This is a genomic window from Bacillus sp. FSL L8-0167 (genome assembly GCF_038630295.1).
Classification (GTDB): Bacteria; Bacillota; Bacilli; order Bacillales; family Bacillaceae; genus Bacillus; species Bacillus safensis.
Map to the genome: position 1 here is coordinate 1,439,900 of NZ_CP152027.1, position 57,671 is coordinate 1,497,570.

General features: G+C 43.6%; 57 protein-coding genes and 1 riboswitch (2 of these 58 running past the window's edge). Of the genes, 55 read left to right on the forward strand and 2 right to left on the reverse strand.

Going from position 1 to position 57,671, the window contains the following annotated elements; translation table 11 throughout:
- The 26 genes from sepF to MHB66_RS07460 all read left to right on the forward strand — a co-directional run.
- Positions 1–438, forward strand: the 3' portion of a protein-coding gene (gene sepF / locus MHB66_RS07335; RefSeq protein WP_024424241.1) for a cell division protein SepF. The gene continues 21 nt to the left of window position 1, outside the view; 438 of the gene's 459 nt are visible here — the last part of the coding sequence; the start codon falls outside the window, past its left edge; the stop codon is at positions 436–438.
- 6 nt (positions 439–444) lie between these two features.
- Positions 445–726, forward strand: coding sequence for a YggT family protein (locus MHB66_RS07340; RefSeq protein WP_024424240.1), 282 nt, complete (start codon positions 445–447; stop codon positions 724–726).
- Positions 727–779: 53 nt separating this feature from the next.
- On the forward strand, positions 780–1,556 hold the full coding sequence (locus MHB66_RS07345) for an RNA-binding protein (RefSeq protein ID WP_024424239.1): 777 nt from the start codon (positions 780–782) through the stop codon (positions 1,554–1,556).
- Between the two features lie 26 nt (positions 1,557–1,582).
- Complete coding sequence (locus MHB66_RS07350; RefSeq protein WP_008344947.1) at positions 1,583–2,077, forward strand: DivIVA domain-containing protein; 495 nt, start codon at positions 1,583–1,585, stop codon at positions 2,075–2,077.
- 355 nt (positions 2,078–2,432) lie between these two features.
- Entirely contained in the window at positions 2,433–5,201 is a 2,769-nt protein-coding gene (gene ileS / locus MHB66_RS07355) for an isoleucine--tRNA ligase (protein WP_342490576.1), read from the forward strand.
- A gap of 160 nt (positions 5,202–5,361) precedes the next feature.
- Entirely contained in the window at positions 5,362–5,736 is a 375-nt protein-coding gene (locus tag MHB66_RS07360; RefSeq protein WP_024424237.1) for a hypothetical protein, read from the forward strand.
- A gap of 94 nt (positions 5,737–5,830) precedes the next feature.
- Entirely contained in the window at positions 5,831–6,298 is a 468-nt protein-coding gene (lspA, locus tag MHB66_RS07365; RefSeq protein WP_024424236.1) for a signal peptidase II, read from the forward strand.
- Positions 6,295–7,209, forward strand: a complete 915-nt coding sequence (locus MHB66_RS07370) for an RluA family pseudouridine synthase (protein ID WP_024426940.1) — start codon at positions 6,295–6,297, stop codon at positions 7,207–7,209. The genes lspA and MHB66_RS07370 overlap by 4 nt, the downstream gene beginning before the upstream one ends.
- A gap of 170 nt (positions 7,210–7,379) precedes the next feature.
- Positions 7,380–7,922, forward strand: coding sequence for a bifunctional pyr operon transcriptional regulator/uracil phosphoribosyltransferase PyrR (gene pyrR, locus MHB66_RS07375; protein WP_024424234.1), 543 nt, complete (start codon positions 7,380–7,382; stop codon positions 7,920–7,922).
- A 155-nt stretch (positions 7,923–8,077) separates the two neighbouring features.
- On the forward strand, positions 8,078–9,406 hold the full coding sequence (locus MHB66_RS07380) for a solute carrier family 23 protein (RefSeq protein ID WP_041117325.1): 1,329 nt from the start codon (positions 8,078–8,080) through the stop codon (positions 9,404–9,406).
- 130 nt (positions 9,407–9,536) lie between these two features.
- Positions 9,537–10,460: an aspartate carbamoyltransferase catalytic subunit gene (locus MHB66_RS07385; RefSeq protein ID WP_041117327.1), complete on the forward strand. Its 924-nt coding sequence runs from the start codon at positions 9,537–9,539 to the stop codon at positions 10,458–10,460.
- The gene (locus MHB66_RS07390; RefSeq protein ID WP_024424231.1) at positions 10,444–11,730 is read left to right on the forward strand and encodes a dihydroorotase; all 1,287 of its coding nucleotides are present in this window, start codon (positions 10,444–10,446) and stop codon (positions 11,728–11,730) included. Before MHB66_RS07385 ends, MHB66_RS07390 begins: the two co-directional genes overlap by 17 nt.
- Positions 11,727–12,821, forward strand: a complete 1,095-nt coding sequence (locus MHB66_RS07395; protein WP_024424230.1) for a carbamoyl phosphate synthase small subunit — start codon at positions 11,727–11,729, stop codon at positions 12,819–12,821. The genes MHB66_RS07390 and MHB66_RS07395 overlap by 4 nt, the downstream gene beginning before the upstream one ends.
- On the forward strand, positions 12,806–16,021 hold the full coding sequence (carB, locus tag MHB66_RS07400; protein ID WP_034281710.1) for a carbamoyl-phosphate synthase (glutamine-hydrolyzing) large subunit: 3,216 nt from the start codon (positions 12,806–12,808) through the stop codon (positions 16,019–16,021). The genes MHB66_RS07395 and carB overlap by 16 nt, the downstream gene beginning before the upstream one ends.
- Positions 16,018–16,794, forward strand: coding sequence for a dihydroorotate dehydrogenase electron transfer subunit (locus tag MHB66_RS07405; protein ID WP_046310883.1), 777 nt, complete (start codon positions 16,018–16,020; stop codon positions 16,792–16,794). Before carB ends, MHB66_RS07405 begins: the two co-directional genes overlap by 4 nt.
- Positions 16,788–17,720 (forward strand): dihydroorotate dehydrogenase, encoded by a 933-nt coding sequence (locus tag MHB66_RS07410; protein WP_046310885.1) that lies wholly within the window; start codon positions 16,788–16,790, stop codon positions 17,718–17,720. The genes MHB66_RS07405 and MHB66_RS07410 overlap by 7 nt, the downstream gene beginning before the upstream one ends.
- On the forward strand, positions 17,692–18,396 hold the full coding sequence (gene pyrF, locus MHB66_RS07415; protein ID WP_041117335.1) for an orotidine-5'-phosphate decarboxylase: 705 nt from the start codon (positions 17,692–17,694) through the stop codon (positions 18,394–18,396). The genes MHB66_RS07410 and pyrF overlap by 29 nt, the downstream gene beginning before the upstream one ends.
- 7 nt (positions 18,397–18,403) lie before the next feature.
- Positions 18,404–19,042: an orotate phosphoribosyltransferase gene (gene pyrE, locus MHB66_RS07420; RefSeq protein ID WP_024424225.1), complete on the forward strand. Its 639-nt coding sequence runs from the start codon at positions 18,404–18,406 to the stop codon at positions 19,040–19,042.
- A gap of 191 nt (positions 19,043–19,233) precedes the next feature.
- A riboswitch (SAM riboswitch) is annotated at positions 19,234–19,336 on the forward strand.
- A gap of 74 nt (positions 19,337–19,410) precedes the next feature.
- Positions 19,411–19,557: a YezD family protein gene (locus tag MHB66_RS07425; protein WP_073205135.1), complete on the forward strand. Its 147-nt coding sequence runs from the start codon at positions 19,411–19,413 to the stop codon at positions 19,555–19,557.
- Between the two features lie 45 nt (positions 19,558–19,602).
- A complete protein-coding gene (locus tag MHB66_RS07430) occupies positions 19,603–20,304 on the forward strand; it encodes a phosphoadenylyl-sulfate reductase (RefSeq protein WP_024426945.1) in 702 nt (233 codons plus the stop codon).
- A 13-nt stretch (positions 20,305–20,317) separates the two neighbouring features.
- Positions 20,318–21,382, forward strand: coding sequence for an inorganic phosphate transporter (locus tag MHB66_RS07435; RefSeq protein WP_041117338.1), 1,065 nt, complete (start codon positions 20,318–20,320; stop codon positions 21,380–21,382).
- Positions 21,383–21,439: 57 nt separating this feature from the next.
- On the forward strand, positions 21,440–22,576 hold the full coding sequence (gene sat / locus MHB66_RS07440; RefSeq protein ID WP_024426947.1) for a sulfate adenylyltransferase: 1,137 nt from the start codon (positions 21,440–21,442) through the stop codon (positions 22,574–22,576).
- 14 nt (positions 22,577–22,590) lie between these two features.
- Positions 22,591–23,184 (forward strand): adenylyl-sulfate kinase, encoded by a 594-nt coding sequence (cysC, locus tag MHB66_RS07445; RefSeq protein WP_034281722.1) that lies wholly within the window; start codon positions 22,591–22,593, stop codon positions 23,182–23,184.
- Positions 23,185–23,213: 29 nt separating this feature from the next.
- The gene (gene cobA, locus MHB66_RS07450) at positions 23,214–23,969 is read left to right on the forward strand and encodes a uroporphyrinogen-III C-methyltransferase (RefSeq protein WP_024426949.1); all 756 of its coding nucleotides are present in this window, start codon (positions 23,214–23,216) and stop codon (positions 23,967–23,969) included.
- Positions 23,970–24,043: 74 nt separating this feature from the next.
- The gene (locus MHB66_RS07455) at positions 24,044–24,829 is read left to right on the forward strand and encodes a sirohydrochlorin chelatase (RefSeq protein ID WP_024426950.1); all 786 of its coding nucleotides are present in this window, start codon (positions 24,044–24,046) and stop codon (positions 24,827–24,829) included.
- On the forward strand, positions 24,810–25,313 hold the full coding sequence (locus tag MHB66_RS07460; protein WP_046310887.1) for a bifunctional precorrin-2 dehydrogenase/sirohydrochlorin ferrochelatase: 504 nt from the start codon (positions 24,810–24,812) through the stop codon (positions 25,311–25,313). The genes MHB66_RS07455 and MHB66_RS07460 overlap by 20 nt, the downstream gene beginning before the upstream one ends.
- Positions 25,314–25,351: 38 nt before the next feature.
- Here MHB66_RS07460 and MHB66_RS07465 read toward each other — a convergent pair whose 3' ends face one another.
- Positions 25,352–27,061 carry an NFACT RNA binding domain-containing protein gene (locus tag MHB66_RS07465; RefSeq protein WP_046310890.1) on the reverse strand — a complete coding sequence of 570 codons (1,710 nt, stop codon included), beginning with the start codon at positions 27,059–27,061 and terminating at the stop codon, positions 25,352–25,354.
- Positions 27,062–27,226: 165 nt separating this feature from the next.
- Here MHB66_RS07465 and MHB66_RS07470 point away from each other — a divergent pair, with 165 nt between their 5' ends.
- The 17 genes from MHB66_RS07470 to spoVM all read left to right on the forward strand — a co-directional run bounded on the left by MHB66_RS07470 (position 27,227) and on the right by spoVM (position 44,794).
- Positions 27,227–29,902, forward strand: coding sequence for a calcium-translocating P-type ATPase, SERCA-type (locus MHB66_RS07470; RefSeq protein WP_046310892.1), 2,676 nt, complete (start codon positions 27,227–27,229; stop codon positions 29,900–29,902).
- Between the two features lie 83 nt (positions 29,903–29,985).
- Complete coding sequence (locus MHB66_RS07475; protein WP_034281735.1) at positions 29,986–30,861, forward strand: YicC/YloC family endoribonuclease; 876 nt, start codon at positions 29,986–29,988, stop codon at positions 30,859–30,861.
- A gap of 76 nt (positions 30,862–30,937) precedes the next feature.
- A complete protein-coding gene (gene remA, locus MHB66_RS07480) occupies positions 30,938–31,207 on the forward strand; it encodes an extracellular matrix/biofilm regulator RemA (protein WP_008344898.1) in 270 nt (89 codons plus the stop codon).
- Between the two features lie 9 nt (positions 31,208–31,216).
- Positions 31,217–31,831, forward strand: coding sequence for a guanylate kinase (gene gmk, locus MHB66_RS07485; protein WP_024424214.1), 615 nt, complete (start codon positions 31,217–31,219; stop codon positions 31,829–31,831).
- Positions 31,832–31,834: 3 nt separating this feature from the next.
- Positions 31,835–32,038, forward strand: coding sequence for a DNA-directed RNA polymerase subunit omega (gene rpoZ / locus MHB66_RS07490; RefSeq protein ID WP_003211647.1), 204 nt, complete (start codon positions 31,835–31,837; stop codon positions 32,036–32,038).
- 117 nt (positions 32,039–32,155) lie between these two features.
- Positions 32,156–33,373, forward strand: a complete 1,218-nt coding sequence (coaBC, locus tag MHB66_RS07495; protein WP_046310895.1) for a bifunctional phosphopantothenoylcysteine decarboxylase/phosphopantothenate--cysteine ligase CoaBC — start codon at positions 32,156–32,158, stop codon at positions 33,371–33,373.
- The gene (gene priA / locus MHB66_RS07500; RefSeq protein ID WP_046310898.1) at positions 33,370–35,778 is read left to right on the forward strand and encodes a primosomal protein N'; all 2,409 of its coding nucleotides are present in this window, start codon (positions 33,370–33,372) and stop codon (positions 35,776–35,778) included. Before coaBC ends, priA begins: the two co-directional genes overlap by 4 nt.
- A gap of 15 nt (positions 35,779–35,793) precedes the next feature.
- Complete coding sequence (gene def, locus MHB66_RS07505) at positions 35,794–36,276, forward strand: peptide deformylase (protein WP_034281741.1); 483 nt, start codon at positions 35,794–35,796, stop codon at positions 36,274–36,276.
- 5 nt (positions 36,277–36,281) lie between these two features.
- Entirely contained in the window at positions 36,282–37,235 is a 954-nt protein-coding gene (gene fmt, locus MHB66_RS07510) for a methionyl-tRNA formyltransferase (RefSeq protein ID WP_046310901.1), read from the forward strand.
- The gene (gene rsmB / locus MHB66_RS07515; protein WP_046310903.1) at positions 37,222–38,565 is read left to right on the forward strand and encodes a 16S rRNA (cytosine(967)-C(5))-methyltransferase RsmB; all 1,344 of its coding nucleotides are present in this window, start codon (positions 37,222–37,224) and stop codon (positions 38,563–38,565) included. The genes fmt and rsmB overlap by 14 nt, the downstream gene beginning before the upstream one ends.
- Positions 38,566–38,568: 3 nt before the next feature.
- A complete protein-coding gene (gene rlmN, locus MHB66_RS07520) occupies positions 38,569–39,651 on the forward strand; it encodes a 23S rRNA (adenine(2503)-C(2))-methyltransferase RlmN (protein WP_046310905.1) in 1,083 nt (360 codons plus the stop codon).
- Positions 39,652–39,654: 3 nt separating this feature from the next.
- On the forward strand, positions 39,655–40,425 hold the full coding sequence (locus tag MHB66_RS07525; RefSeq protein ID WP_034281746.1) for a Stp1/IreP family PP2C-type Ser/Thr phosphatase: 771 nt from the start codon (positions 39,655–39,657) through the stop codon (positions 40,423–40,425).
- A complete protein-coding gene (gene pknB, locus MHB66_RS07530) occupies positions 40,419–42,374 on the forward strand; it encodes a Stk1 family PASTA domain-containing Ser/Thr kinase (RefSeq protein WP_024426959.1) in 1,956 nt (651 codons plus the stop codon). The genes MHB66_RS07525 and pknB overlap by 7 nt, the downstream gene beginning before the upstream one ends.
- A gap of 12 nt (positions 42,375–42,386) precedes the next feature.
- Positions 42,387–43,283, forward strand: coding sequence for a ribosome small subunit-dependent GTPase A (rsgA, locus tag MHB66_RS07535; RefSeq protein WP_041117357.1), 897 nt, complete (start codon positions 42,387–42,389; stop codon positions 43,281–43,283).
- 3 nt (positions 43,284–43,286) lie between these two features.
- Complete coding sequence (gene rpe, locus MHB66_RS07540; protein ID WP_041117359.1) at positions 43,287–43,937, forward strand: ribulose-phosphate 3-epimerase; 651 nt, start codon at positions 43,287–43,289, stop codon at positions 43,935–43,937.
- A gap of 60 nt (positions 43,938–43,997) precedes the next feature.
- Positions 43,998–44,642 (forward strand): thiamine diphosphokinase, encoded by a 645-nt coding sequence (locus tag MHB66_RS07545; RefSeq protein WP_041117361.1) that lies wholly within the window; start codon positions 43,998–44,000, stop codon positions 44,640–44,642.
- 71 nt (positions 44,643–44,713) lie between these two features.
- Complete coding sequence (gene spoVM / locus MHB66_RS07550; protein WP_008354550.1) at positions 44,714–44,794, forward strand: stage V sporulation protein SpoVM; 81 nt, start codon at positions 44,714–44,716, stop codon at positions 44,792–44,794.
- A 72-nt stretch (positions 44,795–44,866) separates the two neighbouring features.
- Here spoVM and rpmB read toward each other — a convergent pair whose 3' ends face one another.
- Positions 44,867–45,055, reverse strand: a complete 189-nt coding sequence (rpmB, locus tag MHB66_RS07555; RefSeq protein WP_003212514.1) for a 50S ribosomal protein L28 — start codon at positions 45,053–45,055, stop codon at positions 44,867–44,869.
- Positions 45,056–45,326: 271 nt separating this feature from the next.
- Here rpmB and MHB66_RS07560 point away from each other — a divergent pair, with 271 nt between their 5' ends.
- From MHB66_RS07560 to smc, 12 genes are all read left to right on the forward strand, one after another.
- Positions 45,327–45,689, forward strand: a complete 363-nt coding sequence (locus MHB66_RS07560; RefSeq protein ID WP_008344871.1) for an Asp23/Gls24 family envelope stress response protein — start codon at positions 45,327–45,329, stop codon at positions 45,687–45,689.
- A 15-nt stretch (positions 45,690–45,704) separates the two neighbouring features.
- On the forward strand, positions 45,705–47,378 hold the full coding sequence (locus MHB66_RS07565) for a DAK2 domain-containing protein (protein WP_041117363.1): 1,674 nt from the start codon (positions 45,705–45,707) through the stop codon (positions 47,376–47,378).
- 148 nt (positions 47,379–47,526) lie between these two features.
- Positions 47,527–48,189: an L-serine ammonia-lyase, iron-sulfur-dependent subunit beta gene (sdaAB, locus tag MHB66_RS07570; protein ID WP_024424201.1), complete on the forward strand. Its 663-nt coding sequence runs from the start codon at positions 47,527–47,529 to the stop codon at positions 48,187–48,189.
- Positions 48,190–48,209: 20 nt separating this feature from the next.
- Positions 48,210–49,112, forward strand: a complete 903-nt coding sequence (gene sdaAA / locus MHB66_RS07575; protein ID WP_024424200.1) for an L-serine ammonia-lyase, iron-sulfur-dependent, subunit alpha — start codon at positions 48,210–48,212, stop codon at positions 49,110–49,112.
- Positions 49,090–51,138, forward strand: coding sequence for an ATP-dependent DNA helicase RecG (gene recG / locus MHB66_RS07580; protein ID WP_041117365.1), 2,049 nt, complete (start codon positions 49,090–49,092; stop codon positions 51,136–51,138). Before sdaAA ends, recG begins: the two co-directional genes overlap by 23 nt.
- Before the next feature lie 112 nt (positions 51,139–51,250).
- Positions 51,251–51,817 carry a transcription factor FapR gene (gene fapR / locus MHB66_RS07585; protein ID WP_024424199.1) on the forward strand — a complete coding sequence of 189 codons (567 nt, stop codon included), beginning with the start codon at positions 51,251–51,253 and terminating at the stop codon, positions 51,815–51,817.
- Positions 51,818–51,832: 15 nt separating this feature from the next.
- A complete protein-coding gene (gene plsX, locus MHB66_RS07590) occupies positions 51,833–52,831 on the forward strand; it encodes a phosphate acyltransferase PlsX (RefSeq protein WP_041117368.1) in 999 nt (332 codons plus the stop codon).
- 16 nt (positions 52,832–52,847) lie between these two features.
- The gene (gene fabD, locus MHB66_RS07595; RefSeq protein ID WP_024424197.1) at positions 52,848–53,792 is read left to right on the forward strand and encodes an ACP S-malonyltransferase; all 945 of its coding nucleotides are present in this window, start codon (positions 52,848–52,850) and stop codon (positions 53,790–53,792) included.
- Positions 53,792–54,535 (forward strand): 3-oxoacyl-[acyl-carrier-protein] reductase, encoded by a 744-nt coding sequence (gene fabG / locus MHB66_RS07600; RefSeq protein ID WP_025092570.1) that lies wholly within the window; start codon positions 53,792–53,794, stop codon positions 54,533–54,535. Before fabD ends, fabG begins: the two co-directional genes overlap by 1 nt.
- A gap of 81 nt (positions 54,536–54,616) precedes the next feature.
- A complete protein-coding gene (gene acpP / locus MHB66_RS07605) occupies positions 54,617–54,850 on the forward strand; it encodes an acyl carrier protein (protein ID WP_003212028.1) in 234 nt (77 codons plus the stop codon).
- A gap of 181 nt (positions 54,851–55,031) precedes the next feature.
- Complete coding sequence (gene rnc, locus MHB66_RS07610) at positions 55,032–55,775, forward strand: ribonuclease III (RefSeq protein WP_034281759.1); 744 nt, start codon at positions 55,032–55,034, stop codon at positions 55,773–55,775.
- Positions 55,776–55,880: 105 nt separating this feature from the next.
- A protein-coding gene (gene smc, locus MHB66_RS07615; protein WP_046310911.1) for a chromosome segregation protein SMC crosses the window boundary here: on the forward strand, positions 55,881–57,671 show its 5' portion. It continues 1,770 nt past the right edge of the window; the window shows 1,791 of its 3,561 coding nt (coding positions 1–1,791); it begins with the start codon at positions 55,881–55,883; its stop codon lies off the right edge, out of view.

The following is a 57,671-nucleotide window of genomic DNA, read 5'->3' on the forward strand; positions in this document are numbered from 1 at the left end:
AAAAGCTTTTTCACTCTCGACGATGAAGAGTATGAGTACGAATATATTGATGAAGAAAGAGAACCCGTTCAAGAAGAAAAAGGAACGAAGGACAAAGCAGCATTTCAAGATCGTCCGCAGACAGGAAAACAAAATGTTGTCAGCTTGCAAAGCGTGCAAAAATCCTCTAAAGTGGTGTTAAGTGAGCCGCGTGTTTATGCAGAAGCGCAGGAGATTGCAGACCATATTAAAAACAGACGTGCAGTCGTCGTGAATTTGCAGCGCATTCAGCATGATCAAGCAAAGCGAATCATTGACTTCTTAAGCGGAACCGTTTATGCAATCGGTGGAGACATCCAGCGTATTGGCTCGAATATATTCCTCTGCACACCTGATAATGTAGATGTATCTGGTACAATATCAGAGCTATTGACAGAGGAAGAACCTCAGAGGTGGTAAATCATAGTGATTCTAAATTTCATTTTTAATATTTTAGGAACGGTATTAACGATTTACTCATTCGCGATTATTATTTACATCTTTATGTCATGGGTGCCATCTGCAAGAGAAACTGTGTTTGGCCGTTTTCTGACAAATATTTGCGAACCGTATTTAGAACCATTTCGTAAAATTATTCCGCCAATCGGCATGATTGACATCTCGCCGATTGTGGCATTGCTTGTGATTCGTTTTGCATCATCATATGGACTAACTGGTCTTTACAATATGATTGTGCGCTTCATGTAAACAGGCTGCCGGGCTTGGCACTGCCAGGCTCTTTTACATAAGAGGGGAACAAAATGAGCGATATCTATCAGCATTTTAGAAAAGACGAACAGCCATTTGTTGACCAAGTGTTAGGCTGGAAAAAAATCGCACTCGACCAATATCGAATGAAATTAACAGATTTTCTTGATCCGCGTGAGCAATTTATTACTGAATCCGTCATCCAGCATGGCGAAGAACTTGGGATCATGTTTTTTGGCGGGTATGAGGGAGCGGAGCGCAAAAGAGCTCTCATTTATCCTGATTATTTAGAACCTTCTATTCAAGATGTTGAGCTGTCATATTTTCAGGTGAACTATGCGAAAAAGTTTATTTCCTTAGAACACCCGAAGCTTCTCGGCTCATTGATTGGGACAGGCTTGAAGCGTCAAAAATTCGGAGATCTATTATTTTCAGAGGAAGATGTGCAATTTATTTGTACAAGTGATGTCGCCGATTTTGTGCGGGCGCAGCTGACACATGTCGGCAGAGCAGCCGTTTCATTAGAGGAAATCACGCAGGCAGAAATAAAGCCAGTGATCACGAAGACTGATATCAAAGAAGATACCATTTCTTCACTTCGGCTGGATGCTGTATGCGCTGCTGTCAGCCGTCAGTCTCGGCAAAAAGCACAGCTTTTAGTTAAAAATGGGCTTGTCAAAGTCAATTGGAAAGTCACTGAGGACCCTTCCTTTACAATCGGTGAAGGCGATCAGCTCTCTGTTCGGGGATTTGGCCGCTTTAGCCTCAAAACGATTGATGGGAAGACCAAAAAAGATAAATTCAAAGTAACATTTGAGCTTCTGACATAACGAACTTGAATCTGGAGGTGGCGAGGTTGCCATTAACACCTAATGATATTCATAATAAAACGTTCACAAAAAGCTTTCGCGGCTATGACGAAGACGAAGTAAACGAGTTTTTAAGCCAAGTACGTAAAGACTACGAGATCGTACTTCGTAAAAAGAACGAGCTTGAAGACAAAGTAAACGAGCTTGACGAAAGACTAGGTCATTTTGCAACAATTGAAGAGACATTAAACAAATCGATTCTTGTGGCGCAGGAAGCAGCGGAAGACGTAAAGCGTCATTCTGATAAAGAAGCAAAATTGATTATTCGTGAAGCAGAGAAAAATGCAGACCGTATTATCAACGAAGCGCTGTCAAAATCAAGAAAGATTGCAATGGAAATCGAAGAGCTGAAGAAACAGTCGAAGGTCTTTAGAACTCGCTTCCAAATGCTCATCGAAGCGCAGCTTGATCTTCTGAAAAATGACGATTGGGATCATTTACTGGAATATGAAGTAGACGCTGTCTTTGACGAAAAAGAATAAGCGCATCATCTTGACATGACGTGCTCATGTTGCATATAATACCATCATAAATTAACAAGAGATAAACGTTTGAAAGGGACACTCGCAGCTGTCACATGCGTAATAAAGCGAATCAGGGATGGTGGAAGCCTGACATTACGAGACGCTGCAATGAGATCACCCCTTTAGTTCCTTTTCTGAAAAAACCAGTAAGAAAAGGCGTCTGATCACGTTACGATTTTTGAGTGGATAAGCGGCTCTTTCATATCGCTTGTCTAAAAGGGTGGTACCGCGAGACAAGCCTTCTCGTCCCTTATGGGATGAGAGGGCTTTTTTTATTGTTTTTTAATCAGAATTTGCATGTGGAGGAATGGGTATGAACTACAAAGACACCTTATTAATGCCGAAAACAGAATTCCCGATGAGAGGGAACTTGCCGAACAAAGAGCCTGAAATCCAAGAGGAATGGGCAGAGAAAGACATCTATCAAATGGTTTTAGAGCGGACTAAAGGACGCCCGACGTTTATTTTGCATGATGGACCTCCATATGCGAATGGTGACATTCATATGGGGCATGCACTCAATAAAATCCTAAAAGATTTTATCGTCCGTTTTAAATCAATGAACGGGTACCATGCACCGTACGTACCGGGCTGGGATACACACGGGTTGCCAATTGAAACAGCTCTCACTAAAAATAAAAAAGTAAAACGCAAAGAAATGTCTACAGCAGAATTCCGCAAACTATGCGAGGAGTATGCTTGGAAGCAAATTGAAGGTCAGCGCAGCCAGTTTAAGCGATTAGGCGTCAGAGCAGACTGGGACAATCCATATGTCACATTAAAGCCTGAATACGAAGCGCAGCAAATTCTTGTCTTTGGTGAAATGGCGAAGAGAGGCTATATCTATAAAGGATTAAAGCCTGTTAACTGGTCTCCTTCAAGTGAATCAGCCCTCGCTGAAGCGGAAATTGAATATAAAGACAAACGTTCACCATCGATTTACGTTTCGTTTAAAGTAAAAGATGGTGGCAAAGGCGTTCTTGAAAACGGCGAACAATTCATTATCTGGACAACAACACCTTGGACGCTTCCTGCAAACCTTGGCATTTGTGTTCATCCAAACTTAGAGTACAGTGTTCTTCAAGTAGGTGCTGAGCGATATGTTGTCGCATCTGAGCTCGTTGAACAAGTGGCAAAAACGCTTGGCTTTGAAGAGTATGAAGTCGTGAAAACATTAAAAGGAAAAGAATTAGATAACGTCGTTGCAGAGCATCCGATTTATGGTAGAGATTCCCTTGTGATGCTTGGTGACCACGTGACAACTGATGCGGGAACAGGCTGTGTTCACACAGCACCAGGCCACGGGGAAGATGACTTTATTGTCGGTATGAAATACGGTCTTGATGTGCTCTGTCCAGTAGATGAAAAAGGTGTGATGACAGATGAGGCGCCTGGTTTTGAAGGACTATTCTACGAGGATGCCAATAAAGCCATCACAGAACAGCTTGAAGCAAAAGGTGCGCTGAAAAAGCTCGACTTTATCACGCACTCCTACCCGCATGACTGGAGAACGAAAAAACCAACGATTTATCGTGCGACAGCTCAGTGGTTTGCATCCATTAAAGATTTTAGAGAAGCGTTATTAGACAATATTAAAGAAACGAAATGGGTTCCAGCATGGGGAGAAACACGCCTGTTCAATATGGTGCGTGACAGAGGTGACTGGTGCATTTCAAGACAGCGTGTATGGGGCGTTCCAATTCCAGTCTTTTATGCGGAAAATGGTGAGCCGATCATCACGGACGAAACCATTCAGCATGTATCTCAATTATTTAGAGAGCACGGCTCGAATATTTGGTTTGAAAAAGAAGCAAAAGAGCTATTGCCAGAAGGCTTTACACATCCAGGCAGCCCGAATGGTGAATTCACAAAAGAGCAGGACATCATGGATGTATGGTTTGATTCCGGTTCTTCTCACCAAGCTGTTTTAGAAGAAAGAGATGACCTAGTCCGTCCGGCAGATCTTTATCTTGAAGGCTCTGACCAATATCGCGGCTGGTTTAACTCCTCTTTATCAACAGCAGTTGCTGTTACTGGAAAAGCACCTTATAAAGGTGTCCTAAGCCACGGCTTTACGCTTGATAAAGAAGGACGTAAGATGAGTAAATCATTAGGCAATACGATTGATCCAACGAAGGTCGCGAAGCAGCTTGGTGCAGAAATTCTTAGACTTTGGGTATCTTCTGTCAACTATCAAGCCGATCATCCAGTATCTGATGATATTTTGAAACAAGTAGCAGAAGTCTATCGTAAGATCCGTAACACCTTCCGCTTCCTGCATGGAAACTTATTTGACTTTGACCCAGCAGTTAATGCCGTGCCAGTAGAAGAGCTTCGCGAAGTGGATCAATACATCATGATCAAATTAAACAAATTGATTGATAAAGTGAAAAAAGCTTATGATGATTACGAATTTGCGGTCGTCTATCATGCGATTCACAATTTCTGTACGATTGAGCTCAGCTCTTTCTATCTCGATTTTGCAAAGGACGTCGTCTACATTGAGCATGCCGATCATCCAGACCGCCGCAGCATGCAGACGGTCTTCTACGAAACATTAATGGCTTTAGTGAAGCTGACTGCACCAATTCTTCCGCATACCGCAGATGAATTATGGAGCCACTTAAGCTTTGTTGAAGAGCCAAGTGTTCAGTTAACAGATATGCCAGAAGGTGTGCTAGTTCCTCAAGCTGAAGCGACAGAAACGAAGTTTGACCGCTTTATGGAGGTACGTGACGATGTGCTAAAAGCGCTGGAGATTGCGCGTAATGAGAAAGTCATCGGACGTTCACTTGAAGCAAGTGTGACGCTTTATGCGACAGATGAAGTGAAAAACCTTCTTGCATCCATTAAAGAAGATGTGAAGCAGCTCTTTATCATCTCTGAATTAACGGTAGAAGATGAGCAGCATGCAGATACATCAGCGCCTGAATATACATCAGGACGAATTGTGGTTCAAAAAGCAGAAGGAGAACTGTGCGAGCGTTCCCGCATTATTTCAAAAGACGTTGGGGCAAATCCGAAATACCCAACATTGTCGCTGAAAAATGCTGAAATCGTGGAGAAATATTACCAGAATTAACAGTGCGATATCACAAGCTGGCGCCCCGTCATATGCGGGGCGTTTTCTTTTATGAGAAAATGACAGCGTTTAGAACGAAAGGAAAAATCTTATGGCTTTAAAGTGACCAGTCGGGGCAACAATATGATTATCACGACAGGGCAGGAGTTGAAATAGCGACATGAATGGCGATCTAGAGACGATTTACACGGAACTCCTTCAAATGAAAGAAGAGCTGCAATCTAAACTGTTTGAATACGCATCATTTCGTTCACCCGCTGAGCATGTCACATTGAATGAGGTCAAAACGACCACGCTTCTTTATCACATCAAAGAAGAGCTACAAGATGTGTCTCTCGCTATTGCAAAAATTGAACAAGGAACCTATGGCATATGTGAGGCAACAGGAGATGTAATTCCGCTTGAACAAATGAGCATTCTTCCTACCGCCCGCACGGCTGACGACTTTTTATATCATAAGCAATACGAGAAAAAAGCATTCACTCCTTATCCTTACGAATCGAATGATTCTCATTTTGAAGCCTTCCACATGTAGGGAGGTTTTTGTCTGTCAACTAAAGTTTCTTTACTCCTTCCTGTTTTCTTGATAAAATGCTTAAAGATCAAAGTATGAAGATGGAGGAACGTGTGTGTTCTATTACATAATCGCATTCGTTATCATTTGTTTAGACCAATTAACAAAATGGCTCATTGTCAAAAATATGATGCTCGGTGATTCTGTTCCAGTCATTGATGGATTCTTTTATATCACGTCTCACCGAAATTCAGGAGCCGCATGGGGAATTCTCCAAGGGCAAATGTGGTTTTTCTATGTGATCACACTCGTTGTTATTGCGGGAATTGTTTATTACTTACAAAAACATGGACAAAAGGACAAGCTGCTGGGAGTAGCGCTGGCCTTAATGCTTGGCGGAGCGATCGGCAACTTTATTGACCGTATTTTCCGTCAGGAAGTGGTTGATTTTGCTCATTTCGTATTTGGGGATTATCACTACCCAATCTTTAATATTGCAGATTCTTCTCTTTGTGTAGGGGTTATTCTGCTCTTCATTCAAATGCTGTTAGATGGAAAGAAAAATAAGGAGTCAACTACATGAATCAAGTAAATATTGCCGTTTCAGAAGAACAAACGAGTGAACGGCTAGATAAATTTCTAAGCACGACAGAACCAGAATGGTCAAGAACCCAAGTCCAGCAATGGGTAAAAGATGGGCTGATCGAAGTAAACGGGAAACAAGTAAAGGCCAATTACAAAGTACAAGCTGGGGATCAAATCAAAGTGGAGATTCCAGATCCGGAAGCGCTAGATGTAGAAGCAGAACCAATGGATCTTGATATTTATTATGAGGATGCAGATGTGTTAGTCGTAAATAAACCACGAGGAATGGTCGTTCATCCAGCGCCGGGTCATGTGTCAGGAACACTTGTAAATGGACTGATGGCACATTGCAAAGACTTATCAGGGATTAACGGTGTGATGCGTCCTGGAATTGTCCACCGAATTGATAAAGATACGTCTGGGCTGTTAATGGTCGCGAAAAACGATATGGCACATGAGTCACTCGTCAATCAGCTGGTGGCTAAAACTGTTACAAGAAAGTATACGGCTGTTGTCCACGGTATTATCCAGCATGATACAGGCACAATTGATGCACCAATTGGCAGAGACAAAAAAGACCGTCAAAGCATGACGGTCACAAAAGAAAATGCAAAACAAGCCGTTACTCACTTTGATGTGATTGAACGCTTTAAAGACTTCACGGTTGTCGAATGCCGTCTTGAAACAGGAAGAACACACCAAATTCGTGTTCATATGAAATATATCGGCTACCCTCTTGCAGGAGATCCGAAATATGGGCCGAGAAAAACAGTCGATTTTAATGGACAGCTGCTGCATGCAGGTGTTTTAGGATTTGATCATCCTAGAACAGGAGAATATATCGAGTTTACAGCACCAATTCCAGCTGATATGCAGGCTTTTATCGATTCATTAAGAAATAACGATTGACAGGCCGTGCTTTTTCTGAAATAATAAACAAAGAAATTGAGATTCTTTAAAACAGTCCAGAGAGGCTGAGAAGGATAACGGATCAATTTGTGCACGCGTATGCACAAATGAACGCCCCTCTCTGCCCTTTGCAGAAGGGGCTTTTTATTTGTCAAAAAGAGGTGTAAAAGATGGAACAAAAAGCAGTCATTCTTGATGAACAAGCGATCAGACGAGCGCTTACCCGAATTGCACATGAAATGATTGAGCGCAACAAAGGGATGAAGGATGTCATCCTTGCCGGGATCAAGACAAGAGGCATACATCTTGCAAAGCGCCTTGCAGAGCGCATCGAGCAAATTGAAGGGAATCCAGTCACTGTAGGTGAACTTGATATTACGCTATACCGTGATGACCTGACAAAAAAGACAGACAACCAAGACCCGCTTGTAAAGGGTGCAGACATACCAGCTGACATTAATGACAAAACACTTATTGTTGTTGACGATGTCCTGTTTACAGGCAGAACCGTCAGAGCCGCTATGGATGCCCTTGTGGATGTAGGAAGACCATCTTCCATTCAGCTGGCTGTGCTCGTTGACCGGGGACACCGGGAGCTGCCGATTCGAGCGGATTATATCGGGAAAAACATTCCGACTTCAAAAGCAGAGACAGTCATGGTTCAGCTCAATGAAGTAGATCAAAACGACCTTGTCGCTATATATGAAAAATAACCTTTTTAAATGCATTCCAGTGAGTTTGCAAAGAGGGCAATAACAGAGACACCGAGCACACGGATAACATGACGTGTCTGGTTTTTCTAGGCCTCTTTGCGCATACTCGCAAAGAGGCTTTTTTAATGAAAAAGGACACATCTAGGAGGAAAATCATGAGTCAGCAAAAAGCCAATTTAGGCATTCGAGATATCCCAAAACCATTCACATGGCTGTCACTTAGCCTTCAGCATTTGTTTGCGATGTTTGGTGCGACCATTCTTGTACCAAAAATCATTGATATGAGTCCAGCCGTCGCGCTCATCTCAAGCGGTGTGGGAACGATTGTTTACTTAATTATCACAAGAGGACAAATTCCGGCGTATCTTGGATCGTCCTTTGCCTTCATCGCCCCCATACTGAATGTTAAAGCAACGGGCGGCCCTGGAGCCGCAATGGTTGGCGCCTTCATGGCGGGTGTCGCTTATGCACTCATCGCCCTGTTCATTAAATGGCTCGGCACAGGCTGGCTGATGAAGCTTCTGCCGCCGGTTGTCGTAGGACCAGTCATTATGGTCATCGGACTCGGACTCGCTGGAACAGCAGTCAACATGGCGATGTATGTTGATCCGAATGCCACCGAGCTAGTTTACAGCCTCAAGCACTTAATGGTTGCTGGCTTCACACTGGCTGTGACCATTATCAGTATGATTTTCCTAAGAGGATTCCTTAGCTTAATCCCAGTATTAATCGGCATCATCAGCGGCTATCTCTTTGCCTTAACTCAAGGCATTGTGAACTTCCAGCCGGTCATTGACGCAAAATGGTTTGCTGTACCAGACTTCGTCGTGCCATTTGTCGACTATACACCTGATGTGACCTTAAGCATTCTCACAGTGATGGTGCCGGTAGCCTTTGTCACAATGTCTGAGCATATCGGCCACCAAGTGGTGTTAAGTAAGGTCGTAGGACAAGATTTTATTAAAAAACCAGGTCTTCATCGCTCCATTTTAGGAGACAGTGCGGCAACGATCTTCGCTTCACTTATTGGCGGACCGCCAACAACAACTTATGGAGAGAACATTGGCGTACTTGCCATCACAAGAGTGTTCAGTATCTTCGTCATCGGCGGAGCAGCGGTGTTTGCGATCTGCTTCGGTTTTGTAGGAAAAATATCAGCATTAATCAGTACAGTGCCGTCCGCGGTGATGGGAGGCGTTTCGTTCCTGCTCTTTGGAATCATTGCTTCAAGCGGCCTGAGGATTCTGATTGATCATAAAGTGAATTTTGAAGAAAAGCGTAATCTCATTATCGCATCAGTCATCCTAGTCATTGGGATTGGCGGGGCATTCATTGAGGTGAAACAAATCAATCTTACCCTATCTGGAATGGCACTTGCTGCGATTACGGGTGTCCTGTTAAATCTGATCCTGCCGCATCAAAAAGCAGAAGATGACAACTCAAATGAATCAAATACAGAAAACCTTTTAAAAGAAGTCCAGTGAGGCTGACAAGGGTTCTAAATGGAGCAGAATGCACGAAAGTGCCGCTGTTTCTTTTGGAGAACCCTAAGCTGCCGAGGCTTAGGGTTTTTTTGAACCTGAAAGTGATGAAAAACTAGAGGGGGAAGAAAAAATGAATGATTTATCGACAATGAGCAGCTTATCAAAAGAAGAGATATTACAGCTGATTGAAGAAGCAGCTGCACTCAAAAAGGGGAAACAAGAACATGGATTAGCCGGAGAATTTGTGGCAAACCTCTTCTTTGAACCAAGCACAAGAACACGTTTTAGCTTCGAAGTAGCCGAGAAGAAACTTGGGATGAATGTCCTGAGCTTAGATGCAGCAAGCACCTCCGTTCAAAAGGGCGAAACACTTTACGATACGGTAAAAACACTCGAATCGATCGGAGTAAAGGCATGTGTGATCAGAGACAGCACCGATGAATATTATAATGAGCTGATTGGAAAGGTTGGAATTCCCATCATCAATGCAGGAGATGGCTGCGGACAGCATCCAACCCAATCACTGCTTGACCTCATGACCATCTTTGAAGAGTTTAGCGGCTTTGAAGGCTTAACGATTTCGATTCATGGAGACATCAAACATAGCAGGGTGGCAAGATCAAATGCTGAGGTTTTAACGAGGCTGGGAGCGACAGTCCTCTTTTCAGGGCCTGCTTCCTTCCAGGATGAACAAAACCCTCACGGAACCTATGTCCAAGTAGATGAAGCCATCGCACAATCTGATGTGGTGATGCTGCTTAGAATCCAGCATGAACGGCACGCTGAAAAAATGGGCAGTGAAGATTACTTATCAACTTATGGATTAACAGTAGACAGAGCAAACAAAATGAAAGAACGCGCGATTATTATGCATCCAGCACCAGTAAACAGAGGTGTTGAAATAGATGATTCATTAGTAGAGTCCAAGCAGTCAAGGATTTTCAAACAAATGGAAAATGGTGTTTATATCCGAATGGCCGTATTAAAAAGAGCTTTTCAAAATAGCACACTACATCAAAAAGGGAGAGATTCTGTCTATGTCATATCTCATTAAAAACGGTTTTATCTTAACAAGCACAGGTGAAAGAGTGCAGCAGGATATTAGGGTAAAAGGAAAAGTGATTCAAGCGATTGGTCACCTAGAAAGAGAAGACGGAGAAGAGGTTATTGATGCAGCAGGGCTATTTGTGTCACCAGGCTTGATCGATCTGCATGTGCATTTAAGAGAGCCGGGCGGAGAGAAAAAGGAAACGATTGAAACAGGCTCTAAAGCAGCCGCAAGAGGCGGATATACGACGATTGCAGCGATGCCGAATACAAGGCCGGTTCCAGATACAAAAGAGCAAATGGAATGGCTGATGAATCGAATCGAAGAGACCTCATCTGTGAGAGTGCTGCCATACGCCTCCATCACAACGAGGCAAATTGGGGAAGAGATGACGGATTTTGCAGCACTAAAAGAAGCAGGCGCCTTTGCTTTTACAGATGACGGTGTCGGCATCCAAACAGCAGGCATGATGTACGAAGCGATGAAACAGGCAGCAAGTCTTGATCAAGCGATTGTGGCGCACTGTGAAGATAACTCGCTCATTTACGGCGGGTGCGTTCATGAAGGAGAATTTTCAAAAGCAAATGGGTTAAACGGAATACCGTCCATTTGTGAATCGGTGCATATAGCAAGGGATGTTCTTTTAGCAGAAGCAGCGAACTGTCATTATCATGTATGTCATATCAGTACGAAAGAATCTGTGCGGGTCGTACGCGATGCAAAAAAAGCAGGCATCCGTGTGACGGCTGAGGTGTCACCGCATCACCTGCTGTTGTGTGATACGGACATTCCAGGTCTTGATACAAATTATAAAATGAACCCGCCGCTCAGAGGAAAAGAGGATCGCGAGGCATTGATCGAGGGACTGTTAGATGGAACGATTGATTTCATCGCAACAGACCATGCGCCGCATACAGAAGAAGAAAAGAACGAAACCATGCAGCGTGCCCCGTTTGGAATTGTGGGACTTGAAACAGCGTTCCCGCTTCTGTATACACGATTTGTCAAAACAGGCGAATGGACATTAAAAGAACTCGTTGATTATATGACAATCAAACCAGCAGAAGCATTTTCTCTTCCATACGGAAAGCTTGAAGAAGGACACATAGCTGATATCACACTCATTGATTTAAACAAAGAAATGGCAATCGATAAAACAAGCTTCTTATCTAAAGGGCAAAATACACCGTTTGACAAATTGACTGTATCAGGATGGCCGGTCATGACACTTGCATCTGGGAAAGTCGTTTATGAAGAGGGGAGACTAGTAAAATGAAGAGACGTTTAGTGCTAGAAAACGGAACAGTATTTGAAGGAACAGGCTTTGGCAGCTTAGAACCATCAGTCGGAGAAGTCGTCTTTAATACAGGGATGACGGGCTATCAAGAAATTTTATCTGATCCATCATACTGCGGACAAATTGTCACACTGACTTACCCGCTTATCGGCAACTATGGCATTAACCGTGATGATTTTGAATCGATCACACCGTTTGTGAAAGGGCTGATTGTGAAAGAGCTTTGTGAAAAGCCTTCAAACTGGCGCTCTTCATATTCACTCGATGAATATTTAAAAATGAAAAACATTCCGGGGCTGAGCGGAATCGATACACGGAAGCTGACTCGAATGATTCGAAGTGCAGGCACTTTAAGAGGGGCATTTGCAGGACCTGATGAACAAGTAGAAGACGTTGTCCGCCGCCTTCAAACATTGCAGCTGCCAACAGATCAAGTGAGTCAAGTATCTGTGAAAAATGCGTACCCAAGCCCAGGCAGAGGAAAAAGAATTGTCCTTGTCGATTTCGGCATGAAGCACGGTATTTTGCGCGAGCTCAATAAACGTGACTGCGACGTCATTGTGGTGCCATACAACATCACTGCAGATGAAGTGCTGCAGCTAAAGCCTGATGGCATCATGCTTTCAAACGGACCTGGAGATCCCGTGGATGTACCAGAAGCCGTTGAGATGATTCAGCAATTGATTGGAAAGGTGCCGCTCTTTGGTATTTGCCTCGGGCATCAATTATTTGCTCTAGCGTGCGGTGCAAGCACAGAAAAAATGAAATTTGGCCACAGAGGATCAAACCATCCGGTGAAAGAACTAGCAACTGGCAAGGTGACACTGACGTCTCAAAACCACGGCTACACGGTTAGCAGTATTAACGAAGACGTGCTAGAAGTCACACATATTGCCCTAAACGACAATACGATTGAAGGATTAAAACATAAAGAAGCACCAGCATTCACTGTTCAGTACCACCCAGAAGCATCACCGGGTCCAGAAGATGCAAACTACTTATTTGACCAGTTCATGGAAATGATTCATACGACTGAGAAAGAAGGGGAAGAAGTATGCCAAAACGCGTAGACATCAAAAAGATTTTAGTAATCGGATCAGGTCCTATCATCATCGGTCAGGCAGCGGAGTTTGACTATGCAGGCACACAGGCTTGCTTAGCACTAAAAGAAGAGGGCTATGAAGTCGTTCTTGTCAACTCTAACCCTGCGACCATCATGACAGATACAGAAATGGCTGATAAGGTATACATCGAACCACTGACACCAGAATTTTTAACACGAATCATTCGAAAAGAACGTCCTGATGCGATCCTGCCAACACTTGGCGGGCAAACTGGATTAAACCTTGCAGTTGAATTATCAGAGCTTGGCGTATTAGCTGAATGCGGCGTTGAAGTACTCGGTACAAAGCTGTCAGCCATCCAAAAAGCAGAGGATAGAGATTTATTCCGTAATTTAATGAATGAACTAAATGAGCCAGTACCAGAAAGTGAAATCATTCATAACCTGGAAGAAGCGATGGCGTTCACGGATCAAATCGGTTTCCCTGTCATTGTCAGACCAGCCTATACATTAGGCGGAACGGGCGGCGGTATTTGTACAAACGAGCAAGAACTGAAGGAAATCGTTGAAAACGGTCTGAAGCTTAGCCCAGTCACACAATGCTTGCTTGAAAAAAGCATTGCCGGCTTTAAAGAAATTGAATATGAAGTCATGCGAGACAGCGGTGACCATGCAATCGTTGTTTGTAACATGGAAAACTTTGACCCTGTCGGCATCCATACAGGTGACAGTATTGTTGTAGCACCAAGCCAAACGTTAAGTGACCGAGAATATCAGCTGCTTCGAAATGTGTCGCTTAAGCTGATCCGTGCACTTGGCATTGAAGGCGGCTGTAATGTTCAGCTGGCACTTGATCCAAACAGCTTTCAATACTATATCATCGAGGTAAACCCGCGTGTGAGCCGTTCCTCTGCGCTTGCGTCAAAAGCGACAGGCTATCCAATAGCCAAATTGGCAGCGAAAATTGCTGTCGGCTTAACGCTTGATGAAATGATGAACCCAGTCACAGGTAAAACCTATGCAGCCTTCGAGCCGGCACTTGACTATATCGTTTCAAAAATACCGCGCTGGCCGTTCGATAAATTTGAATCTGCGAACAGACGTCTTGGTACGCAAATGAAGGCAACTGGTGAAGTCATGGCAATCGGCCGCACATTAGAAGAGTCTCTTCTAAAGGCAGTACGTTCACTTGAAGCCGATGTGCATCACATTGAATTAAAAGATGAAGCAGACATCACAAATGAAGTGCTTGAAAAGCGGATTATCAAAGCGGGAGACGAACGATTATTTTATATCGCTGAGGCACTTAGAAGAGGCTATACAGTCGAACAAATACATGAATTCTCAAAAATTGATTACTTCTTCCTTCATAAGCTGGAAGGCATCATCGTCTTTGAGAAGACATTAAAAGAAAACAAAGGCAATACAGACGTATTAAAAGAAGCAAAAGAAAAAGGCTTCTCAGATATCTACATTAGCCGCGAGTGGAATATGAACGAAGCGGATGTCTACAAGCTAAGACAAGAAGCAGGCATTGTACCTGTATACAAAATGGTGGATACATGTGCGGCAGAATTTGAATCAGAGACACCTTATTTCTACAGCACGTATGAAGATGAAAATGAATCAGAACGGACTGACAAGAAAAGCGTCATCGTATTAGGTTCAGGTCCTATCCGAATTGGACAAGGAGTTGAATTTGATTATGCGACCGTTCACTCTGTGTGGGCAATTAAACAAGCAGGCTATGAAGCGATCATTATTAACAACAACCCTGAAACGGTTTCAACAGACTTTAGTATTTCAGATAAGCTTTACTTTGAACCACTCACTGTAGAAGATGTCATGCACATCATCGACCTTGAACAGCCTGAAGGAGTCGTTGTTCAGTTCGGCGGACAAACGGCGATCAACCTAGCAGACGAATTATCAAATAGAGGGGTGAAAATTCTTGGAACTTCTCTAGAAGACCTAGACCGCGCAGAAAACCGGGACAAGTTTGAACAAACGTTAGAAACACTCGGTGTGCCGCAGCCTAAAGGGAAAACAGCAACGTCTGTGCCTGAAGCTGTAGCGATTGCCAATCAAATCGGCTACCCAGTCCTTGTCCGTCCTTCCTATGTATTAGGCGGCCGCGCGATGGAAATTGTGTATCAAGAAACAGAGCTTCTTCACTACATGGAGAATGCGGTGAAAGTCAATCCGCAGCATCCGGTGTTAATTGACAAGTATTTGACAGGAAAAGAAATTGAAGTAGATGCCGTGTCTGATGGAGAAACTGTCGTGATCCCAGGCATTATGGAACACATTGAAAGAGCCGGAGTTCACTCTGGTGACTCGATTGCGGTCTATCCGCCGCAAACATTGTCTGAGGACATCAAAGCGAAGATCGCAGAATACACGATCAAGCTTGCCAAAGGACTCAACATTATTGGGCTTTTGAACATACAATTTGTCCTATCAAAAGGTGAAGTGTATGTACTTGAAGTGAACCCGAGATCAAGCCGGACGGTTCCTTTCTTAAGTAAAATTACAGGCATTCCGATGGCAAACCTTGCGACAAAAGTCATCTTGGGAGACAAGCTCAAAAATTATGGCTACGAAGAAGGGCTTCATACAGAGCAAGAAGGAGTGTACGTCAAAGTTCCAGTCTTCTCTTTTGCAAAATTAAGAAGAGTGGATATTACACTCGGGCCTGAAATGAAATCAACAGGTGAAGTCATGGGGAAAGATGTCACGATCGAAAAAGCCTTATATAAAGGATTGATTGCATCTGGCATTCAAATTCCTAAAGACGGAACAGTTCTTCTGACAGTGGCTGATAAGGATAAAGAAGAAGGACTTGAGATCGCAAGAAGATTCCATTCGATCGGCTATCATATTTTAGCAACAGAAGGAACGGCGAATTACTTAAAACAAGCCTCCATTCCATCAAGTGTGGTCGGCAAAATTGGAGAAGAAGGCAAAAATCTTCTCGATGTCATTCGAAACGGGGAAGCCCAATTCGTGATCAACACATTAACAAAAGGAAAACAGCCGGCAAGAGACGGCTTTAGAATTAGACGTGAATCTGTTGAAAACGGAGTGGCCTGCTTAACGTCCCTAGACACAGCAGAAGCCATTTTACGAGTGCTTGAGAGCATGACATTTAGAGCGGATGAAATGCCAGAAGTGAAAACGAATGCTGAGGTGACAGTAACGATATGAAAAAAGCATACTTGACGGTCGTCTCGAACCGAGAGATCGCTGATCATATTTACGAAATGACATTAAAAGGTGACCTTGTGGACTCCTTTCAAACGGCTGGACAATTTCTTCATCTAAAGGTCAGTGAATCCATGACACCGCTGCTGAGAAGACCGATCAGTATTGCCAACATTCATGCCGAGCAAAAAGAAGCAACCATCATTTACCGCGCAGAGGGAGAGGGCACAAAGCTCCTCTCCCAAAAGCGGGAGGGAGAAACAGTTGATGTATTAGGGCCGCTTGGAAACGGGTATGATCCTTCAGTCGTCAAGCCCGGAGAGACGGCATTACTAGTCGGCGGCGGAATTGGCGTACCGCCTCTATATGAGCTGTCCAAGCGTTTAACGAAAAAAGGCGTCATCGTAAAGCATGTCCTCGGCTTTCAATCGAAAAAGGATGTATTTTACGAGGAGAAATTTCAAGCACTCGGCGATACGTTTATTGCAACTGTTGATGGCACATATGGTGCTAAAGGCTTTGTAACAGATGTGATAAAAAAGCAAAACCTGAGCTTTGATGTGCTGCTTTCCTGCGGTCCGACACCTATGCTAAAAGCGCTGAAAGACACGTATCCTGATAAGCCCGTCTACATTTCGATGGAAGAACGAATGGGCTGCGGGATTGGTGCCTGCTTTGCATGTGTCTGTCATACCGATCAGCTCGACAAACCTTACGTCAAAGTCTGTCTTGATGGACCTGTTTTTAAAGCAGAGGAGGTGGCATTGTCATGCTAAACGTTGAGTTACCGGGATTATCTTTAAAGAATCCAATTATCCCTGCATCAGGCTGCTTTGGATTTGGGAGAGAATTTGCATCCTTATATGACCTATCATTACTGGGCGGTATCATGATCAAAGCCACAACCCTTGAACCGAGATTTGGCAACCCGACTCCAAGGGTAGCTGAGACAGGAGCCGGTATGCTCAATGCAATCGGCCTTCAAAATCCAGGTCTAAAAGGCGTGCTTGAAAATGAATTGCCTTGGCTCGAGCAGTTTGATACACCTATTATTGCGAATGTTGCTGGCTCACAGGTCGAAGATTATGTTGAAGTAGCCAAGCAAATCAGCCAAGCCAAAAATGTTCATGCCCTTGAACTGAATATTTCTTGCCCAAATGTTAAAACTGGCGGAATCGCCTTTGGTACAGATCCAAATATGGCGGCGTCATTAACAAAAGCAGTCAAGGAAGTCTCTTCTGTTCCTGTCTACGTCAAACTGTCACCTAACGTAGCCAATATTGTGGAGATTGCTCAAGCGATAGAAGCTGCTGGAGCGGATGGACTCACCATGATTAACACATTAATCGGTATGCGTTTAGATTTAAAAACGGGGAAACCCATTCTTGCCAATAAAACAGGCGGATTATCAGGACCAGCTGTCAAACCTGTCGCTGTGCGTATGGTGCATGAGGTGAGTCAAGCGGTTTCTATTCCGATTATCGGGATGGGCGGAGTGCAAAGTGCTGAAGATGTACTTGAATTTTTACTAGCAGGCGCAAGTGCAGTAGCTGTCGGTACAGCCAATTTTGTGAATCCATTTATTTGCCCGGAAATCATTGAAGAGCTGCCAAATGTGTTAGCAGCATATGGTTATTCATCTGTAGAGGAATGTATCGGAAGGAGCTGGAAACATGAAGCACTTGCCCATCATCGCGCTTGATTTTCCATCAGGACAGGAGGCGCTTGCCTTTTTAGATCCCTTTGAAGGGACACCATTATTTGTGAAGGTCGGCATGGAGCTGTTTTACCAAGAAGGACCTGCCATCCTTGATGAGCTGAAAGAAAAAAATTGCCGCATTTTTCTCGATTTAAAATTACATGACATTCCAACAACGGTGCAAAAAGCGATGAACCGGCTTGCCGCACTTGGCGTTGATTTGGTCAATGTGCATGCTGCTGGCGGGAAACGAATGATGCAGGCTGCATTAGAGGGACTTGAAAGCGGGACTCCTGCTGGACAAAGCCGTCCGGGCATTATTGCAGTGACCCAGCTGACTAGTACGTCAGAAGACATGATGAGAAAAGAATTACTCATTGACCGTCCGCTGCAAGAGACTGTTATCCGGTACGGACAATTAGCATATGAAAGTGGGCTGGACGGGGTTGTTTGCTCTGTTCATGAATCTAAAGCACTTCATGAACATATCTCACCATCCTTTCTCACTGTAACGCCAGGAATTCGCTTACCGAATGATCAAACCGATGACCAAAAGCGTGTGGCGACACCTGCCTATGCAAAAGAGCAAGGTGTTTCACAAATTGTTGTCGGAAGATCAATCACAAAAGCGGATAAACCAATAGAAGCCTATCATCAAATTTTGAAAGAGTGGGAGTGACTGCCAGATGAAATCAAAAATCGCGAAACATCTATTACAAATCAAAGCGGTCTCATTAAAACCAGACGAACCGTTTACATGGGCGAGCGGTATAAAATCACCGATCTATTGTGATAACCGCCTCACATTATCATATCCAGAAGTCAGACACGACATTGCGGAAGGTCTAAAAGATTTAATTCTCACTCATTTCAAGGGAGCAGAGGTTGTCGCGGGTACTGCAACAGCAGGCATTCCGCATGCGGCATTAGCAGCAGACCGCTTGAACATCCCGATGTGTTATGTCAGAAGTAAGCCGAAAGCACACGGAAAAGGAAATCAAATTGAAGGGGCTGTATCGAAAGGCCAAAAGGTTGTCGTCGTTGAAGACCTTATTTCCACAGGAGGCAGTGTGCTTGAAGTGGTCGCTGCTCTTCAAGCTGAGGGCTGCGAGGTACTAGGAGTTGCCGCAATCTTCACATACGGACTGCCAAAAGCAGCAGCCGCTTTTCAAGAAAAAAATATTCCGTATGTCACCCTGACAGACTATGACACATTGACAGACGTGGCACTTGAACTGAAAGCGATTGAGCCGTCTGCGATGAACAAACTAAAACGCTGGAGACAAGATCCGTCCTCTGAATCTTGGATGGAAGAAACGGTCTGAAAAGAAGAGAAAGGACTAGGATGAAGAGCATTTTAGCCTCCTATCGTTAACAAAAGCTGTGCTTGCCCGCACGGCTTTTTTATTTGGGTAAAAATAGTAAAATAGACTCAAATTTTAATAAAAACTAATCCTATCAATAAAGTCGGGTTGACTTTTGTTTGAATTGTGTTAATATTTAAGACAAATTGAAACTCTTATCCAGAGAGGTGGAGGGACTGGCCCGATGAAACCCGGCAACCTGCGATTCGCAAGGTGCTACTTCCTGCAAAATGATTCTATTTTGAAAGATAAGGAAATCGTGAGCTTCCTCATCTTTCTTTCGGACTGAAAGAAAGTTTTTTTATTTTAACGGTGAGGAGGAAGAGGAGATGGAAGTGAAACAAAATCAGGATGAGGACTTAGTAAAGCATATGCAAGAACTGATTGGGGATATGAAATTCGGTTCAATTACGTTAATTGTTCAGGACGGTCAAGTGATTCAAGTGGAAAAAAACGAAAAAATTAGATTGAAGTAGTGCGGAAATTAGCAATATGAGCGGTACTCCGGAAGGGGAGAAATCATGTTAACTTATGAAAATTGGCAAGAGCCGTCCATTACATTTCAAGAGGATGATTTGTATAAAGGAGCCCTGTCTGTACTGAAATGGGCGTACGGTCATTATGGTGACCAGCTCGTGTATGCGTGCAGCTTTGGCATCGAGGGCATCGTTCTGATTGATCTGATTGCAAAAGTAAAAAAAGATGCGAGAATTGTCTTTTTAGATACAGGTCTGCATTTTAAGGAAACATACGACACAATTGATGCGGTAAAGGAAAGATACCCGGGTTTAGACATTGTATTGAAAACGCCTGAGCTGACGGTTGAACAGCAAAATGAGCAGCACGGTGATGAATTATGGAAAACAAATCCTCAAAGCTGCTGCCATATGCGTAAGGTCATTCCTTTGCAAGAAGCTCTCTCTGGTTATCCAGCATGGCTTTCCGGTTTAAGAAGAGAGCAGTCACCAAAACGAGCAGGGACGAATTTCTTAAATAAGGATGAAAAATTCAAATCAGTGAAAGTATGTCCGCTCATCCATTGGACGTGGAAGGACATATGGAGATATGCATCTAGAGAGGAACTTACTTATAATCCGCTGCATGACCAAGGATATCCAAGTATCGGCTGTGCACCGTGTACACAGCCAGCATTTACTGCAGATGATCTGCGTTCTGGCAGATGGTCAGGAACAGCAAAGACAGAGTGCGGATTACATGAGTAAGGGAGCATAATGTATGGAAATCGCCGCAATTTTATTTAGTCTATTCTTTGCTTTAAACATAGGCGCAAGCGGGGCAGCTGCTTCTATGGGCATTGCGTATGGATCAGGTGCCATTCAAAAGCCCATTTATGCACTCAGTTTTTGTGCAGTGGGGATTTTAGCAGGTTCAGTGATTGGCGGCGGCGAGGTCGTCAAAACGATCAGCTCTGGTATTATGCCAGAATCAGTCATTACAATTGAAATCGTTTGTATTATCATTGGTTCTGCTGCACTATCACTTTTCATAGCGAATCTCATGGCGATTCCTTTATCAACAAGTGAGGTCACAGTAGGGGCTGTGGTTGGTGTGGCAGTCGCGTATAAAGTATTGTTTGTGAAATCCATTTTAGTAATTGTGGCATTTTGGATCATCATCCCGCTTTTTGCCTTTCTTTTTACCTTTGCTGTCGTCAAAATCATCAGAATGTTCCCTAAACGGAAGCTGTCTAAAAAAGGCACAGCTATTTTATCTGTCGTATTAATCCTCAGCGGATTTTTAGAGGCATTTTCAGCCGGTATGAACAATGTGGCAAATGCCGTCGGCCCGCTCGTCGCTTCAGGCGTTTTGTCAGTTGGGCAGGGAACACTTTACGGCGGAATCTTCGTCGCAGCAGGGGCCCTCTTGCTAGGCAGAAGAGTGCTGGAAACAAACGGAAAGAAAATTACCCGCTATCAAACAGGCGAAGGGATTTTACTTTCGAGTACCGGTGCCGGGCTTGTCATCGTCAGCTCTATTTTTGGGCTGCCCGTTCCACTTACGCAAATCACCTCCTCGTCTATCATCGGACTTGGAATGGCAAAAGGCGGGCCTAACATTTTTCACAAACATGTTGTGAAAAAAATGCTGAAAGTATGGGTGGTCTCACCTTTTTTATCACTCAGCCTCTCGTATTTGCTTGTGAGCCTTTTCTTAAAAGGAGACTATTACTCTATCTTTATCATGATGAGTGTACTGCTTGCCTCACTTGGTGCGCTGAGTCTGATGAAGGCAGTCAAAAATGAAAGCAGCTCTATTCATGAACAGGGCGGCGGGATTTAACCATAAATCCGACTATTAACATCTAATAAATATGAACATTGAGAGGAAGATGAACAAATGAGTTTAACACCACATGGTGGCGTATTAATTAATCGAGTAAATGAAGAATATGATCTCAGCACGGCTGCGAAGGAAATTGAACTAGATGCGATTTCCTTTGCAGACCTTGAACTCATTGCAATTGGCGGATATAGTCCAATTGAAGGGTTTTTAACAAAAGCTGATTATGAAGCAGTTGTAAGCAGTATGCGGCTAGCAAGTGGTGTCGTTTGGTCTCTTCCTATTACACTACCAGTAACAAAAGAAAAGGCGGCGGAAATCCATCAAGGCGATATCGTGCGCTTATCCTACAATGGAACTGTATATGGGGTCATTGAAGTAGAGGATCAATACACACCAGATAAAGAAAAAGAAGCGGTGAATGTCTATAAAACAGATGACCGCAATCATCCAGGCGTGAAAAAATTATTTGAACGCGGCGATACTTACATTGGCGGAAAAATTACACTGACGAAACGCAGTGAAAAACCATTCCCTCAATTTACGTATGAGCCAGAAGAAACAAGACGTCATTTTAAAGATAACGGCTGGAAAACCATTGTTGGTTTCCAAACGAGAAACCCTGTTCATCGTGCTCATGAATATATTCAAAAAACAGCACTGGAAACAGTCGATGGTTTATTTTTAAATCCGCTTGTCGGTGAAACAAAATCTGACGACATCCCGGCAGATGTAAGAATGAAAAGCTATCAAGTATTATTGGACGGTTATTATCCAAAAGACCGCGTCTTTTTAGGTGTTTTTCCTGCTGCAATGCGTTATGCTGGACCAAAGGAAGCCATTTTTCATGCGCTAGTGCGGAAAAATTATGGCTGCACCCATTTTATTGTTGGAAGAGATCATGCAGGTGTTGGTGACTATTACGGCACATACGAGGCGCAGGAACTATTTGATCAATTTACAAGCGAAGAAATCGGCATTACTCCATTAAAATTTGAACACAGTTTCTACTGTAATACATGTGAAGCGATGGCCACTCCAAAAACGTGTCCTCACGACAAAAGCGAGCATGTCATTCTTTCAGGTACAAAGGTTCGAACAATGCTGAGAAACGGTGAATTACCACCAAGCACGTTCAGCCGAAAAGAAGTCATTGAAACATTAATCGAAGGATTAAAAACGACGGTATCTTAACGGGAGGGTATGACATGAGCAACGAACATATCGTGTGGCATGATTCATCAATTACAAAAAAAGAATATCAGCAGAAAAACAATCATACGAGCGGCATTATCTGGCTTACAGGTCTAAGCGGGTCAGGTAAATCAACGATCGCGAATGCAGCTGCAAGAGAGCTGTTTGAACAAGGCTACCAAGTCACAGTTCTTGACGGCGATAACGTGCGGCACGGACTCAATAAAGATCTAGGGTTTTCAGATGATGACAGAAAAGAAAACATCCGCCGGATCGGAGAAGTAGCAAAATTATTTGTGGAGCAAGGGACGATTGTCATCACTGCTTTTATTTCTCCATTTCAAGAAGACCGCCACACTGTCAGACAGTTGGTCGAAGATGGGGAATTTCACGAAGTATTTGTCAAATGTGATCTGAACGTGTGTGAAGAGCGTGATCCAAAAGGGTTATATAAAAAGGCGAGAAACGGTGAAATTCCGTTTTTCACTGGAATCGATTCACCGTATGAAGAGCCTGCTGCGCCTGAGCTCGTATTAGATACAGGGGAATTATCCCGTGAGGAATCTAAACAGCGTCTTGTTGATTATGTAAAAGGAACAACGAAATAATCGCCTGATGGCAGGGGGAGAAAAGCAAGATGGGGAAAGTATACATTGTGGGTGCTGGACCCGGTGACCCAGATTTAATAACATTAAAGGCCCATAAGGCGATACAGCGGGCAGATGTCATCTTATATGATCGTCTTGTCAATCAAGAAATTCTCGCCCATGCCAAACCGGAGGCGGAATTGATTTATTGCGGCAAGCTGCCAAATCATCATACAATGAGACAGGAAGCCATCAATGAAGCGCTTGTGGCTCATGCAAAGGAAGGGAACGTTGTCGTTCGGCTGAAAGGCGGCGACCCCTTTGTCTTTGGCCGCGGCGGTGAAGAAATCGAATGCCTAGCTGAGCACGGAATTCCGTATGAGGTCGTCCCAGGAATTACTTCTGGGATTGCAGCGGCTGCTTATGCGGGCATCCCTGTGACACATCGTGAATTCAGCTCAAATGTTGCTTTTGTCACGGGTCACTATCAAAAGGATGAACATTTTGAAGAAAAGTGGGAGGCGCTGGCTACAGGGATTGATACTCTTGTGATTTACATGGGTGTCAAAAACGTGGAAAGAGTGCAGCGCCTGCTTTTGAAAAATGGACGGGACCCTGAAACACCCGCTGCATTTATACACTGGGGAACCACAACAAGGCAAAAGACAACGTGCTGCACGGTGGCGACACTGTCTGAAACCGTTGAAAAAGAAGGGATTGAGCATCCAAGTTTAATTGTTGTTGGAGATGTCGTTCATTTTCATCAAAAGCTGAACTGGTTTGAACCTGCATTCATCGAGAAATGAGAATGATAGAGAAAAGACACGTGCATACATCGTGTCTTTTCGTCTGATGAAAACAAGTGAGAGGGAGGAGCCGCATGAAACAAGCTGTCCTTTATGTTGGGCATGGAAGCAGGGTAAAAGAAGCACAAGATAAGGCCATTTCTTTTATGAAAAGCTGTATGCCGTTAGTGAAAGCAGATATACAAGAAATTTGTTTTTTAGAGCTGACGGACCCTTCTATAGAAGAAGGATTTGAGGCCTGTGTGAAAAAAGGAGCGACACACATTGCAATCGTCCCGCTCCTCCTTTTAACTGCCATGCATGCCAAATCGGATATCCCGGTCGAAATTGAGAAAGTGCATGCGCGTTTCCCGCAAGTGAAGGTCACATATGGAAAGCCAATCGGCGTGAATCAAGAAGTAACAAAAGCGGTTGCCGCAAGAATTGAAGAAGCAGGATATCAAGGCGAGCGCGCGCGGATTCTTTTAATTGGCCGCGGGAGCTCTGATCCGGATGTGAAGCGAGATGTGTTTGGCATTGCAGACGATGTCCGAAATCTGCTTCCGCATGCAGAGGTTCTTCCGTGTTTTATTACAGCATGTGAGCCAAATTATCGAGATGTTCTCGCGCAGTTATCAGCAGATGACGATGGGCCTGTCTATCTCGTTCCTTACTTGCTGTTTACGGGGATTTTAATGAAAGAAATTGAAAGTGAAGCCGCTCAGGCGAGAAAGCGGCTGAAAGATGTCCAGGTATGCCGGTATATTGGCTTTCATCCGCATGTCAAATCGGCTTATATTGAACGCGTGCAAGAAACCATTTTAAACAAAGACGATGCGTTTCGTTTCCGAGGAGAAATCCATGCTTCCAGTCCATCTTGATTTAACCGATAAACAAGTGGTCATCGCCGGCGGCGGATCTGTCGCGTTAAGAAGAGCAAAGGCATTGTGTACGGAGTCTTGCCAGATAACCGTTGTGAGTCCTAATATTTCTGAAGAGATGGAACGCCTCATTGATACATATGCGCTCAATTGGAAGGAAAAGAAAGTAGACGCTGAAGATTTAAAGGATGCGTTTTTCATTGTTGCTGCTACAAACGACCCTTCGGTAAATGAATGGATTGCACAAACAGCACAGCCTCACCAGCTCGTGAATTGTGTGAGCCAATCTGAGCTTGGCAATGTGATGGTGCCGAAGGTTGTCAAAGCAGGAAAAGTGACGATTTCAGTTTCTACAAGCGGTGCAAGCCCCGCCCGGACAAAACAATTGGCTGCGGCAATTGAATCCTTGCTTGAACAAGAGGATATTGACGCACTTGATGCCCTTTACATCGAAAGAAAAAAACGACAAAGAAAAAGCCGATAAAATCGGGGACTGACCCTCGATTTTATCGGCTTTTTTATTTATTTTCTCAGCTTGAGCACAAGATCTTCGTCAGGCGTGACAAATAATGTTTGCTGCTGATCATACGTAACAAAGCCAGGCTTTGCTCCGTTTGGTTTTTTCACATGCCGGATTTTCGTATAATCGACAGGAACGGAGCCGGACTCTTTTGCCTTCGAGAAGTAGGCGGCAATTTGAGCCGCTTCAAGCAGCGTTTGTTCATCAGGTGCTTGGTGGCGGATGACGACATGTGATCCAGGAATATCCTTTGTATGCAGCCAAATATCATCACGAGCAGCTGCCTTTGTAGTCAAATACTCGTTTTGTTTGTTGTTTTTTCCGACTAAAATTGGTATGCCTTGGGACGATTCATACGTTTCGAGCTGAATGGCCGCCGGTTTTTTCTTTTTGGCGTGGCGCTTTTGTTTGGCGCGCAAATATTTTCCTTCAACAAGCTCTTCTCTCATTTCCTCTAAATCCTTCGGTGAAGCAGAGGACAGCTGCTGAATCAGCTCTTCAAAATAAGCAATTTCTTCATGTGTCCGCTTAATTTGTTCATTTACAGCTTCTACAGCATTTTTTGCCTTTTGATATTTTGTGAAATATGCCTGTGCATTTTCAGAAGGGGTTTTATTTGTTTTGAGCGGGATCGTGATTTCTCCGCCGTCTTCATCGTAATAATTGATGACAGTCGCTTCTTTATCCCCTTTTTTAATCGCATATAAATTGGCTGTTAACAGCTCACCATAGAGCTGATATTTGTGTGCATCTTGGGATTCTTCAAGTGTTCTTTTTAGCTTTTTCAGCTTGTTTTCATTTTTCTTTTTTTCATTGACGACAAATCGTTCAAGGTCTGCCGCCTGCTGTTTGACTCTGTCTCTCTCTGCTTTTCCGAAATAAAAGCGGTCAAGCAGCTGGCTGAGTGAGTCGAATGTCTTCATCTCGCCATGGACATGCTGAAGCTCTAATAAATAAAAATACTCTTTCCCGTCTTTTCTTGTGAGCTGCGGCGTAAAAGAATGCATGCGAATGAGCTGGAACATCTCGAGCAGTGTATTTGGAATTGTTTCTTGATTGGCAAGGCCGGCCCGGTGTACTGCTTCCTTTGCAAACAGCGGGGAAACCCCAGAGAAGGTATCGACAATTTGATTCGCGATCTTTCCTTCCTGAAAGCGTAAATGCTTCAAAATATCATCCTTTGTCACGTCAAAAGGATTCAATTTTTGCTGCGCAGGCGGCAGAAGGTATTCATGACCAGGAAGCACCGTTCGATAGCTGTTCACAGATGGAGAAAGGTGTTTTAAACCATCAATGATCTGCTGCGTTCCATCCTCTACAAGAATCAAATTACTATGACGTCCCATGATTTCAATGTAAAGCTTACGCGTCTGTTCATCACCGATTTCATTTCGGCTTCTCACATGAAGCACGATCACCCGGTCAAACCCAATCTGTTCAAAACGTTCAATAAAGCCGCCCTCAAGATGCTTTCTGAGCAGCATACAAAACATCGGCGGCTCGCTTGGATTGTCGTATTGATGCTCTGTGAGCTGCACTCTCGCATAGCTCGGATGAGCCGATAAAAGCAGCTTATGATTTTTCCCGTTTGCCCGAATATGAAAAATCAGCTCGTGTTTATATGGCTGATGGATTTTTGAAATCCTCCCGCCAGTTAAAGTCTCTTGCAATTCATTTGTCATACCATATGTAAAAATGCCGTCAAATGACATGTTAGATACACCCTCTTCTTTCACACAAATCTACTGAAAGAACCTTCCGTTTTCTCGTTCTTTAGGCAGTCTTATTATTATAGCATGATTTAGGACGAGTCTGAATAAACTGGCTTATAGAACACTGCATATGAGAGAGAACAAAAGAGGAGTGGACGAGGTCAAATGAATTGGCATGAACTGAACCAAACCGATTTATTAAAAACAATGAATACATCGATAGGTGACGGACTGTCAGAAAAAGATGTACAAAAGCGGCTTGAAAAACACGGGCCAAATGAATTGCAGGAAGGAAAAAAGGCGTCGGCTCTGATCATTTTTTTAGCACAGTTTAAAGATTTCATGGTGTTAATCTTGCTTGCAGCAACAATCATTTCTGCCTTTTTAGGAGAATACATTGATGCTGTTGCGATTGTAGCCATTGTTTTGATTAATGGTGTACTCGGTTTTTATCAAGAACGCCGGGCGGAGAAATCCCTTCAAGCGTTAAAAGAATTATCAACTCCGCACGTGTATGCAAGAAGAAATAATGAATGGGTCAAGATCCCGTCTAAACATCTCGTGCCAGGGGATATTGTGAAATTTTCAAGCGGAGACCGGATTGGGGCAGATATTAGATTACTAGAAACAAAGAGCTTAGAAATCGAGGAGTCCGCTCTCACTGGTGAGTCCATCCCAGCGGTCAAACACGCAAGTCCGCTTTCAAGCGGCCATGTCTCTCTCGGAGATTTGACGAACATGGCCTTTATGGGGACGCTTGTCACTAGAGGCAGCGGCGTAGGGGTTGTCATTGGTACAGGAATGAATACGGCGATGGGACAAATTGCCGGCATGCTGGATGCAGCAGGTAATATGGAAACGCCGCTGCAAAGACGTCTCGAGCAGCTTGGGAAAATTCTGATTGTGGCTGCTTTATTTTTAACGGTGCTCGTTGTTGTTCTCGGGGTTGTGCAAGGACATGAATTGTATCATATGTTCCTAGCGGGAGTATCTCTTGCTGTTGCGGCGATTCCAGAAGGACTGCCGGCGATCGTCACTGTTGCACTTTCCCTAGGGGTGCAGCGGATGATCAAACAAAAATCGATTGTCAGAAAGCTCCCCGCGGTGGAAACACTCGGCTGCGCGTCAATCATTTGCTCAGATAAAACAGGAACGATGACGCAAAATAAAATGACCGTGACCCATGTGTGGGCAGAGGGGAAAACGTGGAATATTTCTGGCACAGGCTACGAGCCATCCGGTGACTTTACCCTAAATGGAGAAATCGTCCATGTCGACAAGCACCCAAGTCTGCAAAAGGTGTTATTATACGGGGCGCTTTGTAATACATCGACCATCATTGAAAAAGACGGGGAGATGAGGCTTGATGGAGATCCGACAGAGGGGGCGCTTCTCACCGCAGCACGTAAAGCGGGTTTTACAGAGCAATTCATTGAAGCTGGATTTCATGTCATTGAGGAGTTTCCTTTTGACTCAGAAAGAAAGATGATGTCAGTCGTCGTTGAAACGAATCAAAAAGAGCGGTATGTCATTGCAAAAGGTGCGCCGGATGTACTAATGAACCGTTCAAGTCATATCATGCACGGCGGGCGCACAGCTTCTTTTTCAGCCACTCACAGGCAAGAAACAGAAGCTGCGATTCAAGGCTTAGCAAGACAGGCGCTTAGAACCATTGCCATTGCCTATAAAAAAGTCGGTCTGACAGAAAAAATCACCTCTGTAAAGCAGGCTGAAACCGATTTAACATTGATCGGGTTAGAGGGCATGATCGATCCACCGCGTCCTGAAGTCAGACGAGCGATTAAAGAGTGCCGGGATGCCGGGATTAAAACGGTCATGATTACAGGCGACCACGTAGAAACGGCCAAAGCGATCGCCAAAGACTTGAGCCTTTTACCGAAGCAAGGACAGGTGCTTGACGGGAAGGCGCTTGATCAGATGAGCGACAAAGAGCTTGAGCAAACGGCTGAAAATGTATACGTCTTTGCCCGGGTTTCCCCTGAGCATAAACTGAGAATTGTCAAAGCCTATCAAAAAAATGGTCATGTTGTGGCGATGACAGGTGACGGGGTCAATGATGCGCCTGCCATTAAACAAGCAGATATCGGCATCTCCATGGGCATCACTGGAACAGACGTAGCCAAAGAAGCGTCTTCTCTTATTTTACTTGACGACAACTTTGCGACCATAAAATCCGCCATTAAAGAGGGCCGGAATATTTATGAAAACATTCGTAAGTTTGTCCGTTATTTGCTGGCATCAAATGTCGGAGAAATTTTGGTCATGCTGTTTGCGATGCTCCTCGCGCTGCCGCTGCCGCTCGTTCCTATACAAATCTTATGGGTAAACCTTGTCACAGATGGTCTGCCGGCTATGGCACTTGGTATGGATAAGCCAGAAGGCGATGTCATGAAGAGAAAGCCGCGGAATGTGAAAGAGGGCATTTTTGCTAGAGGGCTTGGCTGGAAGGTCATCTCAAGAGGATTCCTCATCGGGCTTGCGACCCTTTTGGCATTTATATTTGTGTATCACCGCGATCCAAACAACCTGCAATATGCACAGACTGTCGCATTTAGTACGCTTGTTTTGGCGCAGCTCATTCATGTATTTGACTGCCGCAGTGAACGGTCCATTTTTGAACGTAATCCATTTGGGAACCTTTATTTGATCGGTGCGGTTTTGTCATCACTTTTACTCATGTTTGTGGTCATTTATTACCCGCCGCTTCAGCCGATTTTCAAAACGGTGGCGGTTGCACCAATTGATTGGCTGCTGATCATTGGGATGTCTGCACTGCCAACTTTTTTACTGGCAGGATCACTTTTGACAAGAAAAAAATAATTGATTATGGTATAATTTTGAGGTAATAGTGTCTGCTATTACCTTTTTCATTTTATTAATATGAAAGAATTGGGTGTTTTGACATGATACGCAGTATGACGGGATTCGGCCAAGCGAGTAAAACGGATGGAGAACTGACAGTGTCAGTTGAGCTAAAATCGGTCAATCACCGTTTTAAAGAGGTTCATGCCCGTTTGCCGAGGCCGCTTTTATATTTCGAAGATACATTAAAAAAAATCATTCTTCGTCACGTGCAGCGCGGTAGAATTGAGCTGTTTGTCACGATTGAAGGCGGTAAACTAGCAAGCCGGTCCTTACAGATCGACTGGCCGCTGCTTGATGAATACATGAAAGCCGCAAAAGACCTCGAAGAACGCTATCACATTTCAGGCATTCAGCATGCACATGACTTATTGGGGCTGGAGCTTGCCGTTCAAGTGGAAGAGTCAGCCAGCCGAAATGAACAGTTAGAGCAGCTGCTGATGGAAGCTTGCGAGGCTGCTGTCAAGGAGCTTTGCTTCATGAGAGAGCAAGAGGGCGCATCACTTCAAAAAGACTGTGAACTGAGGCTTTCTGAATTAGAGGCCTATACAGAAGAAATCAAAGTCTTTGCACCAGAGGTTGTGAGTCAGTACAAAGAACGATTGAATCAGCGATTGCAAGAATGGATCGGAGAGGCGCTTGACGAGAGCAGACTAACGACAGAGGCTGCCATTTTTGCTGACCGGTGTGACATTACAGAAGAGATTACGAGACTGAAAAGTCATTTTCAGCAGTTCCAGCAAATCTTGCTGCAAGGCGGTGCTGCCGGCCGAAAACTTGACTTCCTTGTACAGGAGCTCAACCGTGAAGTGAACACCATTGGATCAAAAGCGAACCATCACCATTTAACAAAGCTGGTGGTTGAAATGAAAAGTGCTATTGAAAAAATAAAAGAACAAGTGCAAAATATAGAATAGTCATTGTGTATGCTGTTTACAGTGCGTCTCTTTCGGCGAGACTAGAGACGTTTATATTACAGGGGGACGAAAGAAGATGACCATAAAGTTGATCAATATCGGATTTGGAAACATCATTTCAGCGAATCGGATGATTTCGATCGTCAGTCCGGAATCAGCACCGATTAAACGAATGATACAAGACGCAAGAGATCGAGGCATGCTCATAGATGCTACATACGGAAGAAGAACCCGTGCTGTTGTCATTATGGACAGTGACCATGTCATCTTATCTGCCGTTCAGCCTGAGACTGTCGCGCAAAGACTTTCTGTAAAAGAAGAAATCATAGATGAAGGGCAGGGGTAATACGCCATTATGAAAGAAAGAGGACTTTTAATCGTTCTCTCTGGACCTTCGGGAGTTGGAAAAGGAACGGTCAGACAAGCCATTTTCTCCCAGGAAGATACGAAATTTGAATACTCTATTTCTGTGACGACACGCAAACCGCGTGAAGGTGAAAGAAATGGTGTCGATTATTTCTTTAAAACCAGGGAAGAATTTGAACATATGATTGAAAACAAAAAGCTGTTAGAATGGGCAGAGTACGTCGGGAATTACTACGGCACGCCTGTTGACTATGTAGAACAGACATTAAGCGAAGGAAAAGATGTTTTCCTTGAAATTGAAGTGCAAGGTGCACTTCAAGTAAGAGAAGCATTCCCGGAAGGTCTTTTTATTTTCCTTGCACCGCCTAGTCTTTCAGAACTTCAAAACCGTATCATTACTCGCGGTACAGAATCTGAGGAGCTCATTCGAAACCGAATGGCTGCTGCGAAAGAAGAAATTGAAATGATGGATGCTTACGACTATGTCGTTGAAAACGATGATGTCGAGCTTGCTTGTGAAAGAATCAAAGCGATCGTCCTTGCAGAACACCTGCGCAGAGACAGAGTCGCACCAAGATATAAAAAAATGCTGGGGGTAGAATAAACCATGTTAGATCCTTCAATTGACTCATTGATGAACAAACTTGATTCAAAATATACACTTGTAACAGTGTCGGCACGCCGTGCACGTGAAATGCAGATCCATCAAGATCAGCAGATTGAAAACACAAAGTCTTACAAATTCGTAGGCAAAGCACTAGAAGAAATTGACGCTGGTCTTTTGACATTTGAAAAAGAGGATCAAGAATAACACATCGCTTCTGCAATGCAGATACGATACGTTCAAAAAAGTCAAAACTATGATTGGTTTTGACTTTTTTGAATTGTAGACGAATTTGTGAAAAAGGCCGTTAAGGGGGACAAACAAATGTTACAGTCAAAAAATATATTGCTCGGTGTCAGCGGAGGAATTGCCGTATATAAAGCAGCAGCACTTACTAGTAAACTCGTACAAGCAGGCGCAAATGTAAGAGTGATTATGACGGAATCTGCTCGTGAGTTTGTGTCTCCGCTTACCTTCCAAGCACTGTCTCGGCATGAGGTATATGTAGATACATTCAAAGAAAACAATCCAAAAGTCATTGCACATATTGACGTAGCTGACTGGGCCGATCTCATTCTTGTTGCCCCTGCAACAGCACATACGATTGGTAAAATGGCCGCTGGACTTGCAGATGATATGCTCACCACGACTTTGCTTGCTTCTACAGCGCCTGTATGGGTCGCACCAGCGATGAATGTGCATATGTATGATCACCCGGCTGTGAAACGGAACATTCGCACATTATATGAAGACGGCTACCGGTTTATTGAGCCGAGTGAAGGTTATTTAGCCTGCGGGTACATTGGAAAAGGGCGATTAGAAGAGCCTGAAAAAATTGTGGAACACATCCGTGCTTTTTTTGAAGAGCCAAAAAGCTTACCGCTCTCAGGAAAAAAAGTCGTAGTGACAGCAGGTCCTACACGTGAAGTGATCGATCCTGTCCGGTTCTTTACAAACCGTTCTAGTGGAAAAATGGGCTATGCGATTGCAGAGGCTGCTCAGCAAATGGGTGCAGATGTTACGCTGATTTCTGGGCCTGTTTCTTTAACTGAACCTGACCATGTGCATGTAGTGCACGTTGAATCAGCTGAAGAGATGTATCATGCTGCGCTAGATGTATACGGAGAAGCTGATCTTGTCATTAAATCAGCAGCTGTCGCCGATTACACCCCTGTCACGACATATACTCATAAAATGAAAAAACAGGACGGCGCACTGGACATTGAATTCACCCGGACAAAAGATATTTTAAAAGAGCTGGGGAAAAGAAAAGAGCATCAAGTGCTGGTCGGATTTGCAGCTGAAACGCAGGATGTAGAATATTATGCGAAAAAGAAAATTGAATCCAAGCATCTAGATATGATTGTGGCCAATAACGTCACTAAAGAAGGTGCAGGCTTTGGCACAGATACCAATGTGGCAGCAATCATCAAAGCAGATGGAACGAAAAAAGAGCTGCCGATGATGAGCAAAAAAGACCTCGCTTTTGAAATTTTAAAGGAGGCAATAATGCTGCTTCCAAAAGAGCGTGATCGCGCATGATTGCTGAAGTCATCGTAGATGTCACAACGAAAGCCATTGACCGTCCATTTGATTACCGGGTACCAGATCGATTCAAAGATCTCGTCAAAGCGGGAATGAGGGTGGTCGTTCCCTTTGGCCCGCGGAAGATTCAAGGGTTTGTGACAAAAGTCAAAGAGGAAACAGACATCAAGACAGGAAGCATCAAAGAGATAGTCGATTTATTTGATTTATCACCTGTTCTGACAGATGAGCTGCTGGAGCTTTCTCACTGGCTGACGGAAAAAACATTGTCCTATCATATTACGGCACTTCAATCGATGCTGCCCGCAGCCATGAAGGCAAAGTATGAAAAAGAAATACAGGTGCTATCAGAGGAAGAACTTCCGCAGTCATTGAAAGAGCTTTTCGGTCAGCGAGAGAGCATTCTTTATGCTGACATCCCGTCTGAACAATTAAAACAGATTCAAAAGCATGTCCAAAAAGGTCATCTAGAGGTGAGATACCATGTCTCGCAAAAATCTGGAAAGAAAAAGGTCCGCATGCTCCAGCTGGCTGTATCGAAAGAAAAACTTGAAGAAAAGCAGCAGCAGCTAAAGAAAAATGCGGTAAAACAAAAGGCACTGATCTCCTACTTGCTTCAAGCGGGAGAGGCAGCCTTTTTAGCGAAAGACTTGCAGCAGCAAACAGGCGCGAGTTCTCAAACGCTTAAAACCTTTATTCAAGAAGGGCTGTTAACAGAAAGCTATGAAGAGGTCTACCGGGATCCTTACCGTGACCGGGAGTTTACACCATCTGCATCACTTGATCTCACGCCTGAGCAAAGAGAGGCGGCAAAACATATTCATCAAGCAGTCAGTGAGAATCAGCACGCAACCTTTTTACTGCACGGAGTGACAGGAAGCGGCAAAACGGAGATTTACTTGCAGACAATTGATCATGTTCTTCAAAAAGGCAAAGAAGCGATCGTTTTAGTTCCTGAGATTTCGTTAACCCCTCAAATGGTGCAGCGATTTAAAGAACGATTTGGCTCAAATGTGGCTGTTCTTCACAGCGGCTTATCGACAGGAGAAAAATATGATGAATGGCGGAAGATTCATCGCAAGGAAGTCAAGCTTGTCGTTGGCGCAAGATCTGCTGTTTTCGCTCCATTTGAAAATTTAGGCATGATTATTATAGATGAAGAGCATGAATCCTCTTATAAACAAGAAGAAATGCCTCGTTACCATGCCAAGGATGTCGCCATTGAACGAGCAGTGCGGCATCAATGTCCAGTCGTATTAGGCAGTGCAACACCTTCACTTGAAACCTATGCACGTGCAAAAAAAGGCGTCTATACATTGCTGCCGCTCAAGCACCGCGTCAACCAGCAGCAGATGCCGCACGTTTCGTTAATTGATATGAGAGAAGAACTAAGAAATGGCAACCGCTCCATGTTCTCAGAAGAGTTAATGATCAGGTTAAAGGAAGTGCTTGAAAGAAAAGAACAAGCCGTTTTATTTCTGAACAAAAGAGGCTATTCATCCTTTGTGATGTGCCGTGATTGCGGATATGTGGAGCAATGTCCTCATTGCGAAATTTCTCTCACCTATCACAGATATCAAAAACGGCTGAAGTGCCATTATTGTGGTCACGAAGCTCCAGTACCTTCTGAATGTCCAGAATGCCACAGTGAGCATATTCGCTATTTTGGAACTGGCACGCAGCGAGTAGAAGAAGAACTGACAAAGGTATTGCCTGAGGCGCGTGTGATCCGAATGGATGTGGATACAACGTCTCGTAAAGGTGCTCACGAAAAGCTTCTTACGTCTTTTGGCAATAAAGAAGCGGACATTTTGCTCGGGACGCAGATGATTGCAAAGGGGCTGGATTTCCCAGATGTCACACTTGTTGGTGTTCTCAGTGCGGATACATCCCTTCACATCCCTGATTTTCGTTCAAGTGAAAAAACATTTCAGCTTCTCACACAGGTCAGCGGCAGAGCAGGGCGCCATGAAAAAGCGGGCTCGGTTATTATTCAATCGTATACGCCTTCTCACTATAGTATTGAATTAACGAAGCAGCATGACTACGAAGCCTTTTATGAACAGGAGATGCTGCATCGACGCCACCAGTCCTATCCGCCTTATTACTTTTTGGCGATGGTGACAGTGTCACACGAAGAAGTGACGAAGGCAGCACATGTCACTGATCAAATTGTCCAGTTCCTAAAAATGAACTGTGCGCCGAATACTCGAATCCTTGGTCCGGCCGCATCGCCAATCGCTAAGATCAAAGATAGATATCGGTATCAATGCGTGATAAAATACAAAAGGGAAAATGAACTGGCAAGTTTACTACGGAAAATACAAGACCATTATCAAAAGGAAATGGAACAAAAACAATTGATGATTTCAATAGATATGAATCCATATATGATGATGTAAAACGGAGGGCTGTAAGTGGCAGTAAAACCAATAGTCATACATCCGGCAGAAGTGCTTGAACAAAAGACAGAGCGCGTCGGTACGTTCGATAAAAAGCTTAAAAAACTGCTGGATGATATGTATGATACAATGCTTGAGCTGGATGGAGTTGGACTAGCAGCACCACAAATCGGTATTTCAAAAAGAATCGCTGTTGTAGATATCGGAGAAGAATCTGGCAGAATTGACTTAGTGAACCCCGAGGTGCTTGAAGTAGAAGGAAGCCAGACAGATATTGAAGGCTGCCTGAGCTTTCCATCTTTATACGGCACTGTAGAGAGACCGAACTATGTGAAGGTAAAAGCCTTTGATAAGAAAGGCAAACCATTTACAATAGAAGCAGACGGATTTTTAGCAAGAGCTTTATTGCACGAAATTGATCATTTAGACGGCATTTTATTTACGTCAAAAATCATTGAAACTTATACAGAAAAAGAACTTGCGGAAATGGAAGGGTGAAGAAAATGGCACGTATCGTATTTATGGGAACCCCTGATTTCTCAGTACCTGTGCTGCAAACACTGATAACAGAAGGATACGAAGTGGTAGGGGTTGTCACGCAGCCAGACCGCCCAAAAGGAAGAAAACGAGTGCTCACACCGCCTCCTGTAAAAGTGGAAGCCTTAAAGCACGGCATTCCTGTGTTGCAGCCTGAAAAGGTGCGACTTGATGAAGAAATTGATAAGGTGCTTGCCTTACAGCCGGATTTAATCGTCACAGCGGCATTTGGACAAATTTTACCAAAGCGATTACTCGATGAACCTAAGTTTGGCTGTATCAATGTTCATGCCTCGCTGCTGCCAGAACTAAGAGGCGGCGCGCCGATCCATTATGCGATCCTTCAAGGCAAAAAGAAAACAGGCGTTACCATCATGTACATGGTGGAAAGACTTGATGCAGGTGACATGATCAGTAAAGTAGAAGTAGAAATCGATGAATTAGACAATGTCGGAACATTGCATGACAAATTAAGTGTTGCAGGTGCCGCGCTGCTAAAAGATACGGTGCCAAATGTTCTGAGCGGGTCTATTTCTCCGATTCCGCAAAATGAAGAAGCGGCCACATATGCACCAAATATTAAGCGGGAGCAAGAAAGATTAGACTGGACAAAAACCGGCGAAGAGCTTTACAACCAAGTTCGCGGGCTAAATCCTTGGCCAGTTGCCTATACTGAATGGAACGGCGCTCATCTAAAAGTATGGGAAGCGAAAAAGGTTCCGCTTCAAGCGCAAGAAGAACCCGGGAAAGTGATTGTGCTTCAAAAAGAAGGTCCGGTCATTGGAACTGGGAATGAGCAAGGCCTTTTATTAACAGGTGTGCAGCCAGCTGGTAAGAAAAAAATGAGCGGCGAAGACTTCTTAAGAGGCGCAAATATCGAAATTGGACAGAAATTAGGGTTAATGAATGAAGAAAAGTAATGTGAGAGAAGTAGCGCTGGACGCTTTAATCAAACTCGAACAAAACCAGGCTTACAGTAATTTGCTGTTGCAGTCAGTCATGAAAGATAAAGACTTAGCTGATCAGGACAAACCGCTGTTAACAGAGCTTGTATATGGTACACTGCAAAATAAGCTGGCATTAGATTATATGCTGACGCCCTTTGTGAAAAAACCGCAAAAGGTCGCTCCATGGGTGATGCAGCTTTTGCGGATGTCCCTTTATCAAATGGTGTACCTTGAAAAAATTCCAGATCGTGCAGCGATTCATGAAGCTGTCGAGCTGACGAAAAAACGCGGGCACAAAGGGATTTCTTCACTTGTGAACGGTGTTCTTCGTTCCGTGCAAAGAGAAGGCGTTCCGTCATTTGATGCGATCAAAGATCCCGTAAAGCGGCTGTCCATTGAGACAAGCCACCCATTATGGCTTGTGCAGGAGTGGGTTCAGGCGTACGGGTTTGAAGCGGCAGAAAGCATGTGCCGCATTCATTTAGTCCCGCCAAAGCAAACCCTTCGCGTCAATCGAATGAAAACTGACCGCACGGCACTGCAGCAAAAACTAATGGATGCAGGCATCGAAACGGAGCTTGGCGACTTATCACAAGATGCACTCAAGCTCATGAAAGGGTCCATCGTCTCAACTCCTTCTTTTCAAGAAGGCTATGTGACGATACAAGATGAAAGCTCGATGCTTGTCGCAAGAGCGCTCGACCCTCAGCCGGGAGAAACAGTGCTTGACGCCTGTGCGGCTCCTGGCGGAAAATCAACACATATTGCAGAACGTATGAATGATGAGGGCAAAATTGTTTCACTTGATTTACATGAACATAAAGTGAAACTCATCAAACAAGCAGCAAAACGTCTGAACCTTTCTCACATTGAGGCAAAAGCACTTGATGCAAGGAAAGCGGCAGCCTATTACAGCGAAGCTTCGTTTGACCGTATTCTCATTGATGCACCGTGTTCCGGTTTTGGCGTCATTAGACGAAAACCAGATATGAAATATACAAAGTCTAAAGAAGACTCAGCAAGGCTTGCAGCTATCCAGCAGGCCATTTTAAAGGAAACGGCCCCGCTTTTAAAACCGGGCGGAACCCTTGTATACAGTACGTGTACAATGGACCCAACAGAAAATCAACAAGTGATTCATGCGTTTTTACAAGAACACCAAGACTTCGAACCCGATCTATCTCTTAATGAACGGCTGCCTGAGCAGGTTGCTCCGTTTGTTCAAAACGGAAGTGTACAAATTCTTCCTCATTATTTCGGAACAGATGGTTTCTTTATTTGCAGCATGAGAAAGAAGGGATAAAAAATGACAGAACAAAAAGTAAGAAAAGAACTGAAGACAGAAATGCCGTCGATCTACTCATTTGAGCTTCACGAAATGAAAGAATGGTTAAAAGAACAAGGCGAAAAGCCTTTCCGCGCAGCCCAAATTTTCGAGTGGCTTTATGAGAAACGTGTGACATCCTTTGACGATATGTCTAACCTTTCAAAGGATTTAAGAGAAAAATTAAAAAATCAATTTGAGATCACCACATTAAAAACCGTGATCAAACAAACGTCTCAAGACGGAACGATCAAGTTTTTATTTGAATTACATGATGGCTATACGATTGAAACAGTGCTGATGCGCCACGAATACGGCAACTCTGTCTGTGTCACAACTCAGGTTGGCTGCCGAATTGGCTGTACATTCTGTGCATCTACACTTGGCGGGTTAAAACGAAATCTTGAAGCAGGAGAAATCGTTGCTCAAGTATTGAAAGTGCAGCAGGCACTTGACGAAACAGATGAGAGAGTCAGCTCGGTTGTCATCATGGGAATTGGCGAACCGTTTGATAACTTTGACGAAATGCTTGCTTTCCTTAAAATCATCAACCATGACAACGGCTTAAATATTGGTGCGCGTCATATTACAGTGTCGACAAGCGGAATCATTCCAAAGATCTATCAATTCGCTGATGAGCAAATGCAAATCAATTTTGCTGTCTCCCTGCATGCACCGAACACAGAGATCAGAAGCCGTCTGATGCCGATCAATAAGGCATATAAGCTGCCAAAATTAATGGAAGCCATCGAATACTATATTCAAAAAACGGGTAGACGTGTCAGCTTTGAATACGGCCTGTTTGGCGGAGTAAATGATCAAGTTCATCATGCAGAAGAGCTTGCAGACTTATTAAAAGGAATCAAGTGCCACGTGAACCTCATTCCGGTGAACTATGTACCGGAAAGGGATTATGTAAGAACACCGAGAGAACAAATCTTCCTATTTGAAAAAACGTTGAAAGAACGCGGCGTAAACGTAACGATTAGACGAGAGCAAGGCCATGATATTGATGCTGCTTGCGGTCAGCTAAGAGCGAAGGAGCGTCAGGAAGAGACGAGGTGACGAATGTTGATAAGGGCAGCCTTTCAAACCGATACAGGAAAAGTCCGTCAGCATAATGAAGATGATGCAGGTATTTTTGAAGCAAAAGAAGACACCCTTCTAGCTGTTGTAGCAGATGGAATGGGAGGTCATCTTGCTGGTGATGTCGCCAGCAGGATGGCCGTCTCTTCTTTAAAAGAATACTGGGAAGAAACATCTTCAATTCCAGCAAAACCAGCAGAGCAAGAAAGCTGGTTAATCTCAAAAATTAGTGACATTAATGATCAAGTATATGAACATGCGAAAAACAATGAGGAGTGCCAAGGAATGGGGACGACCATTGTTTGTGCGCTCGTTCATTTGCAAACGGTCACAATTGCCCATATTGGAGACAGCCGCTGCTACTTGCTAAGAGAAGGAGCACTGACCCAGCTAACGGATGACCATTCACTTGTAAATGAGCTTGTGAAAACAGGTGAAATTTCTAAAGAGGATGCAGAATATCATCCAAGAAAAAACGTGCTCACAAAAGCTTTAGGAACAGATAAACACGTTCAAATTGATGCACATACTTTTGAAGTAGACCCAGGAGATCAAATCCTGCTTTGCTCAGATGGTTTATCCAATAAAGTAGAAGAAGAGAATTTGATTCATATTTTAACGCAAACGACCGCACCAGATGAAAAAGTAACAGCATTAATCCAAACAGCGAATGACAACGGCGGTGAAGATAACATTACAGCAGTATTGTTAGAAATCTCCTCCCAGCCAGAGGAGGGTGACAGCAAGTGTTGATCGGAAAACGGATCAGCGGCCGTTATCAGATTCTTCGCGTCATAGGCGGAGGCGGAATGGCAAACGTTTATTTGGCGGAGGACATGATTTTAGATCGCGAAGTTGCGATTAAAATTTTGCGCTTTGACTTTGCAAGCGATGATGATTTTATTAGACGTTTCCGGCGCGAGGCGCAATCAGCCGCAAGCTTAGATCATTCAAATATTGTCAGCATCTACGATGTAGGGGAAGAAGATGACATTTATTATATTGTCATGGAATATGTCGAGGGGATGACGCTGAAAGAATACATACACGCCAATGGCCCGCTTCATCCGAAAGAAGCCGTTCGCATTATGGAGCAAGTCGTTGCGGCGATGGAAGAAGCCCATGCAAAGCAGCTCGTCCACCGGGACATTAAGCCTCACAATATATTAATAGACAACATGGGAAATATTAAAGTCACTGATTTTGGGATTGCCATTGCACTCAGCTCAGCGACCATCACCCACACAAATTCGGTCCTAGGATCCGTGCACTATTTGTCTCCAGAACAAGCACGCGGAGGTCTTGCGACGAAAAAGTCAGACATCTATTCACTTGGAATTGTGCTCTATGAACTCATTTCTGGACGCATGCCATTTGAAGGGGAATCAGCTGTCAGTGTTGCGCTGAAGCATTTGCAATCAGAGCCGCCATCTGTCAGAAGGTGGAATCCTTCTGTTCCACAAAGCGTGGAAAACATCATTTTAAAGGCAATGGCCAAAGATCCATTTTATCGATATGAAGATGCATCTGAAATGCAAAAAGATCTGCAAACTGCTTTCGACCCTTCAAGGCTAAAAGAAAAACGTTTTGTGATTGAAGAAGATCATGAAGCAACGAAAGCGATCCCAATCATTCAAGATCATCAAGTCGATCAAGACAATGAAAAAACAGCTGTCCATCCGGTGCAAAAACCGAAGAAAAAAGAGAAACAAAAGCCGAAAAAGAAACGAAAAAAATGGCCTTGGGTTGTGGCATCCATCCTGTTTATTCTAACTGCTGCGACCATTTTAGCTATCACTGTGTTTCCCGGACTGCTCTTTCCAAAAGATGTTGAGGTCTCTGATGTATCTGGCATGACGATTGAAAAAGCAGAGGACACCTTGAAGAAAGCCGGCTTTACCGTCGCCTCTGAACCAATTGAGATCGCTGATGAAAAAATTGAAAAAGGGCTTGTCGTCAAAACAGACCCGAAAATCGGCACAAAGGTAAAAGAAGGAACCGAGATTCAGCTTTACCAAAGTACTGGCAAAGAAAAGACCGAATTACCTGATGTAACAGGTGAAAAGGTTGATAAAGCAAAAGAATTATTAGAGAAAAAAGGGTTTAAGCAAGTTGTTGTGGAGGAAGTAAATGATAATGACACCGAATCTGGGATTGTCATGGAACAGAAACCTTCAGCGAGTACTGAGCTTGTGGCAGCAGATGAAGAAGTGACGTTGACGGTCAGCATAGGTCCTGCCGATATTACATTGCGGGATTTAACGACATATAGTAAACAGGCTGCATCGAATTATTTAGAGGATAACGGATTAAAGCTTGATGAAAAAGAAGCGTATTCTGATGATGTGCCAAAAGGTGAGGTAATGAAGCAGGAACCAGGAGCTGGTACTGCTGTGAAACCAGGTGATACGGTTAAAATCACCTTCTCACTCGGACCGAAGAAAAAACCGGCTAAAACGGTGACTGAGAAGATTGCCATCCCGTATGAACCAGTCACTGAAGGGCAAGAAATGACCGTTCAGATTTCCATTGACGATGCTGAGCATAGCATTTCTGATTCATATGAAACCTTTAACATCACTGCACCAACTGAACGGACCATTAAATTTAAGATTGAACCAGGTCAAAAAGGATACTATCAAGTGACAGTTGATGATAAGGTCGTAAGCTCTAAAACGATCGAATACCCTGACGATGAATAAAGGAGGGACTTTATGCCTGAGGGCAAAATTATTAAAGCATTAAGCGGATTTTATTATGTGCTCGATGAGTCTCTAGAAAGTGGAAAAGTGATTCAGTGCAGAGCGAGAGGTATTTTTCGGAAAAACAAAATCACACCTCTTGTTGGAGATTATGTTGTATATCAAGCGGACAACGATAAAGAAGGCTACTTATTAGAAGTAAAAGAGCGGACAAACGAACTTGTTCGTCCGCCTATTAGTAACGTCGATCAAGCGGTGCTCGTTTTCTCTGCGACAGAACCAACCTTTAGCACATCGCTTTTAGACAGATTTCTAGTGCTGGTGGAAGCAAATGATATTAAGCCGATTATCTGTATCACAAAAATGGACTTATTGAAAACAGATGAAGAGCTTGAAAGTATTCAAGGCTATGCAGAGGACTACCGGCAAATTGGATATGATGTTCATGTAACATCCACGATCGAGGGAGACGGAATTGAAAAGCTGACCTCGCATTTTCACAATAAAATCACTGTATTTGCCGGTCAGTCTGGTGTAGGTAAGTCCTCTCTTTTAAATGCGATGAGTCCTGATTTGGCGCTGAAAACCAATGATATTTCCTCTCATCTTGGAAGGGGGAAGCATACGACAAGACATGTCGAACTCATTCGTACAGCAGAAGGGCTCATTGCAGATACACCTGGCTTTAGCTCGCTCGAATTTACCGGCATCGAAGCGGAAGATTTAGGCCTTTACTTTTTAGAAATTAAAGAGCGGAGTGCAGATTGTAAGTTTAGAGGCTGTCTGCACGTGAAAGAGCCTGGCTGTGCGGTAAAAGGCGCGGTCGAACAAGAGCAAATCAGAGCGTATCGCTATCAGCATTATTTAGAGTTTTTAACTGAAATCAAAGACAGAAAGCCGAGGTACTAACTCATGGTTTATATTGCCCCTTCCATTTTATCAGCAGATTTCGCCAATTTGGAGAAAGATATCCGTGATGTGGAACAAGGCGGAGCGGATTACATTCATATCGACGTGATGGACGGCCATTTTGTACCGAATATTACATTTGGACCGAATGTTGTGGAAGCGATCAGACCGCATACAAAGCTGCCGCTCGATGTTCACTTAATGATTGAGCAGCCAGACCGGTATATTCCTGCATTCGCAAAAGCAGGTGCTGACATTATTTCTGTCCATGTAGAAGCTTGTCCGCACTTGCACAGAACGATACAGCACATAAAAGAACAAGGCGTAAAAGCAGGCATCGTCTTGAACCCGCACACACCTGTTTCTCAGATTGAGCATGTATTAGAGGATGTAGACCTTATCTTATTCATGACGGTGAATCCTGGTTTTGGCGGACAGGCGTTTATTCCATCTGTCCTCACGAAGGTAAAAGAAGTGAAGTCCCTTAGCGAACAAAAGGGCTTATCAGACTTACTCATAGAAATAGACGGCGGTGTCAATGTAGAGACTGCAAAGAGCTGTAAAGAGGCGGGCGCTAACTTACTTGTGGCCGGCTCAGCGATATACGGTAAAAACAACCGTGCAGCAGCCATTCAGGCCATTCGAGAAGCGTAAAAAAAGGAACCAAAGTCACTCTGATCTTTGGTTCTTTTTACATGGAGAGGAGCGTATATCATGCACATACATATCGTAGCCGGCGGTCCTTTTGATTACATCCCGCCCCTTGAACATGAAGCATCACAGGACGATATTCTCTGGGTCGGTGTAGACCGGGGGACGCTCTTTTTACTAGAGCACGGCATCATGCCTGCCAAGGCTTTTGGTGATTTTGACAGTGTGACAGAAGAAGAGCTTTGCGAGCTGAAAAAGAAATTGCCTGCCTTGAATGTATTTCAGGCTGAAAAAGATGAAACCGATTTAGAGCTTGCGCTGAACTGGGCCATGCGCCAGCACCCTGCGCATATTCACATTTACGGCATTACAGGAGGAAGGGCTGATCACTTTCTAGGAAATATTCACCTTCTATATCAAGGCATTCAGCACAAGCAGAACGTCACTCTTGTAGATAAGCAAAATATCATTCAAATGTTTGGTCCTGGTACATACGAAATAAAAGAAGACCCTGATAAAAAATATGTGTCGTTTCTGCCCTTTGGTACATCGGTTGAAAAGCTGACATTAAAAGGTTTCAAATATCCTCTGAAAAATTGTCATATTGAGCCTGGTTCCACACTATGTATTAGTAACGAACTCATCCACTCAAATGGTACTTTTTCTTTTCATGAAGGCATATTAATAATGGTAAGAAGCAAAGATTGACCAACCTATCAATGTGGATGGCTGATTAAGCTCAATTGTGCTGCAAGCGGTACTTTTAGGAGGGGGACAAAATGAAATTTTATACAATCAAACTGCCTAGATTTCTTGGCGGCATTGTCCGTGCGATGCTTGGTTCATTTAAAAAAGATTAATGAGTAATCTCCTTTATTTCCACATAAAAACGCCTGCTACAGTTTATTGTAGCAGGCGTTTACTCTTCTTGCTTATACACGCTCAACTTTACCAGATTTCAAAGCTCGAGCTGATACATATACTCTTTTAGGCTTACCGTCCACTAGAATACGAACTTTTTGAAGGTTCGCGCCCCATGTACGTTTTGTAGAGTTCATTGCGTGAGAACGGTTGTTCCCAGCTTTTGTTTTTCTGCCTGTAATAACGCATTTACGTGCCATTTGTTTCCCTCCTAACTGCGAAAACATCATCATATTCTTCATATACGTACTTAGAGATGCCTCAAGATACTTTAATAATTTACCACAGCTTCAAGGGGTTTGCAAGGATTGTTTACTCCTCTTTCAAGAAAAATACCTTGACATCTTGATAAAAAATCAAGGCTATAGTATAAGTAGGATTGGGTCGGATTGAATGATTTCTTTTAAAAAGAAGGGTCTTATAGTAAAATAGTGATAACTCAGGGCAATTTCTCAAAAAGGGGGAACCAATGTGTCCATTGAACTTAGAACGAAATACGGACAAATTGATATATCAAATGAAGTCATTGCAATGGTGGCAGGAGGCGCTGCGATCGATTGCTATGGTATTGTTGGCATGGCGTCCAAAAACCAAATTAAGGACGGCTTGACGGATATTCTCCGCAAAGAGAACTTCAGCCGGGGTGTTCTTGTGCGTCAGAAAGAAGACCGCATTCATATTGATATGTACATCATCGTCAGCTACGGTACAAAAATATCAGAAGTCGCACATAATGTTCAAACGAAAGTCAAATATACGATTCATCATACAATTGGACTTTCTGTTGACTCGGTCAACATTTATGTACAAGGAGTAAAAGTTACGAACCCGTAGTAAGGAGGAAATATATTGTCTATTAGAAATCTTGATGGCCGCTCATTTGCAAAAATGATTCTTGCAGGTGCTCACCATCTTTCTCAAAACGCACAAATTGTGGATGCGTTAAATGTTTTTCCAGTGCCAGACGGAGACACGGGGACAAATATGAATTTGTCGATGACTTCAGGGGCAAAAGCAGTTGAAGAAACAAACACCGATCATATTGGGAAGGTCGGCGTGGCCCTGTCAAAAGGGTTATTGATGGGCGCAAGAGGAAACTCTGGCGTGATCCTGTCACAGCTCTTTAGAGGTTTCAGTAAACATATTGAACAAAAAGAAACAATTGATGCAAAAGAATTTGCTCTTGCCTTACAGGCGGGTGTTGATACAGCATATAAAGCCGTGATGAAACCGATTGAAGGAACGATCTTAACAGTTGCAAAGGATGCAGCAAAGAAAGCGGTTGCTGTTTCAGCAGCAGAGGATCAAATTGACCGCGTTCTAGAGTTAACGATTGAGGAAGCAAGAGCATCACTTGATCGAACGCCAGATCTGCTTCCTGTCTTAAAAGAAGTGGGTGTTGTCGATAGTGGAGGTAAAGGACTTCTATGCGTATATGAAGGTTTCCTTGCTTCATTAAGAGGTGAAGAGCTTCCTCCTAAATCGGCTTCTTTACCTACGCTAAAAGAACTCGTTAGTGCAGAGCATCATAAAAGTGCACAAAGCCATATGAACACAGAAGATATCGAATTTGGCTACTGTACTGAATTTATGGTGAAATTTGAAGAAGACAAACAGTCCTTTGATGAGAATGCCTTCAGAGAAGACTTAAGTGAATTCGGAGATTCACTTCTTGTGGTGTCTGACGATACACTGGCGAAAGTTCATATTCATGCCGAGCAGCCAGGAGATGTTTTATCATATGCACAGCGCTACGGCAGCTTGATTAATATGAAAATTGAAAACATGAGAGAGCAGCATAGCTCAATCGTGAACGAAGAAAGAGAACATGTGCCTACTGCACCAAAAGCACCTGCTGCTGAAAAACAGCGCTTTGGTGTGGTCAGTGTCGCAATGGGAGAAGGAATTGCTGACTTGTTCAAAAGCATCGGAGCTTCCGTCGTCATTGAAGGCGGGCAGACGATGAATCCGAGCACAGAAGACATTGTCACAGCAATAGAAAGCGTACATGCCGAAACCGTCTTTATCTTACCTAATAATTCTAATATTGTCATGGCAGCTAAACAGGCGGCAACTGTCTCAAACCGTGAGGTCGTTGTCATTCCGACGAAGACCGTTCCTCAAGGAATGTCGGCACTTCTTTCTCTCAATGAAGCAGCTTCAAATGAAGACAATGAAAGAGCGATGCTAGAAGCGATTGACCATGTGAAAAGCGGGCAAATTACCTTTGCAGTAAGAGATACTCAAATTGATGGAATCGACATTGCGAAAGGTGACTATATGGGTCTGTTCAACGGGAAAATCACGTTAACAGCGAAAAATCAATTAGATGCAGCAAAAGAACTTCTAACCAAAATGGTGACAGAAGATGATGAGATTGTCACCATCATTAAAGGAGAAGATGCATCATCTGATGAGCTGGATGTGTTACAAGCCTTTATTGAAGAAACATTTGAAGATGTAGAAGTTGAAGTCCACGATGGAAAACAGCCGCTTTATTCATATATTTTAGCGGTTGAATAACGAAAGAAGGGCAAATAAAGCCCTTCTTCTTCTTTTGCAATTTTTTACTAGCCATTCCACGGTGAAATGAGTTGCGGGAAACGAATGAATCCATTAGTCTAAAGAAAGAACCAAACCATACGCGAGTGGTGATGAGAGGGGAAGACCTATGAAATTTAGAAGTGTGTTTGATATTATTGGACCTGTCATGATTGGGCCATCAAGTTCGCACACAGCGGGTGCGGCTCGTATAGGGAGAGTAGCTCGCAGCTTATTTGGAAGAGAACCGAAACGAATTGTCGTTTCATTTTATGGTTCTTTTAAAGATACGTATAAAGGACACGGTACAGATGTCGCCATTATTGGCGGTGTTCTTGACTTTGATACATTTGATGAACGAATCAAAACAGCGATCGATATTGCAAAAAGCAAAGAGATCGACATTGAATTTAAAGAAGAAGAGGCGGTGCCGGCGCATCCGAATACAGCAAAAGTAGAGATTTCAGATGCGAACGGAAGCCTTGAACTAATCGGGATTTCCATCGGCGGAGGGAAAATTGAAATCACAGAATTAAATGGCTTTGAGCTCAGGCTTTCAGGGAATCATCCTGCCATTCTTGTGGTTCATAACGATCGCTACGGGACGATTGCGGCAGTTGCCAATGTCTTAGCGAAATTCGCCATCAACATCGGTCATATGGAAGTGGCGCGTAAAGATGTCGGGCAAGAGGCACTGATGACGATTGAAGTGGATCAAAATATTGACCCAGCTGTCCTATCAGAGCTTGAAACGCTGCCAAACATTATTCAAGTCACACAAATTGCAGAGTAACAACAAGGAGGTTATGAATGATGTTTAAAAACGTCAAAGAACTCGTGCAGCTAACAGAAGAACGGAATACCTCCATTTCAGAAATTATGATTGTGCAAGAAATGGAAGTGACAGGGAAGTCACGTGAAGAAATTTTCTCCCAGATGTACCGCAACCTAGAAGTGATGGAGCAGGCCGTTGAAAACGGGCTGAAGGGTGTGAAATCATTATCAGGTTTAACAGGCGGAGATGCAGTCAAACTTCAAGCCTATATCGCATCAGGCAAAACACTGTCTGGTCATACGATATTAGATGCTGTCAGTAAAGCAGTTGCAACAAATGAAGTCAATGCCGCAATGGGAACCATTTGTGCAACGCCTACAGCAGGCTCAGCAGGTGTTGTACCAGGTACGTTATTTGCAGTAAAAGAAACATTAAAGCCAACAAAGGAACAAATGGTCAGATTCCTATTTACTTCTGGCGCATTTGGTTTTGTTGTGGCGAATAACGCGAGCATATCCGGTGCAGCAGGCGGCTGTCAGGCAGAGGTAGGTTCTGCATCAGGTATGGCGGCAGCAGCGATTGTCGAGATGGCAGGCGGTACACCGCAGCAATCTGCAGAAGCAATGGCGATTACACTGAAAAATATGCTTGGACTTGTTTGCGATCCAGTAGCGGGACTTGTCGAGGTACCTTGCGTGAAACGAAACGCAATGGGTGCATCTAACGCCATGATCGCAGCAGACATGGCTCTTGCTGGCATCACAAGCCGCATTCCTTGTGATGAAGTCATTGATGCGATGTACAAAATCGGTCAAACGATGCCAACAGCTCTTCGCGAAACTGCACAAGGCGGTCTCGCTGCGACACCGACAGCAAGAGAGCTTGAAAAGAAGATTTTCGGAGGTGTGACCTCATCTCGTGATACAGAAACTGCAAGATAATGTCTCTGTCCTGAAGGGGATTGGAGAGGAAACCGAAAAAACACTCAATGAACTTGGAATCTACACAGTAGCCGATTTACTCGGCTACTTTCCTTATCGATATGACGACTATGAGCTTCGTAACTTAGAAGAAGTCAAACATGACGAACGTGTCACAGTTGAAGGAAAAGTACATAGTGAGCCCGTTCTCACCTATTATGGAAAAAAACGAAGCAGGCTGACATTCAGGCTGCTTGTCGGGCGTTTTCTCATTACAGCGATTTGTTTCAATCGCCCATATTTAAAACGAAGCCTTGTGTTAGGTGATACAGTTTCCGTTACAGGAAAATGGGATAAAAACCGTCAATCTATCATGGTGCAGGAATTTAAAAAAGGGACGCACGAGCAAGATGGCAGTATAGAGCCCGTTTATTCAGTAAAAGAAAATGTGACTGTGAAAATGATGAGACGCTTTGTAAAGCAGGCCTTGTCACTTTATGCAGACAAAGCTGAAGATCCATTGCCAAAGCAGCTTGTCTCTGCCTATAAACTCATGTCCTATCAGGAAGCATTAAAAACCATCCATCTTCCAGAAACAAGAGACTCGCTCAAGCAAGCAAGACGCCGTTTTGTGTACGAGGAATTTCTCATTTTTCAACTGAAGATGCAGGCGATTAGAAAGAAAGAACGAGAGAGAACATCAGGCATCCAGCATCCGTTTTCCAAAGAGGCTGTTTTTGAGTTTGTTAACAGCCTGCCATTTCCGCTGACGAAGGCACAATCAAGAGTACTTGATGAAATCATGTCGGACATGGCGTCTCCATATCGAATGAACCGGCTGCTTCAAGGAGATGTAGGTTCAGGGAAAACAGCTGTTGCAGCCATTGCACTTTATGCCGCTCATTTATCAGGTTTTCAAGGTGCATTAATGGTCCCAACAGAAATTTTGGCAGAGCAGCATGCCGATTCACTTTACCAGCTGTTTGAAAAATGGGGGCTGAATATCGCCCTTTTGACAAGCTCTGTGAAAGGAAAGAGACGCAGAGAATTGCTTGAACGTTTAAAAGAAGGCGAGATTGACATATTAGTCGGCACGCACGCACTCATTCAAGACGAAGTCGAATTTCAGCAGCTCGGTCTTGTCATCACAGATGAGCAGCACCGGTTTGGCGTAGAGCAGCGGAAAAAACTGCGAAGTAAAGGACAGGACCCAGATGTCTTGTTTATGACGGCCACACCTATTCCGAGAACACTTGCGATCACTGTCTTTGGAGAAATGGACGTATCCGTCATTGATGAATTGCCAGCTGGCAGAAAACAAATCGAAACGTATTGGGTGAAGCATGACATGCTTGAGAGAATTCTTGCTTTTGTGGATAAAGAGCTGAGAAAAGGCAGACAGGCATATATTATTTGTCCGCTCATTGAAGAATCAGACAAGCTTGATGTCCAAAATGCGCTTGATGTCCATAGCATGCTCACTGAGGCATACCGCGGCAAGTGGTCAATCGGCTTAATGCACGGGAAGCTGGCGAGTGATGAAAAAGATCAGGTCATGAGAGCCTTTACCGCAAATGAAGTACAAATTCTCGTTTCAACCACAGTTGTTGAAGTCGGGGTCAACGTGCCGAATGCAACCATCATGGTCATTTATGATGCAGACCGTTTCGGACTGTCTCAGCTTCATCAGCTAAGAGGCCGGGTCGGACGAGGAGAGCATCAATCATTTTGTATTTTAATGGCTGATCCAAAATCCGAAACAGGGAAAGAGCGGATGCGGATCATGTCCGAAACAACCGATGGCTTTGAGCTGTCTGAAAAGGACTTAGAACTAAGAGGACCCGGCGATTTCTTCGGTAAAAAACAAAGCGGGATGCCAGAATTTAAGGTAGCAGATATGGTTCACGACTATAGAGCGCTGGAAACAGCTAGAAAAGATGCAGCAGATCTTGTCCAAGCGGACGCCTTTTGGACTGATCCCGAATACAAAGAACTTCGGCAAACGCTGATAGACAGCGGTGTGCTGGGTGGAGATAAATTAAGCTGATCAAACGCTGGAGGAATTTTCTTGTCTTTTTGAAACAAGGATTGATTTATCATCTATGAGATTATATACTACTATTAGTACCTAGTCATAAATGTACGGATGGTGTCTGCATATGAAACTAAATAAAAAAGAACGTCAAAAGCTTCTCCAGCAAACGATCAGCTCGACTCCATTCATTACTGATGAAGAATTGGCAAGTAAATTCGGTGTCAGCATACAAACGGTTCGTCTTGATCGTTTAGAGCTGTCGATCCCTGAATTACGCGAAAGAATTAAGCATGTGGCCGAAAAGACATTAGAGGATGAAGTAAAGTCACTTCCACTGGATGAAGTGATTGGAGAAATGATTGATGTAGAGCTTGATGATCAAGCCATTTCCATTTTAGAAGTGAGAAAAGAGCATGTATTCAGCCGAAACCAAATTGCCAGGGGACATCATCTCTTCGCCCAGGCAAATTCGCTGGCAGTTGCCGTCATTGACGATGAACTGGCTTTGACAGCAAAAGCGAATATCAGGTTTACAAGGCAGGTGAAACAAGGCGAAAGAGTCGTCTCTAAAGCCAAAGTAGCCTCACATGATAAAGAAAAAGGAAGAACCGTAGTTGAAGTAAACAGCTATGTTGGTGAGGAAGTTGTCTTTTCAGGTGACTTCGTCATGTATCGCTCAAAACAAAAGTAAAAGGTGGCACGTAATATGAGAATTGCAGTCGATGCAATGGGGGGAGATCATGCCCCTAAAGCCATTATTGACGGTGTGCAAAAAAGCTTAACAGCATTTTCAGATATCGAGATTACACTTGTCGGCGATGAAAACAAAATTAAACCATACATAACAAACAACGACCGCATCACAATTTTAGATGCAAAAGAAGTCATTGAACCGACGGATGAACCAGTGCGTGCAGTCAGACGTAAAAAGGATTCATCTATGGTGAAAATGGCGCAGGAAGTATCCGAGGGACGAGCAGATGCCTGCATCTCAGCAGGAAATACTGGCGCCCTCATGACAGCGGGACTGTTTATCGTAGGCAGAATTCACGGTATTGACAGACCAGCCCTTGCCCCAACTTTGCCAACACTGGATGGCAGCGGCTTCTTATTACTAGATGTTGGTGCCAACGTTGATGCTAAACCAGAGCATCTCGTGCAATATGCCATGATGGGATCCATCTACGCAGAGCGTGTTTTCCCAAAGAGCAATCCGCGTGTTGGACTGTTAAATGTAGGAACAGAAGATAAAAAAGGCAACGATTTAACGAAAAAGACCTTTGAATTATTAAAAGCTTCCGACTTGAATTTTGTAGGGAATGTAGAGTCCCGTGACTTATTAGAAGGTGTTGCTGACGTTGTTGTCACAGATGGTTTCACTGGAAATATTGCGCTTAAAACGATTGAGGGCACAGCCCTTTCTGTCTTTAAAATGCTGAAAGAAACATTAACATCCAGTTTTACAGCAAAAATAGCAGCAGGCATGATGAAGCCGAAATTGATGCAGATGAAATCTAAAATGGATTACTCTGAATATGGCGGTGCCGCTTTATTTGGTTTAAAGGCACCTGTTATTAAAGCGCACGGCTCTTCTGATGAAAATGCCATTTTCCATGCAATTCGTCAGGCGCGTGATATCGTAGAAAAAGACGTTTCAGCTATCATTCATCAAGAAGTCCAAAAAGAAACGACGAAAGAGTCTTAATTGGAGGTAAAGCAGCATGACTAAAATTGCATTTTTATTCCCTGGCCAAGGCTCTCAAAAAATTGGCATGGGAAAAGATTTATTTGACCAAGAAGCAGTATCTAAAGCTGTTTTTGAAGAAGCAGACAATACCCTCGGGTTTGACTTATCTTCTATGATTTTTGAAGGGGATGCAGAAGAACTGACGCTCACCTTTAACGCGCAGCCAGCTCTTTTAACGACAAGTATCGCCATCTTAAAGAAATTTGAAGAGAGCGGAATCAAAGCAGATTATGCAGCAGGACACAGTCTTGGTGAATACACTGCCCTCGTTGCAGCAGGCGCACTTTCGTTTAAAGATGCTGTTTATGCAGTCAGAAAGCGCGGAGAATTAATGAATGAAGCTGTTCCAGCAGGAGAAGGCGCCATGGCAGCAATTCTTGGCTTAGACAAAGCGGCACTTGAAGAAGTGACAAAAGAAGTGACAGAGAGCGGTCACCTTGTAGAGCTCGCTAACTTAAACTGTCCTGGTCAAATCGTGATCTCTGGTACAGCAAAAGGAGTAGAACTTGCTTCAGAGAAAGCGAAAGAAAAAGGCGCAAAACGTGCAATTGCCCTTGAAGTAAGCGGACCTTTCCATTCTGCATTAATGAAACCAGCCGCTGAAAAATTTACAGATGTTTTGTCAAAGCTGGATATTGCGGATGCCAAAACTCCGGTCATCTCAAACGTAACAGCAGACATCGTGACTTCTCGTGATGAAATTGAGACAAAGCTCATTGAACAACTGTATTCTCCAGTTCGTTTTGAAGAAAGTGTGGAACGCCTTATTGATTTAGGCGTCACAACATTTATTGAAATTGGTCCTGGCAAAGTGCTTTCAGGTCTTGTGAAAAAAGTGAATCGCCGCCTGACGACGATTTCCGTTTCAGATCAAGAAACAATTGAAGCAGCCATTCAAACACTCAAGGGGGATTCTTGATGCTTACAAATAAAACAGCCGTTGTAACAGGAGCATCACGCGGGATTGGCCGTTCCATCGCGATCGATCTAGCGAAAAGTGGTGCAAATGTTGTCGTGAACTATTCTGGAAACGAAGCAAAAGCAAATGAAGTCGTAGATGAAATCAAAGCACTCGGCCAGCAGGCATTTGCTGTGAAAGCTGATGTCTCAAATGCTGAAGAAGTACAATCCATGATGAAACAAGCAATTGATACCTTTGGTTCAATTGACATTCTTGTGAATAATGCAGGGATCACAAAGGACAATCTGCTCATGAGAATGAAAGAGAATGAATGGGATGATGTCATTAACATAAACTTAAAAGGTGTCTTTAACTGTACAAAAGCCGTGACACGTCAAATGATGAAGCAAAGAAGCGGAAGAATCATCAATTTGGCTTCAGTCGTTGGTGTGTGTGGAAACCCTGGACAAGCAAACTATGTTGCAGCAAAAGCTGGTGTCATCGGATTAACGAAAACAACAGCAAAAGAGCTGGCAACCCGTCATATTACTGTTAATGCAGTAGCACCAGGCTTTATTTCAACAGATATGACAGACAAGCTTGATGAAAATGTACAGACGGAAATGCTCAAGCAAATTCCGCTTGCACGCTTTGGTGCACCTGAAGATATTAGCAACGTTGTTGTCTTTTTAGCTTCAGAAGGAGCAGGTTATATTACAGGCCAAACCATCCAAGTAGATGGCGGAATGGTCATGTCCTAAGAAATATCAAAATTTCATTAGGTTTTCTCTAGTTTTTTAAAAACAATTCAACTATAATACTTTGAGGGGAGGTGAAAGGCAATGGCAGACGTATTAGAGCGTGTATCAAAAATTATTGTAGACCGCCTTGGCGTTGATGAGGCTGACGTGAAAATGGAAGCTTCATTTAAAGAAGATTTAGGCGCTGATTCCCTTGATGTAGTTGAGCTAGTTATGGAACTTGAAGATGAGTTCGATATGGAAATTTCTGACGAAGATGCTGAAAAAATTGCAACAGTCGGTGACGCTGTGAACTACATAAATAGCCAGCAATAAGCGTAACAAAGTCCCGTCTACTTTCGACGGGACTTTGAAAATTTATGTTAGTTTCAACACATTCAGCTGATCAATTGTCAGCCTTTTTCAGATGCTGGGAGCAATGTTTCCCTGCATGTAGAAAGAGAGACTCCATATAATCAGTATCCTTAAAGGCGATTACGCCTACCTGGAGGTTGCTATGCCAAAACAATATAAAGACAAACAGAAACAGAGCAAAAAACTAGAGCAATTTAGAGAATTCCAGCAGCGCATTTCTGTACAATTTAAAAATGAAAAGCTTCTATATCAAGCCTTTACCCATTCCTCTTATGTGAATGAACACCGGAAAAAGCCATACGAGGATAATGAAAGACTTGAATTTTTAGGAGATGCTGTTTTAGAATTGACCATCTCTCAATTTTTATTTGCAAAATATCCAGCGATGAGCGAGGGAGATTTAACGAAACTAAGAGCGGCGATCGTATGTGAACCGTCACTTGTATCACTAGCACATGAGCTGTCCTTCGGAGACCTTGTTCTTTTAGGAAAAGGCGAAGAAATGACAGGCGGCAGAAAACGCCCAGCACTCTTAGCGGACGTATTCGAGGCGTTTATCGGTGCACTTTATTTAGATCAGGGGCTTGAGCCAGTTGAACGTTTCCTAGAAGCGTACGTCTATCCGAAAATTAACGATGGAGCATTCTCGCACGTCATGGACTTTAAAAGCCAGCTGCAAGAATTTGTGCAGCGCGATGGAAAAGGTGTGCTCGAATACCGTATCCTGCATGAAAAAGGGCCTGCACATAACCGGGAATTTGAAGCAAATGTATCCCTTCGAGGTGAAGTGCTCGGAATTGGAAATGGACGCTCTAAAAAAGAAGCAGAACAGCACGCTGCACAGGAAGCACTTGCTAAATTGCAGAAACATCATATGAACCAATAAAATCCCCCTCGTTATTCAGGGGGATTTCACTCTGTTTTCCATCATCTTTTTTCACTTCATATGGTAAGATGATAGTACTTTAAATACATAAGGAGGATCACTCTCATGTTCCTCAAACGTTTAGACGTGATAGGATTCAAATCATTTGCACAGCGAGTGACCGTGGACTTTGTTAAAGGGGTCACAGCTGTGGTTGGACCAAACGGGAGCGGCAAAAGTAATATTACCGATGCTATCCGCTGGGTACTTGGAGAACAATCAGCGAAAAGCCTCCGCGGAGGAAAAATGGAAGATATCATTTTTGCAGGAAGTGACTCAAGAAAAAGAGTCAATCTAGCAGAGGTGACTTTAACATTAGATAACGAAGATCACTTTTTACCGATCGATTTTCACGAAGTCAGTGTGACAAGAAGGGTCTATCGCTCAGGAGAAAGTGAATTTCTCATAAACAATCAATCTGTCCGCTTAAAGGATATTATTGATCTTTTCATGGATTCAGGTCTTGGAAAGGAAGCTTTTTCAATCATCAGCCAAGGAAAGGTAGAGGAAATTCTATCAAGTAAGGCAGAAGAGAGAAGAAGCATCTTTGAAGAAGCGGCTGGCGTTTTGAAATATAAAACAAGAAAGAAAAAAGCCGAGAATAAACTGTTTGAAACGCAGGACAACTTAAACCGAGTAGAAGATATTCTGCATGAACTTGAAGACCAAGTAGAACCATTAAGAATGCAGGCCTCTATTGCAAAGGACTATTTGCAAAAAAAAGAAGAGCTTGAAAATGTGGAAATTGCCTTAACTGTCCATGACATCGAAGCACTTCATGAAAAATGGACAACACTTGGTGAAGCAGTCGAGCGCTTCAAACAAGATGAAATAAAGCAGTCTACAGATATCCAAGCAAAAGAAGCCAAAATTGAAGAGTCGAGAGACCGCATTCAAGCGCTTGACGAATCAATTAATGACCTCCAAGAAGTTCTTCTTTTCACAAGTGAGGAATTAGAAAAGCTTGAAGGAAAAAAAGAAGTGCTAAAAGAGCGGAAAAAAAATGCCGCTGCAAACCAAGGACAGCTTGAAGAAACGCTCGTTCGCTTAACTGAAAAGCAAGCGCTGTTAACCGGAAAGATTGAGCAGCAGAAAATCACGCGTGACAGCCTGCAAAAAGAAGTGCAGCAGCTAAAAGATGAAGTGAACACAAAGCAGCATCAACTGTCGCTTCATAGTGAAGATGTGGAAGGTCAAATTGAACAGCTGAAAAGCGATTATTTTGATCTGCTCAATGAACAGGCTTCCATCCGTAATGAACGTAAATTACTAGAAGAACAGCAGCGCCAAGCAGCCATGCAGCTAGAGCGGCTGACGCAAAATAACCAAAAACATATCGAAGAACGAGTGTCTGTTAAAGAAAAGAAAACAGAAGCTGAGCAGCAGCTTTCAGCACTGGAAGAAGACATTCTAGCTCAAGTAAAACGCTTTAGAGAAGCAGAACAAAAGCTTGAGCAAATGAAACGTCAATACGAGAAAAAAGAAACGGCTCTTTACCAAGCCTATCAATACGTACAGCAGGCAAAATCCAAAAAAGAAATGCTTGAATCCATGCAGGAAGACTTCTCAGGCTTTTTCCAAGGAGTGAAAGAGGTCTTAAAGGCAAAAGAACGGTTAGGCGGTATTCATGGTGCCATTGCAGAGCTGATTCAAACGGATCAGCAGTATGAGACAGCGATTGAAATTGCGCTGGGTGCAGCCACGCAGCACGTCGTTACAGAAAATGAAGCAGCTGCGAGACAAGCGATTGGATACTTAAAGCAGCATTCCTTTGGACGTGCAACCTTCCTGCCAATGAACGTGATCAAAGAAAGAACCATTCAGCTCAGAGATGTTCAAACAGCAGAGCAGCATGCT

Bases quoted from the DNA above. Each gene is read 5' to 3' on its own strand.
- gmk (WP_024424214.1), top strand. From the start codon at position 31,217: ATGAAAGAAAGAGGACTTTTAATCGTTCTCTCTGGACCTTCGGGAGTT.
- remA (WP_008344898.1), top strand. From the start codon at position 30,938: ATGACCATAAAGTTGATCAATATCGGATTTGGAAACATCATTTCAGCG.
- MHB66_RS07395 (WP_024424230.1), top strand. From the start codon at position 11,727: ATGAAGAGACGTTTAGTGCTAGAAAACGGAACAGTATTTGAAGGAACA.
- MHB66_RS07525 (WP_034281746.1), top strand. From the start codon at position 39,655: ATGTTGATAAGGGCAGCCTTTCAAACCGATACAGGAAAAGTCCGTCAG.
- sdaAB (WP_024424201.1), top strand. From the start codon at position 47,527: ATGAAATTTAGAAGTGTGTTTGATATTATTGGACCTGTCATGATTGGG.
- MHB66_RS07470 (WP_046310892.1), top strand. From the start codon at position 27,227: ATGAATTGGCATGAACTGAACCAAACCGATTTATTAAAAACAATGAAT.
- fabD (WP_024424197.1), top strand. From the start codon at position 52,848: ATGACTAAAATTGCATTTTTATTCCCTGGCCAAGGCTCTCAAAAAATT.
- pyrF (WP_041117335.1), top strand. From the start codon at position 17,692: ATGAAGCACTTGCCCATCATCGCGCTTGATTTTCCATCAGGACAGGAG.
- MHB66_RS07405 (WP_046310883.1), top strand. From the start codon at position 16,018: ATGAAAAAAGCATACTTGACGGTCGTCTCGAACCGAGAGATCGCTGAT.
- sat (WP_024426947.1), top strand. From the start codon at position 21,440: ATGAGTTTAACACCACATGGTGGCGTATTAATTAATCGAGTAAATGAA.
- MHB66_RS07360 (WP_024424237.1), top strand. From the start codon at position 5,362: ATGAATGGCGATCTAGAGACGATTTACACGGAACTCCTTCAAATGAAA.
- MHB66_RS07380 (WP_041117325.1), top strand. From the start codon at position 8,078: ATGAGTCAGCAAAAAGCCAATTTAGGCATTCGAGATATCCCAAAACCA.
- MHB66_RS07455 (WP_024426950.1), top strand. From the start codon at position 24,044: ATGAAACAAGCTGTCCTTTATGTTGGGCATGGAAGCAGGGTAAAAGAA.
- fmt (WP_046310901.1), top strand. From the start codon at position 36,282: ATGGCACGTATCGTATTTATGGGAACCCCTGATTTCTCAGTACCTGTG.
- fapR (WP_024424199.1), top strand. From the start codon at position 51,251: ATGAAACTAAATAAAAAAGAACGTCAAAAGCTTCTCCAGCAAACGATC.
- MHB66_RS07410 (WP_046310885.1), top strand. From the start codon at position 16,788: ATGCTAAACGTTGAGTTACCGGGATTATCTTTAAAGAATCCAATTATC.
- coaBC (WP_046310895.1), top strand. From the start codon at position 32,156: ATGTTACAGTCAAAAAATATATTGCTCGGTGTCAGCGGAGGAATTGCC.
- spoVM (WP_008354550.1), top strand. From the start codon at position 44,714: ATGAAATTTTATACAATCAAACTGCCTAGATTTCTTGGCGGCATTGTC.
- MHB66_RS07390 (WP_024424231.1), top strand. From the start codon at position 10,444: ATGTCATATCTCATTAAAAACGGTTTTATCTTAACAAGCACAGGTGAA.
- fabG (WP_025092570.1), top strand. From the start codon at position 53,792: ATGCTTACAAATAAAACAGCCGTTGTAACAGGAGCATCACGCGGGATT.
- MHB66_RS07430 (WP_024426945.1), top strand. From the start codon at position 19,603: ATGTTAACTTATGAAAATTGGCAAGAGCCGTCCATTACATTTCAAGAG.
- rnc (WP_034281759.1), top strand. From the start codon at position 55,032: ATGCCAAAACAATATAAAGACAAACAGAAACAGAGCAAAAAACTAGAG.
- priA (WP_046310898.1), top strand. From the start codon at position 33,370: ATGATTGCTGAAGTCATCGTAGATGTCACAACGAAAGCCATTGACCGT.
- sdaAA (WP_024424200.1), top strand. From the start codon at position 48,210: ATGTTTAAAAACGTCAAAGAACTCGTGCAGCTAACAGAAGAACGGAAT.
- pyrE (WP_024424225.1), top strand. From the start codon at position 18,404: ATGAAATCAAAAATCGCGAAACATCTATTACAAATCAAAGCGGTCTCA.
- MHB66_RS07425 (WP_073205135.1), top strand. From the start codon at position 19,411: ATGGAAGTGAAACAAAATCAGGATGAGGACTTAGTAAAGCATATGCAA.
- rsmB (WP_046310903.1), top strand. From the start codon at position 37,222: ATGAAGAAAAGTAATGTGAGAGAAGTAGCGCTGGACGCTTTAATCAAA.
- acpP (WP_003212028.1), top strand. From the start codon at position 54,617: ATGGCAGACGTATTAGAGCGTGTATCAAAAATTATTGTAGACCGCCTT.
- cobA (WP_024426949.1), top strand. From the start codon at position 23,214: ATGGGGAAAGTATACATTGTGGGTGCTGGACCCGGTGACCCAGATTTA.
- MHB66_RS07385 (WP_041117327.1), top strand. From the start codon at position 9,537: ATGAATGATTTATCGACAATGAGCAGCTTATCAAAAGAAGAGATATTA.
- rsgA (WP_041117357.1), top strand. From the start codon at position 42,387: ATGCCTGAGGGCAAAATTATTAAAGCATTAAGCGGATTTTATTATGTG.
- cysC (WP_034281722.1), top strand. From the start codon at position 22,591: ATGAGCAACGAACATATCGTGTGGCATGATTCATCAATTACAAAAAAA.
- MHB66_RS07465 (WP_046310890.1), bottom strand. From the start codon at position 27,061: ATGTCATTTGACGGCATTTTTACATATGGTATGACAAATGAATTGCAA.
- ileS (WP_342490576.1), top strand. From the start codon at position 2,433: ATGAACTACAAAGACACCTTATTAATGCCGAAAACAGAATTCCCGATG.
- MHB66_RS07435 (WP_041117338.1), top strand. From the start codon at position 20,318: ATGGAAATCGCCGCAATTTTATTTAGTCTATTCTTTGCTTTAAACATA.
- pyrR (WP_024424234.1), top strand. From the start codon at position 7,380: ATGGAACAAAAAGCAGTCATTCTTGATGAACAAGCGATCAGACGAGCG.
- carB (WP_034281710.1), top strand. From the start codon at position 12,806: ATGCCAAAACGCGTAGACATCAAAAAGATTTTAGTAATCGGATCAGGT.
- MHB66_RS07545 (WP_041117361.1), top strand. From the start codon at position 43,998: ATGCACATACATATCGTAGCCGGCGGTCCTTTTGATTACATCCCGCCC.
- plsX (WP_041117368.1), top strand. From the start codon at position 51,833: ATGAGAATTGCAGTCGATGCAATGGGGGGAGATCATGCCCCTAAAGCC.
- rpe (WP_041117359.1), top strand. From the start codon at position 43,287: ATGGTTTATATTGCCCCTTCCATTTTATCAGCAGATTTCGCCAATTTG.
- rpoZ (WP_003211647.1), top strand. From the start codon at position 31,835: ATGTTAGATCCTTCAATTGACTCATTGATGAACAAACTTGATTCAAAA.
- rpmB (WP_003212514.1), bottom strand. From the start codon at position 45,055: ATGGCACGTAAATGCGTTATTACAGGCAGAAAAACAAAAGCTGGGAAC.
- rlmN (WP_046310905.1), top strand. From the start codon at position 38,569: ATGACAGAACAAAAAGTAAGAAAAGAACTGAAGACAGAAATGCCGTCG.
- MHB66_RS07345 (WP_024424239.1), top strand. From the start codon at position 780: ATGAGCGATATCTATCAGCATTTTAGAAAAGACGAACAGCCATTTGTT.
- MHB66_RS07460 (WP_046310887.1), top strand. From the start codon at position 24,810: ATGCTTCCAGTCCATCTTGATTTAACCGATAAACAAGTGGTCATCGCC.
- MHB66_RS07370 (WP_024426940.1), top strand. From the start codon at position 6,295: ATGAATCAAGTAAATATTGCCGTTTCAGAAGAACAAACGAGTGAACGG.
- MHB66_RS07475 (WP_034281735.1), top strand. From the start codon at position 29,986: ATGATACGCAGTATGACGGGATTCGGCCAAGCGAGTAAAACGGATGGA.